This window comes from Dyella sp. SG562 (genome assembly GCF_011759495.1).
GTDB classification, from domain to species: Bacteria; Pseudomonadota; Gammaproteobacteria; order Xanthomonadales; family Rhodanobacteraceae; genus Dyella_D; species Dyella_D marensis.
In genome coordinates, this window is record NZ_JAAOYS010000009.1 from 57672 (window position 1) to 115342 (window position 57671).

Sequence of the window (57671 nt, forward strand, 5' to 3'; positions counted from 1 at the left end):
GTGCGCGACATCCTCGGCCAGCGCCTGGGCCTGCCGCGCAACACCTACGACAACATGCTCGAAGGCGACGTGCCCTACGAGGAGCTGGTGCGCCGGCTCGACGAAGTGAAGATGACCTGCGGCGTCGGCCAGTGCTATGGCTATCAGAACGTGGCCTTCAGCATGATCGGCGACGTGATCTACGGCATGACCGGCGACTTCTTCTACCGCCAGGTCGACAAGCGCATCTTCTTCCCGCTCGGCATGAAGACCGCCAGCTACGGCCGCGAGGCGCTGGAGAACAGCGCGAGCTGGGCGCGCCCGCACCGCCCCGCCGGTGCCGGCACCTGGCGTCCGTTCGAGCCGAAGGAGGCCTACTACCGCGTGGCCCCCGCCGCCGGCGTCAACGCCAGCCTGCGCGACATGGAGCAGTGGCTGGTGGCGCAGATGGGCGGCCGTCCGGACGTCCTTCCGCCCAGGCTGCTGGAAACCCTGCACGCGCCGGAAGTGAGCACGCCGGTGGAGCTGCGCTCAACCCCGTGGCGCCGCGAGCGGCTGACCGAGGCCTCGTACGCGCTCGGCTGGCGCGTGTTCCAGTACGGCGGCGAGACGCTGATCTTCCATGCGGGCGCGGTCGAGGGTTACCGCACCATGATCGGTTTCTTTCCGAAGTACCGCACGGGCGTGGTGACGATGTGGAATTCCGCCAGCCCGATGCCGTCCGGCCTGATGCCGATGGTGTTCGACAGCATGCTGGGCCTGGAGCACGTGGACTGGGCCGGCGTGGAGAGCGATGCACCGGTGGTCGCGGCGGCCAAGTCGACCGGCAAGGGCAAGCTCAAGGCGCGCAAGAGCGGCGGCACCAAGGCCGCATCGAGCAAGCGCGGGCATCGGCGCTGAGCTGGTAGCCGCGGATCCGCAGAAGGCGCCCTGGTGGCGCCTTTTTTGTCGGCCGCGCACGCAACCCGCGCGCAAAAAAAGAGGCGCCGCAATGCGGCGCCTCCTTCGTCTGCCGGTCGCCCGGCCTTACAGCTTGAACTCGATGCGCTGGCGCTTGGTCGATGCCACCGGCGTGCCGTCCTGGGTCGCCGGCTGGTACTTCCAGCGGCTCACCGCGTCGATCGCCGCGCGGTCGAACACGTGGCGCGGCTGCGCGTCGACCACCTTCACGTCGCTGACGTCGCCGCCGGTCGTGATGGTGAACGACAGCTCCACCCAGCCTTCCTGGTTGGAACGCATCGCCGCGGTCGGATAGCGCGGCGCGGTGTTCTTCACCAGCACCGCGCCATGCGTCGCCGCATCGCTGGGTGCGGCGGCCGCCGGTGCCGCGACCTGCGGCTGGCGGGCGGCTTCGGCCTGCTGCTGCTGCGCCTGGCGCGCCTGCGCCACGCGCGCCTGCTCGGCGGCGGCGGCCTGCTGGGTCTTCAGTTCGGCCTGGCGGTCGGCTTCGGCCTTGTCCGCGGCGGCCTTCTGGGCGGCCAATTGCGCCTGCTTCTCCTTGTCGGCGGCCAGCTGCTGTTCGCGGTCGAGCAGCTTGCGCTGGGCGTCCAGCTTGGAGCGCAGGATGGTCAGCGTGTAGTTGGCCGGATCCGCCTTGGCCAGCAGGTCGATCTGGCGCTGCGCATCGTTGAAGTCGCGCTGGTTGATGGCCTGCTCGGCCGCGTTGGCGGCGAACGGGAAGGTTTCGCGCAGCGCGTCAGTGGCCACCTGGTTGCCGGGCTGCTTCTGCAGCACCTTCTGGTAGAACTCGAACGCATTGTTGCCGGCCGGCGCGAGCAGGCGCTGCTCGTTCATGGCGCGGCGCGCTTCGGCGAGCAGCTGATTGACGCTCATCGCCTCCACGTTCGCCGGCGGCGGCGCCGCTTCCGTACCGGCCGAGACCGGCGTGGACGGATGGCCGCCGTTGTCCGCCTGCATCAGGTCCTGATGCGGTTTGATGATGAGGAACCAGGCCGCTGCCGCCAACACGACGACGACCACCAGGACGGCTATGACAATGGGCTGGATAGCCCCGCGCGCGTGCGTGCGCGCATGACGTATGTATCGGGTATCCATGGTCTCTCGCTGAGTGTCATCAGATACCCGCGCTTTTTCCCCCTGTGTACCCAGGAGCGGCGGACCCCCCGGCCTGCCGCGGCGCGGATACGCGAAAGGTAACCGCAATGCAGCACTACGGCAAATCGCGCTTAATTTCACGGTGCTGGAAGGGGGAATGCGCTAGCAGCGGCCGGCCGGATGGCGACGGAAAACGGACGTCCGGACCCTGTGGGCGCGTGCGCCGGCCATTTCCATACCCCTGAAACGAAGCGTCCCGGCACGAAGGCCGGGACGAAAACTTTTTCGAAGTGCCCCTCCCTGCGCTGGGCACCGCAGGGAGAGAAAATCGAGGTAAAGCTTTTTTAGTCGTGCTTACTTCTTGGCAGCCTTGGGCTTGGCCGTCTTGGTGGCCTTGACCACCTTGGCAGCGGCAGCCTTCTTCACGGTGCGCTTCTTGGCAACCTTCTTGGCGGCCTTCTTGGCAACCTTCTTCACGGCGACCTTCTTGACGGACGCCTTCTTGGCAGCAGCCGGACGCTTGCGCGCGGCAGCCTTCTTCGCAGTCTTCTTGACGGCCTTCTTGGCGGCCGGCTTCTTCGCGACCGGACGCTTGGTAGCGGCCTTCTTCGCGGTGGTCTTCTTGGCAGCCTTCTTGGCGGCCGGTTTCTTCGCAGCTTTCTTGGCAGTGGCCATAGTTCGTCTCAGCTCCTCATCAGTTGGCAGTGGTTGCCCAGTAAAAGCATGTAGGAACGCCTCAACCAGCAGATCGCTGTTGGTGGCGTGCCTTAAATTGTTCACTTGACGACGGGTACGTTCGTCCGACAGCAGCCGCAAAACGTGGACCGGAATGGAGACGGTGATCTTGCGTACCGCTCCGGCTTTCTCGCCGTGTTCCACATACGGCTTGATGAACTTCGATGGTGCCATAACGCCTGTTCCCCGTTATCTGGTGCGAAAACTATTCCCGATTATTTCGGCTGTCAATTGATTTCAACCGGGAATTCAATCCGGCCGACCTGCCGCATCCACCCCGAAAGCCCCGTCCCACAAGGCTCCGCGGGTCCGGAATGGATTATCCGTTTGGACGTCCATACGGCCATACGAGAAAATCGGAAAAAATCAAAAACCGGCCTAAATCCCGCATAAAACGCGCTATTCCGCGCCACTCGCTCATAATCGCGTGAGCCAATCAAGCTGAACGCCTAACCCCTTGGCGAGCAAGGGCTTAGACCCCTCGCGGGGGTGTTTTCGGGTGGATGAACGAATTTCGACCGGAGGCCCCTCGGCGACCCTTCCGACCCGCCCGAGGGCCGCCATCCCCCCGCGACCGGCTCCGTCGAGCTCCTCGATCGAGCTCCCCGCGCGAGCCGCCTCACACAAACCGACGGCCGCTTGCGCGGCCGTCGTTCGATCCACTTTCGCGCATTCGCGATCAGTGGTCTTCGTTCTCCAGCTGCTCGGCATACGCGTCGGCGTCGAGCAGTTCGTTGAGCTCGGCGCGATCGCTCGGCTTCACCACGAACAGCCAGCCTTCGCCGTAGGCGTCTTCGTTGATGGTCTCGGGCGAGTCGGCCAGCGCCTCGTTGACCTCGACGATCTCGCCGGACACCGGCGTGTAGATGTCGGAAGCGGCCTTGACCGATTCCACCGTCGCCACGCCATGGCCGACCTGCACGCTGGCGCCGACTTCGGGCAGCTCCACGTACACCACATCGCCGAGCTGGCCCTGGGCATGGTCGGAGATGCCCACGCGGACGTTGCCGTTGTCTTCGGCGCGAGCCCACTCGTGGGACTTGAGGAATTTCAGATCGCCGGGAATCTCGCTCATGATCGGGTCCAGTCCTGGGTTGAAGGAGGTTGGGTGGTATGGGGGTCAGACGATGCGCGGCATTCTAAGCCGCTTCGCCGGAAGGGCAACACTCGGCCGCCGCTTCAGATGCCTTCGCAGGGCTTGCCGTCGCGCACGAACGGGTACTTCACCACGCGTACCGGCACCTCGCGGCCGCGGATGTCCACCCGCACCTCGCCAGGATCGCCGGCCGGAATGCGCGCGAACGCCACCGCCTTGTTGAGCGTCGGCGCGAAGCTGCCGGACAGGATCTCGCCCTCGCCGTTGGCGGTGAGCACCTTCTGGCCGTGGCGCAGCACGCCCTTCTCGTCCAGCACCAGGCCGACCATCACGCGCTTCACGCCGGCGGCCTTCTGCGCTTCCAGCGCCTTGCGGCCGATGAAGTCGCGGCCTTCGTCCAGTGCGATGGTCCAGCCGAGGTTGGCTTCCCACGGGCTGACGGTCTCGTCCATGTCCTGGCCGTAGAGGTTCATGCCGGCTTCCAGCCGCAGCGTGTCGCGCGCGCCGAGGCCCGCCGGCTTCACGCCGGCCGCCGCCAGTGCCTCCCACAGCGCGACGGCGTGCTCTTCCGGCACCAGGATCTCGAAGCCGTCCTCGCCGGTGTAGCCGGTGCGGGCGATGAACAGCGGCATGCCGTGCGGCCCCTGCGCCGCGGCGGCGACGAACTTGCCGAGCTTGCGGATGCGCTCGCGGTCCACCTCGTGCAGCAGGCCGATCGTCTTGTCGCGGGCGTTCGGACCCTGCACGGCGATCATGGAGAAGTCCGGCCGCTCCTTCACCTCGACGGCGAAAGCCTTGGCCTGCTGCTCGATCCAGGCCAGGTCCTTGGCGCGGGTGGCGGCGTTCACCACCAGGCGGAAGTGCGCGTCGTCGAAGAAATACACGATCAGGTCGTCGATCACCCCGCCCTGCTCGTCCAGCATGCAGGAGTACAGCGCCTTGCCCTGCACCTTCAGCTTGTCCACGTTGTTGGCCAGCAGGTGGCGCAGGAACTCCCGGGTGCGCGCGCCGTGCAGGTCGACCACGGTCATGTGCGAGACGTCGAACATGCCGGCGTCCTGGCGCACCGCGTGGTGCTCCTCGATCTGCGAGCCGTAGTTGATGGGCATGTCCCAGCCGCCGAAATCGACCATGCGCGCGCCGAGCGCGCGGTGGGTGGCATTGAGTACGGTCTTCTCGGTCATCGGAATGCGCCTGGGGAAAAGCCGCATTATCGCCGGGCGCCGCACCGCATTCCAAGCCGCGCCGATGCTGCGATGCGGCGGCAGGTACGCGGCCGCATGGACGTCCGCGACGATTTCGCCACCCTTCCGTACGCGGCTGCTTCACGGCGCCGCGCATACAAAACACGGCGCTGCCCTATAAGATCGTTCTTCATGAGTCCATCGACCGCGACAGGAAGCGCCGAACTCGATGCCAGCGCGCAACCGCCGCGGCTGCGCGTCGCCGGCGACTGGACCCTGGCCCACTACGCCGCACTCGAACGCCGCGTCGATGCCTTCGCCGCCCCGCTGCCGCAAGGCACGCAGATCGACCTCGCCGGCCTTTCGGCGCTGGATACCGCCGGCGCCTCGCTGCTGGTGCGCCTGCTCGGCACCGACCGCGTCGCCGAACTGGCGCAGGCCGACGGACTGCCGCCCGCGCGGCGCGCCCTGCTCGACACCGTAGGCAAGGCGCTCGACGCCTACCGCACGCCGCAGAAACCGCGCCGCCACCGCTCCGCCATCACCGAAGTGCTGGCGCGCATCGGCCGCGCCATGGACAGCGTGTGGCGCCAGCAGCTGCAGCTGCTGGGTTTCATCGGCATGACCCTGGAGTCGCTGGCGCGCGGCCTGCCGCATCCGCGCCGCTGGCGCGTCACCTCGCTGGTGGCGCACGTGGAGCAGACCGGGCTGGACGCGGTGCCGATCGTGGCCCTGCTCACCTTCATGGTCGGCGCGGTAGTGGCCTTCCTCGGTTCCACCGTGCTGGCCGACTTCGGCGCCACCATCTATACGGTGGACCTGATCGCGTTTTCCTTCCTGCGCGAATTCGGCGTGCTGCTCACCGCCATCCTGATGGCCGGCCGCACTGCCAGCGCCTTTACCGCGCAGATCGGCTCGATGAAGGCCAACGAGGAGATCGACGCGATCCGCGCGCTCGGGCTGGATCCAGTGGAACTGCTGGTGCTGCCGCGCGTGCTGGCCCTGCTGGTCTCGCTGCCGATGCTCACCTTCCTGGCCATGCTGTCGGGCCTGGCCGGCGGCGCGGTGGTATGCGCGCTCACCCTGGATATCTCGCCGACCATGTTCCTGACCCTGTTCAAGGCCGACATCGGCGTGCGCCATTTCCTGGTCGGCCTGTCCAAGGCGCCGGTCTTCGCCTTCCTGATCGCGGTGATCGGCTGCCTGGAAGGCTTCAAGGTCAGCGGCAGCGCGCAGTCGGTGGGCGAGCACACCACCTCCAGCGTGGTGCAGTCGATCTTCGTGGTGATCCTGCTGGACGCCGTGGCCGCGCTGTTCTTCATGGAGATGAACTGGTGAACGCCGTCGCGCAGCGGACCGCAGCGCAGGAAGACGTGATCCAGGTGCGCGACCTGGTCAACCGCTTCGGCGCGCAGGCCGTGCACGAGCACCTGGACCTGGACGTGCGCCGCGGCGAGATCCTCGGCGTGGTCGGCGGCTCGGGCACCGGCAAGTCGGTCTTGCTGCGCACCATCGTCGGCCTGCGCCGGCCCACCTCCGGACAGGTGCAGGTGTTCGGCCAGGACCTGCTGCGCTTGCCGCAGGAACAACGCTCGCGCATCGAGCGGCGCTTCGGCGTGCTGTTCCAGAACGGCGCGCTGTTCTCGTCGCAGAATGTGGTCGAGAACATCGCCATGCCGCTGATCGAGCACGCGGGCCTGAAGCGGCCGGATGCCGAGGCGCTGGGCGCGGTGAAGCTGGCCCTGGCCGGGCTGCCGCAGGGCACCGAACATAAATATCCGTCCGAGCTTTCCGGCGGCATGGTCAAGCGCGCGGCGCTGGCGCGTGCGCTGGCGCTGGATCCGGAGATCCTGTTCCTGGACGAACCCACGGCGGGCCTGGACCCGATCAGCGCGGCCGCGTTCGACCAGCTGATCCTGACCTTGCGCGACGCGCTCGGCCTCACCGTGTTCCTGGTCACCCACGACCTGGACACGCTCTACACCATCTGCGACCGCGTGGCCGTGCTGTCGCAGAAGAAGGTGCTGGTGTGCGACCGGCTGGAAGCAGTCGCGCAGAACCCCGACCCCTGGGTCCAGTCGTATTTCCATGGCCCGCGCGGCCGTGCCGCGCTCGATGCCGCGGAAAAGACGCAAGAGGTGAAGTGAGATGGAAACCCGCGCTCATCACGTATTGATCGGCCTGTTCACCGTGATCGTGGTGGCGGCCGCCCTGCTGTTCGGCCTGTGGCTGGCCAAGTCCAGCACCGACCGCCAGTTCGCCGAATACCAGATCGTATTCAACGAGGCGGTCAGCGGCCTCTCGCAGGGCAGCGCCGTGCAGTACAACGGCATCAAGGTCGGCGACGTCAACCAGCTCAAGCTCGACCCGAAGGACCCGCGCCGCGTGCTGGCGCGCATCCGCCTGGGCGCCGACACGCCGATCAAGCAGGACACCCGCGCCAAGCTCGCGCTCACCGGCGTCACCGGCATGGCGGTGATCCAGCTCAGCGGCGGTTCGCCCGGCAGCCCCGCGCTCACCGCGCCGGACGGCGGCCTGCCGGTGATCGTGGCCGACCCTTCGCCGCTCAGCAAACTGCTGTCCAATGGCGAGGACGTGATGACCAATATCAACGACGTGGTCTCGCGCGCCAGCCAGCTGATGTCCGACGAGAACGTGGCGCGCATCAGCCGCACGCTCGACCACCTGGACAAGGCCACCGGCGCGGTAGCCGACCAGCGCGACGATATCCGCGCCCTGCTCAGCCAGCTGGCCCTGGCCAGCAAGCAGGCCACCGCCACCCTGGAACAGACCGAGCAGCTGGCGCGCAGCGCCAACGGCCTGGTCGACCAGCAGGGCCGCGCCACGCTGGAAAGCGCGCGCAATGCGATGGCCTCGCTGGAGCGTTCCACCGCGGCGATCGACCGCCTGCTCAACGACAACCGCGCTTCGCTCGACGGCGGCATGCAAGGCCTGGGCGAACTGGGCCCGGCGGTACGCGAACTGCGCGACGCCGCCAATTCGCTGCGCGGCATCACCCGCAAGCTCGACGACAACCCGGCCGGCTTCCTGCTCGGCCGCGACCGCAGCAAGGAGTTCGTGCCATGACGCGTGCCCTGACGACCGCCGCCCGCCGCGCCCCGCTGCTGGCGGCCCTGCTCGCCATCGCCGCCTGCTCGGTGCTGCCGAAGGCCGAATCGCCGGATGTCTACCGGCTGCCCGCCGCGCCGCTGCCGCCGGCCCAGGCCGGCGCGGTGAACTGGTCGCTGCGGGTGGATACGCCGCAGGCCGAGCGCATGCTCGACAGCGCGCGCATCGCGGTACTGCCCGAAGGCGATGTGGTCAGCGTGTACAAGGGCGCGCGCTGGAGCGACCGCGTGCCCGTGCTGCTGCGCAATCGCCTGCTCGAAGGTTTCCGCAACGACGGCCGCATCGCCGCGCTGAGCAGCGACGACACCAACCTGCAGGCCGACTACGTGCTCAGCGCCGACCTCACCGCGTTCCAGTCGGAGTACCGCGGCAAGCAGCCGGTGGTGGTGCTGCGCTACGACGCGCGGCTGGTGCGCAACAGCGGGCTGAAGATCGTCGCGGCGCGCCGCTTCGAGGTCACCCAGCCGGTGAACGGCACCGGCGTGCCGCAGGTGGTGGCGGCGTTCGGCCAGGCCGGCGATGCGCTGGCGGCGCAGGTGGTGGGCTGGACGCTGGAACAGCGCGCGGCGGCACGCGACTGACCGCTCAGCGGCGCGCGTCGATCCAGCGGAAGGTAAGGTTGATGCGCGGGCCGACTGCCGCCGAAGTGCGCGGCAATGAGTGCTGGTAGTTCCGCTGCGTTTCGCCCGACATGCACAGCAGGCTGCCATGTGGCAGTTCCAGGCCGCGCACGTCGCGCGGGCTGGCATCTTTCGCGCGCGGACGCAGGCAGAAGCGCCGCTCCGCGCCCAGGCTCACCGAGGCGATCACCGGCCGCGGCCCCAGCTCCGGCTCGTCGTCGCTATGCCAACCCATCGCATCGCGCCCGTCGCGGTAGAGATTGGCCAGCACGCTGTTGAAGCGTGCGCCGCAGGCCTGCTGCACGCGCCAGCGCAGCGAGGCCAGTGCTTCGGTCCACGGGTGAGGCTCGAAGCGGGTGCGCGAATAAACATAGGTGGCGTCGGGGTCGCCGACCCAGCAGCTCAGGCGCGGCGAATCCACCTCGCGCCCGAACATGCGGATGCGGTGCACCTCCCAGGCGATCGAACCGCGCAGTTCCTCCAGCAAGCTGTCCGCTTCGTCCTGCGCCAGCCAGTGCGGAAGCAGGCACAGTTCCGCGCCCGGCAACGGGATCGGCTGCCATGGCTGCGCAAACAAGGTCATGCGAGCGGACGCGGCTCCACGGGGTAGACCGGCTCCGCATCGAGCGTCGCCGCGCACACCTCGGCCAGCTCCAGCAGGCGCAGATCCGAACCGCGCGCGCCGACCAGCTGCATGCCCACCGGCATGCCGTCCGGCAGCGTGCCCATCGGAATGCTCACCGCCGGACAGCCGGCGAGGCTGGCGAAGCTGGTCAGGTCGGCCTGCGAATCCGGCACCGCGCCGCCCAGCGGGAACGCGCCCTGCGGCGTGGTCGGCAGCACCAGCACGTCGACCTGGGCGAACAGGCGGCGCATCTTCAGCGTGGCCGCGTCCAGCACGCGGTCGGCCACGGCGTAATCGGCCGCGCTCTTGGTGGCGGCGTAGGAAAGCATGTGGCGGAAGCGTTCCGACGGCGGATGCGCGCGGTCTTCCAGGTCGGCGGCGAAGGTGCTGAGCATCTCCGCTTCCATCAGGAACAGGCCGGCGCGGCGGGTGCGGGCGAAGTCCCAGTCGGTGAAGTCCACCGCGCGGCGTTCGCCCAGTTCGCGCGGCAGGCGCGACAGCGCGTCTTCGAACACGTCGATCACCGCCGGCTCCACGCCCACCGCGGCGAGGTCCGGCAGCAGGCCGCAGCGCAGGTTGCCCGGCTCCCAGTCCGGCGGCGCGAAGGCCACGCGGCGGCGGCGCGAGCGCGCATCGTCGGCGTCGTAGCCGGCCAGCACCTGCAGCAGCACGGTCAGGTCGTTGGCGCTGCGCGCCAGCAGGCCCACCGCATCCAGGCGACGCGCCGCGGGCACCAGGCCGCGCGCGGAGATTTCGCCGTGGGTGGGCTTCAGCGCGTATACGCCGCAATAGCTGGCGGGGATGCGGATCGAGCCGAGGCTGTCCGAACCGATCGCCGCCACCGCCAGGCCCGAAGCCACCGCCGCGGCCGCGCCGCCGGAGGAGCCGCCGGCGGTATAGCCATGGCGATGCGGGTTGTGGGTGGGGCCGTAGTGCGGATTGTCGGTGGCCGCGCCCAGCGCGCCCTCGTCCATATTGGTCTTGCCCAGCAGCACCGCGCCGGAAGCGCGCAGCCGCGCCACCGCATGGGCGTCGCCTTCCGCCGCCTGCGCGCGGCCCGGCAGGCCGGCGCGGGTGGGCCAGCCGGCCACGTCGAAGTTGTCCTTGATCGCCACCGGCAGGCCGTCGAGCCGGCCCAGCACGCCGTCGCGGCGGCGATGCTGCGCGGCGCGCGCCTGTTCGCGCAGCAGGCCGGGGCTCAAGCCCACGAAGGCATTGAGCTGCGGGTTCAAGCGTTCGATCGCTTCCTGGTAGACCTCGGCCAGCCCCTCCGGCTGGACCCGCCCGGCGGCCAGCCAGTGCAGGAGTTGGCAAAGCGTGGCGCGACGCTGGTCACGGTCGGAGATCGGCGGCAACTGATTCATGAACTCTCCCTGGTGGCGGGATCGATTATCGATGGCGCGGGTTAAGCGTTTGCAAGCGGTGCTGCACCATGCGTTGCCGCACAGTGCACGAAACCGGACAATGGCGCGCTGAGATGGCCCCGGCCACCTCGCCACAGCCAGCACACCACCAGCCAGCCAGAACCTTCCGGAGCGACCGATGAGCGAACGCGAAATCATGGAATACGACGTCGTCGTCGTGGGCGCGGGCCCCGCCGGCCTGTCGTTCGCGATCCGGCTCAAGCAGCTCAAGCCCGACGTAAGCGTGTGCGTGATCGAGAAGGCCTCGACCATCGGCGCGCAGATCCTGTCCGGCGCCGTGATCGAACCGCAGCCGCTGGATGCGCTGCTGCCCGGCTGGCGCGACAACCCGCCGCCGATCTGCGTGCCGGCCGTGGAAGACGAGTTCTGGCTGCTCAGCAAGACCGGCCACCGCAGCCTGCCGATCCCGCCAGGCATGCACAACAAGGGCAACTTCATCGTCTCGCTGGGCGCCATGTGCGCCTGGCTGGCGCCGCAGGCCGAAGCGCTGGGCGTGGACGTGTTCCCAGGCTTTGCCGCCGCCGACAACATCTACGACGAACATGGCGCCGTCGCCGGCGTGCGCATCGGCGACATGGGCGTGGCGAAGGACGGCTCGCACAAGCCCGGCTATACCCAGGGCATCGACATCAAGGCCAAGGTCACCGTGCTGGCCGAAGGCGCGCGCGGCAGCCTCACCAAGCAGCTGATCAAGCGCTTCGAGCTGGACAAGGACAGCGACCCGCAGGGCTACTCCATCGGCATCAAGGAGCTGTGGCAACTGCCGCCCGGCCGCGTCACCCCCGGCAAGATCGTGCACAGCTTCGGCTGGCCGGCCGACAGCCACACCTACGGCGGCAGCTTCCTGTATCACCTGGACAAGGACCGCGTGGCGCTGGGCTACGTCAGCGGCCTGGACTACAGCGACCCGAACTACCAGCCGTGGGAAGCCTTCCAGCAGTGGAAGAACCACCCGTCGATGAAGCCGCTGCTGGAAGGCGGCAGCATCCTGTCGGCCGGCGCGCGCGCCATCGTCACCGGCGGCTGGCAGTCGCTGCCGAAGCTGGAGATGCCCGGCGCCCTGCTGATCGGCGACACCGCCGGCCTGCTCAACGTGCCGAAGATCAAGGGCACGCACCAGGCGATCCGCAGCGGCATGCTCGCCGCCGAACATCTCGCCGCCAGCGCATTGAACCCGGCCGGCTTCGACGCGAAGCTGCGCGGCTCGGACGTGATGGCGGAACTCAAGAAGGTCCGCAACATCAAGCCCGCCTTCAAGAAGGGCCTGTGGTTCGGCATGCTCAACGCCGCCTGGGAAACCGTCACCGGCGGCGCCTCGCCGTGGACGCTCAAGAACAAGTCCGACTGGTCGTCGCTGCACAAGCTCGGCCAGCAGGAAGAACCCAAGCGCGACTACGTGCAGCGCGAACTGCCGCCGCGCGACCGCCTGGCCGGCGTGTACTTCGCCGCCACCGAGCACGACGAAGACCAGCCCGTGCACCTGCGCGTGGCCGACACCTCGATCTGCGTGACCAGGTGCGCCGAGGAATACGGCAACCCCTGCCAGCGCTTCTGCCCCGCCAACGTCTACGAGATCGTGCAGGACGAAGCCGGCAAGCGGCTGCAGATCAACGCCGCCAACTGCGTGCACTGCAAGACCTGCGACATCAAGGACCCGTACCAGATCATCAACTGGGTCACTCCCGAGGGCGGTTCGGGCCCGAACTACCAGAACCTCTGAGCGGAACGAGGGTATCCAGCTGGCAGCCAAGTTCTACTGGCGGTTCAAGCGCCTCGGTTACCTGTTGCAGCGCGCGCGCGCCAGCCTGGCGCTGCGCGGCTGGCATGGGACGGCGCAACGCGTGCTGCAGGAATTCCGCCGGATTCCCGAAGAAGACGAAGCACTGTCGCTGCTGCCGCTGGACGAGCCGTTCGCGCCGTTCGCGGTACCGCGCGCCGAGGCGCCGCGCGTGTCCATCGTCATTCCCACCTACGGCAAGCTGCCCTACACGCTGGCCTGCCTGCGCTCGATCGTGCTGCATGCCAGCGCCACGCCGATCGAGATCATCGTGGTCGACGACGCCGCGCCCGACGGCAGCGCCGCGGTGCTGGCCGGCGTAACGGGCCTGCGCGTGCTGCGCAACGAACGCAACCTGGGCTTCATTGGCAGCTGCAACGCCGGTGCGCAGGCGGCGCGCGGCGAGTTCCTGCTGTTCCTCAATAACGACACGCAGGTCACCTCCGGCTGGATGGAGGCGCTGCTGCAATGCTTCGCCGAGCGCTCCGACTGCGGCATCGCCGGCAGCAAGCTGGTCTATCCCGACGGCCGCCTGCAGGAAGCGGGCGGGCTGGTGTTCGACGACGGCAGCTGCTGGAACCTGGGGCGCTTCGAAAGCCGCGATGCGCCGGCCTGGCAGTTCCGGCGCGAGGTGGACTACGTCTCCGGCGCGGCGCTGATGATCCGCCGCACGCTGTTCGAATACGTCGGCTGCTTCGATACCTTGCTTTCGCCGGCCTATTACGACGACACCGACCTGGCCTTCGCCGTGCGCGCCGCCGGCTGGCGCGTGTACTACGAGCCCGCCAGCATGGTGATCCATTGCGAGGGCATCAGCGCCGGCACGGATCTGAGCAGCGGCATGAAGCGCTTCCAGACCATCAACCAGGACAAGTTCGTCGCCAAGTGGCGCGGCGTGCTGGCCGGCCATCCGTCGCGGCAGACCGCGCTGGACCAGGCCGTGCACTGGCGCGCGCGCGGCCGCCTGCTGGTGGTGGACGGCACCACGCCCGATGCCTCGCGCGATTCGGGTTCGCTGCGCCTGATGGAGATGTTCGAGATCTTCCGCAGCCTCGGCTGGAGCGTCACCTTCTGTCCGGACGACACGCGCACCTCGCGCGCGGACATGCACCGGCTGGGGCGTTTCGGCGTGGAGATCCTGGCGTTATCCTCCGCCGAAGGCCTGCCGCGCTGGCTGGCCGAGCACGGCAAGGAACTGCGCGCGGTGATGCTGTGCCGCCACACCGTGGCCGGGCAGTACCTGCATATCGTGCGGCAGCATGCGCCGCAGGCGAAGCTGATCTTCGATACGGTCGACCTGCATTTCGTGCGCGAGCAGCGCGCGGCGGAACTGAGCGGGCAGGCCTCGATGCTGCGCCAGGCCAAATTGTCGCGGCAGAGCGAACTGACCCTGATCGCCGACAGCGACGTCACCTTCGTGGTCAGTCCCGACGAGCAGGCCCTGCTGCGCAGCCTGGCGCCGGCCGCGCGGGTGGAGCTGGTGTCCAATATCCACGTGATCCACGGCTGCACCAAACCGCATGCGGAGCGCCGCGGCCTGCTGTTCGTCGGCGGCCACGGGCATCCGCCGAATGTGGATGCGATGCGCTGGATCGCCGGCGCCATCCTGCCGGAGCTGCGCAAGGTCGATCCGGACGTCGTCGTGCACATCCTGGGCGACATTTCGGATGCGCTGCGCGCCGAGCTGGCGCAGGACGGCCTGCAGTTGCACGGCCGCGTGGCCGACCTCGATCCGTGGATGGAAACCTGCCTCGCCTCGCTGGCGCCGCTGCGTTTCGGCGCCGGAGTGAAGGGCAAGATCAACATGTCGATGAGCTACGGGCTGCCGGTGATCGCCACGCCGCTCGCGGTCGAGGGCATGCACCTGCACGACCGCGACAACGTGCTGCTGGCCGGCGAGGCCGAAGCCTTCGCCACGGCCTATCGCCAGCTGCGCGACGACCCGGCGCTGTGGTCGCGGCTTTCCGCCGCGGGCCTGGACAATATCCGCCACTACTTCTCGGTCGAAGCGGCCACGCGCACCTTGCAGCGCGTATTGAACTGAACGCGCCCAGCCGGGCCGCGCCGCCGGCCTCCTTCATACAAGTGTTTGAAAATGGTTAGAATGGAGGCTTCCGCCCTGGCGGGCGGCTCACCATGAAGGACCCGCAGATGAAGATTCTTGTCGGCTACAAGCGTGTGGTGGACTTCAACGTCCGCATCCAGGTCAAGCCCGATGGCACGGGCGTGATGACCGATGGCGTCAAGCTGTCGGCCAACCCGTTCGACGACATCGCCCTCGAAGAGGCCCTGCGCCTGCGCGAGAAAGGCATCGCCACCGAAGTGGTGGTGGTGGGCATCGGCCCGGCCGACCTGACCGCGCACCTGCGCAATGGCCTGGCGATGGGCGCCAACCGCGCCATCCACGTAGTCACCGCCGACGAAGTGCAGCCGCTCACCGCCGCGCGCACCCTGCTCAAGCTGGTCGAGAAGGAACAGCCCGAGCTGGTCATCCTGGGCAAGCAGGCGATCGACGACGACGCCAACCAGACCGGCCAGATGCTGGCCGCGCTGTGGGACCGCCCGCAGGCCACCTTCGCCAGCAAGGTGGAGATCGCCGACGGCAAGGCCACGGTTACCCGCGAAGTGGACGCGGGCCTTGAGACGATCGAAGCGCAGCTGCCGGCGGTGATCACCACCGACCTGCGCCTCAATGAGCCGCGCTTCATCAAGCTGCCGGACATCATGAAGGCCAAGTCCAAGCCGATCGACACCATCGAGTTCGGCTCGCTAGGCGTGGAAGCCCACGACCAGCTCAAGACCACGCAGTACGCCGCGCCGCCGAAGCGCAGCAAGGGTGTGATGGTCAAGGACGCCGCCGAACTGGTGGCGGCGCTCAAGCAGAAGGGCCTGCTCTAAGCAGGTTGCCGGGAGATCGATATGAGCAAGATTCTGGTTATCGCCGAACACCTCAACGGCAAGCTGAACCCCTCCACCGCCCGCGCCGTCAGCGCCGCCGCCGCCGTCAAGGGCGAAGCGATCGACGTGCTGGTGCTGGCCGACAACGTCGACGCCATCGCCGCCGAGGCCGCGCGCATCGAGGGCGTGAGCAAGGTGCTCACCATCGCGCGCGCCGAGAACGCGCATCCGCTGGCCGCCGTGCTGGCGCCGCAGGTGGCCAAGGCCGCCGCCGGCTACAGCCACGTATTCTTTCCCTCCACCACCTTCGGCAAGGACGTGGCGCCGCGCGCCGCTGCCCTGCTCGGCGTGGCGCAGGTGAGCGACGTGATGTCGGTGGAAAGCGCGCACACCTTCAAGCGCCCGATCTACGCGGGCAACGCCATCGTCACGGTGGAAGCGAACCCGGCGCACGCCGTGGTCGCCACTATCCGCACGGCTTCGTGGCCGGCTGCCGCCACGGGTGCGAACAGCGCGCCGGTGGAAGCCGTCAGCGTCGATGCCGCGCTGCCGACGCATACGCGCTTCGTCAATCTCCAGCAGGGCAAGAGCGACCGCCCCGACCTGCAGAGCGCCAGCAAGGTGGTCTCCGGCGGCCGCGGCGTCGGCTCGAAGGAAAACTTCGAGATCATCTTCAAGCTCGCCGACAAGATCGGCGCCGCCGTGGGCGCTTCGCGCGCCGCGGTGGATGCGGGCTACGTGCCGAACGAACTGCAGGTCGGCCAGACCGGCAAGATCATCGCGCCGGAGCTGTACCTCGCCTTCGGCATTTCCGGCGCGATCCAGCACCTGACCGGCATCAAGGACGCCGGCACCATCGTGGCGATCAACAAGGACGGCGAAGCGCCGATCTTCGAAATCGCCGACATCGGCCTGGTGGGCGATCTGTTCAAGCTGATTCCGGACATCGAACAGGCGCTCTGAGCGATCTTTTCAAGCTCGCGTTCGACCTCGAGGGGTGGCGAAGGCCACCCCTTTTTATTTTCCTTATCAGAAAGCCGCGTATTCCCGCGGCGCCGGTTGAACTCCACCAGGCCTTGTGGTGTTATCCCGAAATACCTTGCGAATCGCGCGATATTGGTGTCCTGCTGACCTTGACAAGTCATCAACACCATGCGGATGCGTCGCCGTCGCGTCATTTCATAGAAAGGCCCGGAATGGATTTCTTCAAAGCCAAGGCAAAACGCGAGCTTCCCTCGAACCCCGGCTATTGCCCGTGCTGCGGCAAGAACACGCGGTTCGTCGAGCATGGCCCGTGGCTGCGCGACGAATATCTTTGCGACAACTGCCGCTCCATTCCGCGCCAGCGGCATCTGATGCTGATCATGGGCGAGCTGTATCCGGAGTGGCGCTCGCTGAGCATTCATGAGTCCTCGCCGTCCAACAACCTGATCGCCAAGGCCTGCAAGGGCTACAGCTATTCGCAATATTTCCCCGACCAGCCGCACGGCAAGACCTTCCGCGGCGTGCGTTGCGAAGACATCGAACATCTCACTTTCCCGGACGGGACCTTCGATATCTTCATCACCCAGGACGTGCTGGAACACGTATTCGACCCGGCCCAGGCGCTGCGCGACATCCATCGCGTGCTGAAGCCCGGCGGCGCGCACATCTTCACCGCGCCCAAGCATGCCGGCCTGGCTACGTCGGTGCGCCGCGCCGAGCTGGACGCGCAGGGCCAGGTGAACCACCTGCTCGAAGCGCAGTACCACGGCAATCCGGTGGGCGACGGCAAGGCGCTGGTCACCTGGGACTACGGCAGCGATTTCGAAGTGCTGGCCTCGGACTGGGTGGGCGGCATCAGCGTGAACACCTTCCATACCCGCAACCGCGACATGGGCATCGACGCGGCCTTCAACGAGGTTTTCGTCATCCGCAAGCGCTGAACGGCGGCGCTTGCGCCCCTGCGGGATGCCGGGCTTCACGCTAGACTGGATCGTTGTGCAGGTTCCGGCACCGTCTTCGGCGAGCGTATGAGCATAGTCAAACAGGGGATCAGCTACGGCTTCATCGGGATCATCCAGATCGTCGTCGACTGGCTGACCTTCATCGGCCTCACCCAGCTCGGCGTCGTGACGGGACCGGCCAACGTCACCGGCCGCGTGGTCGGCGCCTCGCTCGGTTTCTGGCTGAATGGGCGCTTCACCTTCGCCGGTGACGAGGCCCGCCCCCTGCGCACCAAGCACGCCATGAAGTACCTCGTCACCTGGACGCTGACCACGCTGCTCAGCACCGGCGCGGTCATGCTGGCAACCCGGCTCCATGGACTGCACATGGCCTGGGCGGTCAAGCCCGTCGCCGACGTCGCGCTGGCCGGCGTCGGCTTCATCGCCTCGAAGTATTGGATCTACAAATGAACGAAGCGGCCTCGCCTTCCATCGCCATGCCGGTCATCGCGGTGGTCATTCCCAGCTACAAGGTCAAGGACTTCGTCCTCGACGTGGTAGCCTCGGTCCCCGCCCGCATCCAGCAGATCTACGTGGTGGACGACGCCTGCCCGGTCGGCTCGGGCAGGCATGTGCAGGAACACTGCACCGATCCGCGCGTCACCGTGGTCTTCCACGAGGTCAACCGCGGCGTCGGCGGCGCCGTCATGACCGGCTATCGGGCGGCCATCGAAGGCGGTGCCGACGTCATCGTCAAGATCGATGGCGATGGCCAGATGGACCCGGCCCTGATCGACGATTTCGTGGACCCCATCCTGCGCGGCGAAGCCGACTACACCAAGGGCAACCGCTTCTACGACCTGGAAAGCCTGGGCAACATGCCCAGGCTTCGCGTGTTCGGCAATGCGGTTCTTTCGCTGATGGCGAAGGTTTCCACCGGTTACTGGGACCTGTTCGATCCCACCAACGGCTATACGGCCATCCATGCCGACGTCGCGCGCCGGTTGCCGTTCAACCGCATCAGCGAGCGGTATTTCTTCGAGACGGACATCCTGTTCCGCCTCGGCACCTTCCGCGCCGCCGTGGTCGACGTGCCGATGGACGCGAAGTATGGCGATGAAGTCAGCAACCTGAAGATTTCGCGCATTTTCAGCGAGTTTCTGACCAAGCACATCCGCAATACGATCAAGCGGATCTTCTACAACTACTTCCTGCGCGACATGTCGGTGGCATCGCTGGAACTGGTGTTCGGCACGCTGATCCTGCTGTTCGGCCTGATTTTCGGGCTGGTGCACTGGATGCGCTCGGCCGCGGCGCACGTGGCCACCCCGGTAGGCACGATCATCATCGCCGCGCTGTCGATCCTGTGCGGGTTCCAGTTGCTGCTGGCGTTCCTGAACTACGACGTGTCCCACCTGCCGTCCCGCGCCATCCACCGGCGTTCGCCGATGCGCACGCGCAGCAGGGAACGCCAGCACTGAAGGCGCCCGGGGGCGCCCTCACTTACTGCGCCGGCAGCGCCGTCACGCGGACGCGCGCCACGGCCACGCCGAGCGGCACGCCGCCGTCGTTCACCGGCGTGCTTTCGAACCACAGGCTGTCGCTGGGCGTGCTCACGTCGAGCACCAGCTGATGATCCTGTCCGCCGGCGCTCATCGGCACCTTGGCTGCCGCGGTGCCCACTCCGACCGTAATCGACGGGATCTTCGCCGCGTCCGCGGCCCAGCCGAAGAACTCCACGCGCACCCGGCCCGATACCAGCACCGGCAATTCGATGTTCGCGCGCTGCGCCGTGGACCAGCGCCCCCAGCCCTCGCCGGGACGGAAGCCACGGAAGCGCGACGGATTGGCCGCGCTGCTGGTGTCGATCGACAGCGGCACGCCGTCCCACACCGGCTTCTGCGGCGCGACGGGGCGTACGCGCGCGTCTTCCAGCAGATACAGGCGCTGCGTGCCGAGATCGATCTTCCATGCCTCCGGCAGCCGCACGTCCATGCTCGCCGGGGCCACGATCCACTGTGTGCCCTTGGGCACGTGCTGCGCCTCCAGCGCCGTACCGGGCGCCAGTTCCAGCACGTGCTGCTGGGTATCCAGCGCCGCCAGCAGATACGAGGCCTGGCCGAAACGCTCATAGGTGGCCACCAGGCCGGTGCCGGGCGCTTCCTCGCCAAGGAAGGCACGGATCGCCGCGCCATCGGCCAGCACCTGGCGGGTCAGCTCGTTCTCGGCCTTCAGCCAGGCGGACATCTGGCCGTGCGCGGCCAGCATCGCGCCGGCAACGAACACCACATAAGCCAGCCGCCTGCGCCAGGTGAACGCGAATGCCGCCCAGCACACCAGGGCCAGCGCCAGCGACAGCCGCAGCGGCCAGCGCGCGACGTGGTCGAAACCCCAGTAAGGGATCTTGCGGTCGAACAGGCCGAACAGATCCGGGTAGTCCCAGGGGTAGAGATGGAACCAGAAGCGGCCCCACAGCACGAAGCTCACCATCGCCGCGAAGCCCAGCAGCGCGACCCAGCGCGGAGCGCCACGCCCCGTCCACCACAGGCCATAGGCCAGCAGGAACGGCAGCAGCGCCTCGAGATAGCGCCCGTGCAGGCGGCCGCGCTCGAATTCCGAACCGGCGGCCGCGGCATCGGTGAACAGCGCCACCATGCTGAGCATCGCCGCCGCCAGCAGGAACAGGAACAGCGTGAGCTTGCGGCGCGCTTCGTCGATGCCCTCGTCCGCGGCCGCCACCGGCGCGGACGCGCGGCGCCGCGGCAGCCAATGGCGCAGATCCGCCAGCAGCGCCACCACGCCCGGCGCGAAGAACACCAGCCACACCCACACGTGTCCGCCCACATAGCCGGCGATCGAACCCAGGCTCTTCAGCAGGTAATGCGGATCGCGCAGCTGGTCGAGGTAGGCCTGGTAAAACGAGGCGACGATGGCCGAGGACCCGGCCGGATCCAGCACGTGCCTCAGCAGCTTGATCAGGAGCACCGTGCAGGCCAGATACCCCACCGCCTGCAGCAGGCCCAGCCCCGCGCGCTTCAACGCCGATCCGCCCGCGGCGAGTCCCACGCGGCTCCACGCCAGATACGCCGCGCTGGCCAGGATGGCCGCCGCCGCATGCGGCTTGATCAGGTAACCGGTCGCGCTGACCAGGGCCGCCAGCACCACCTGCCGCCAGGAACTGGCGCCGCGTTCGGCCAGCCAAACCAGCACGAGCAGATAGATCGAAATCTGGAATTCCACTTCCGGCAGCAACGTCGTCGCATAGAACGAAAACGGCATGGCCAGATACAGCAAGGCGGCCAGCACCGCCGAACGCCGGTCCATGCAGCGGCGGAAGATGCCGAACAGCAGCCAGCCGCCGAGGCAGTACAGCAGGCTGTTGAACAGGCGGCCCACGGTGTCGGCATGCTGCACCGAACCGGTGGCCCAGGCGCGGTAAAGCCAGGGATAGACCTTGTTGTCCACGCGCTGCAGGTAAGGATCGAGCGCAAACAGCTGCTCGCCCGAGGCCTCGTATTTCGCGGCATGGAAATACGCGTACTCGTCGCTGCCCATCACCGGCGAATTGATCGACGCCACGCGGATCGCCATCAGGAAAAACGCCACGAGCATGGCCATCCACAACAGGCGCGGTGCGTTTCCGGCGTTTTCGCCGGGACCACCGTCAATTCTTGTATCCATGCATTTCCTCTTGGCCTTCAATGCCCGCGCCGCGGAAACGAGCCGCGGGCCGTGCCGAATTCCGCCGATTGCCGATGAATCCCCTACGGAAGCAGCCATCCCGCCCCTGCGCCGCCGGAATCTTCTAATTTACCGCACGGTCAGCCACGCCGGGCAATTTTCCTACTCTCATCCCAGGGCAGCCGGTATAATTACCGGTTTAGCGATGACGGCCTTGACCGGAAGTCAGTCCAGACTATTCAGGCACTTATGACGCCATCGACCATACTCAGTTCCCGCCAGCAGTACCGCAGCGGCCCCAGGGCGATTGCCGGGAGCTTCTTAAGCCACCGGGCGCTGATCGCCTCCCTGATCCGCCGCGACATCGCCTCGCGCTATCGCGGTTCGGCGCTGGGCATGGCGTGGGCCATTCTCAATCCGCTGATCATGCTGCTGATCTACACCTTCGTGTTCAGCCAGGTGTTCAAGATGCGCTGGGGCGGCACCGCCACCGATCCGTCGGAATTCGCGCTGATGCTGTTCGCCGGCATGCTGGTCTTCAATTTCTTTGCCGAGTGCGTGAATCGCGCGCCGGGCGCGGTCACCGCCACGCCCAACCTGGTCAAGAAGATCGTCTTTCCGCTGGAAACCCAGGCCTGGGTCATCGCCGGCTCCGGCCTGTTCCAGGCGGCCATCAGCCTGGGCATCCTGCTGCTGGCGCACGTGGTGATGAAGGGCGTGCCGCCGTGGACCTTCGTGCTGATCCCGCTGGTGTTCGTGCCGCTGGTGCTGCTGGTGCTGGGCGTGGTGTGGTTTCTGTCGGCGCTGGGCGTGTACCTGCGCGACATCGGCCAGCTGGTCGGCCACCTGGTGATGATGACCATGTTCCTGTCGCCGCTGTTCTATCCGGTCACGGCGATTCCGGAGAGCTTTCGTTCGCTGTTCTATTTGAATCCAATGACCTTCCTGATGGGCGAATCGCGCAAGGTGCTGATCCTGGGCACGCTGCCCGACTGGGGCATGCTCGGCCTCTTCACGCTGGGCGGCCTGCTGATCGCCAGCTTCGGCTTCTGGTGGTTCCAGCGCACGCGCCGGGGTTTTGCCGATGTCCTCTGATCTGGCCATCCGCGTCAGCGGCGTAAGCAAGTGCTACAACATTTATGAAAGCCCGATGCACCGGCTGGTGCAGTCGTTCTATCCGCGCGCGGCGCGGGTGATCGGCAGCGTCGGCGCGCAGCGCCTCGCCGGCCAGCTGCGCGAGCGCCGCCACTACAAGGAATTCTGGGCCCTGCGCGGCATCGACTTCCAGGTGCGCCGCGGCGAGACGATCGGCGTGGTCGGCAAGAACGGTTCCGGCAAGTCCACCCTGCTGCAGATGATCGCCGGCACCCTGGCGCCGACTGCGGGCGACATCGAAGTCCACGGCCGCGTGGCCGCGCTGCTGGAACTGGGTTCGGGCTTCAATCCGGATTTCACCGGCATCGAGAACATCCGCCTCAACGCGGCGGTGCTCGGGCTGTCGGCGGCGGAGCTCGACCAGCGCATGGACGCGATTCTCGCGTTCGCCGACATCGGCGACTTCGTCAACCGCCCGGTCAAGACCTATTCCAGCGGCATGGTGGTGCGCCTGGCCTTCGCGGTGCAGGCACAGGTCGATCCGGACGTGCTCATCGTCGACGAAGCGCTCTCGGTAGGCGACGCCAAGTTCCAGTCCAAGTGCTTCGCGCGCCTGGATACGCTGAAGGAAGCCGGCACCTCGATCCTGTTCGTGTCGCATTCCACCGAGCAGATCGTCAGCCACTGCGACCGCGCCATCCTGCTGCACGAAGGCCTGATGCACCAGGAAGGCCAGCCCAAGGACGTGGTCCACACCTATCTGGACCTGCTGTTCGGCAAGGCCCGGCGCGCCATCGCCCGCGACGAAGCCGCGGCCGGCACGGCACCGGGCGAAGCCGACGCCGATGCCGACGGCGTGCTGGTCAGCGGCGGCTTCGAGACGCGCCCGAACTACAACCCCTACGAATACCGCTGGGGCGACGGCACGGTGCGCATCGAGGATTTCCGCATGCAGTCCTCGCACGCCTGGGATCCGTCGACAGTGGAACCCGGGGACCGCCTCAAGCTGATGCTGCGCGTGCGCTTCGAAGAAGCCATCCCGCGGCCGATCTTCGGCCTGACCGTGAAGACCAAGGACGGCGTCACCGTGTTCGGCACCAACTCGGAGCTGATCGAATACGACGTCGATCGCCTGGGCGGACGCGGCACCACCGCGGACGTCAGTTTCGAATTCGATTGTCGCCTTGGACCGGGCGACTATTTCCTGTCGGTGGGGGTTGCCAGCCATAACGGCGTCGAAGTCGTGCCGCACGACCGCCGCTACGATTCCATCCATCTGAACGTCAACGGCAAGGGCTTTTTCGGCCTGGCCATGCTCGACGTGCGGATGGACGCCAAGGAGAGCCCCTGATGAACGTTGCCGCCGCATCTCTTGCCGAGGCGCTGCGCAGCGCCGGCTACGTGCTCGACGCCGAGCACCGCGTGTGGTCGCATGCCACCCGCCCGGCCAAGCCTTTTGCCTATTCCGACGGCGACGAAGTCGAGCAGCGCATCCGCCATGCGATCGCTTCGAGCAGCGACGTATCGCTGTTTTCCACCGAGCTTGAGCGCCACCAGATCGACTGGCCGTCGGTCTATCACCTGAGCGCCGACCGCGCGAACCTGCTGCGCCCGATCGGCAAGCTGTTCGCCGGCGCGCGCGTGCTGGAGATCGGCGCCGGCTGCGGCGCCATCACGCGCTACCTGGGCGAATGCGGTGCGCAGGTGCTGGCGCTGGAAGGCAGCCCTCGCCGCGCCTCCATCGCCGCCTCGCGCTGCCGCGACCTGCCCGGCGTGACGGTGATGAACGACCGCTTCGACGCGCTGGAGACCGACGCGAAGTTCGACGTGGTCACCCTGATCGGCGTGCTCGAATACGCGCGCATGTACACCGCCGGCGAGGATCCCATCGCCGAGACGCTGCGCCGCGCGCACCAGCTGCTCAGCGACGACGGCGTGCTGATCGTGGCGATCGAGAACCAGCTGGGCCTGAAGTATTTCGCCGGCATTCCCGAGGACCACCTCGGCCGCGCCATGGCCGGCATCGAGGACGGCTACCGCCGCGACGGCGTGGTCACCTTCGGCAAGCAGGAGCTGCAGCGGCGCATCGCCGCCGCCGGCTATGCGCGCAGCGAAGTGGCCATGCCGTTCCCCGACTACAAGCTGCCGGGCAATGTGATCCTGCCGGCGGCGCTGCAGGCCGGCGACGCCTTCGACGCCGCCTCGCTGGCTGGCCAGGCCTCGCGCAAGGACCGCCAGATCCGCTATTCGCCGCTGTTCTCCATGAGCCGCGCCTTCGCCGTGCTCGGACGCAACGGACTGCTCGACGACATGGCCAACTCGTTCCTGGTGATCGCCGGCAAGAGCCAGGCCTCGGCCACGTTCGAGCAGCTCGCGCCGGGCGTGCTGGCGGAGCTGTATTCCACCCAGCGCCACCCCGCCTACAAGAAGCTCAGCCGCTTCACGCGCAGCGGCGACGGCGTGCGCGTGTCGCGCGAACGCCTGATTCCTTCGGCCGCGATCGAATCGCGCCTGCTGCTCAACCACGCCACCGAAGAAACCTATCTCGCCGGCCAGCACTGGAGCGAGCGCTTCGAGCAGATCGTGGTGATCCCGGGCTGGAGCCTGCAGGATGTATCGGACTGGTTCGGCCTGTGGCTGCGCGCACTGGCCAAGGCCATGCCCGGTTCGCCCAAGGCGGAGGAACTGGCGATCGATACGCCGGTACCGGCGCAGCTGTTCGACGCCATGCCCGACAACCTCATCGTCGGGCACGACGGCGAGGCGCGCTTCTTCGACCTGGAATGGCATTTCCACGCGCCGCTCACCGTCGGCTATCTCGGCTTCCGCGCGCTCAAGCTCACCTTCGGCACCTTGCTGGGCGTGGCGGTTCCCGCCGACCGCCAGATGCTGCATACCGCGACGCTGATCCGCGAAACCTTCCGCAAGCACGGCTACGTGCTGACGTCCACGCATATCCAGACCTACCTGGACCTGGAAGCCACGCTGATCGCCGAAGTGCAGGGCCAGTACACCGGAGTGCTGGAGCTGGCCGATTACCAGTCGCACGTGATGTCCGTGGCGCCCGACGTCGGCGGCCTGCTGGCCGGCCATTCGTCGGCGCAGGCGACGCTGGCCGAATCGGCGGAACTGCGCACCGCGATCAGCGAACTGATCGAACGGCTGGATGCTTCCGCCGAAGCCCCGCCGCCGGCCGCGGTACAGCCCGCTCCGCCCCCGGCGATCGACATCGAAGCCGTCAAGCAGGCCGCCAAGCACGAAGCGAAGAACGAAGCACGCGTCGAGCACGAACGCCTGCGCACGGAACTGGACCGCTTCCGCCAGGAGCACGACCGCGTCCGCGCCGAGCAGGAACGCCTGCGCGGCGAACTCGGACAAGCCGAGCAGCAGCGCCAGGCCCTCACGGACGAACTGGCGGTCATGCGCCAGTCGCACAGTTGGAAATTGACCGCTCCTCTGCGGAGCGGCAGGACGAAGATGAGCTCTCTGAAAACCCGGCTGCGCCAGCGCACCGTCGCCACCGTCAAGACCGTCTACCGCCGCCTGCCCATCGGCATGGGCACCAAGCTGGCGATCAAGAACGCGCTGTTCCGCGCCTTCGGCCCGCTGCTCAGCCATACCGCGGCTTACCGCCGCTGGCGCGCCTACCAGGGCACGCACGCGCCCAGCCCGAGCTTCACCGTCGCCCCGCCGGCGTACCAGGCGCCCAGCCCGATGCAGAGCTCCGGCACGCTGTGGCAGGCCGACGGCGTGCGCGAGTGGGCCGACTACGGCGCGGTGAAGCAGCGCATCGCCGACAGCACCCAGGCGCTGCGCGCCAGGCGCCAGCCCGCCTCGTTCCCGCTGCTCGATTTCTCGCACCTCTCCGCCGATGCCGCCGCGGCCAAGGTGAAGCTGCCGCTCGCCGCGGCGCAGCCGACCGTGACCATCCTGGTGCCGGCCTACAACCATCTGATCACCACCCTGGAATGCCTGGCGTCGATCGCCGCCGCGCAGCGCCCGGGCGATCCGGATTTCGAAGTGCTGGTGGCCAACGATGCGTCCACCGACGACACCGCCCAGGTGCTGGCCACCATCGCCAACCTGCGCGTGGTCAACCAGCCGGCCAATCTCGGCTTCCTGCGCAACTGCAACACCGCCGCCAAGGAAGCCCGCGGCAAATACCTGCTGTTCCTCAACAACGACGTGCAGGTCACGCCGGGCTGGCTGAAGGCCCTGGTCGACTGCATCGACGGCGATGCCACGGTGGGCGCGGCCGGTCCGCGCATCGTGTATCCCAGCGGCTGGCTGCAGGAAGCCGGCACGCGCTGGCACCGCGACGGCACCGCCGAACTGGTCGGCCTCAACGACCAGCCCGACCTGCCGCGCTACAGCTACAACCGCGACGTGGACTACTGCAGCGGCGCCTGCCTGCTGGTGCGCCAGGGCGAGTTCCAGGCCATGGGCGGCTTCGACGAGCGCTACGCGCCGGCCTACTGCGAGGACTCCGACCTGTGCATGCGCCTGCGCGCTGCCGGCAAGCGCATCGTCTACTGCGGCCAGGCCACCGTGCTGCATCACCTGAGCCTCACTTCGGAAGCACTGCCCAGCGAGTACAAGCTCAACTGCATCGCGCAAAACCTCGACACCTTCACCTCGCGCTGGCGCGAACAGCTGGACGCGCTCGACACCGTGCGCACCATCGCGTTCTACCTGCCGCAGTTCCATCCGATTCCCGAGAACGACCTGTGGTGGGGCCGCGGCTTCACCGAATGGACCAACGTCAGCAAGGCCCAGCCCAACTACGTCGGCCACTACCAGCCGCGCATGCCGGCGGACCTGGGCTACTACGACCTGCGCCTGCCCGAAGTGCTGGAGAAGCAGGCGGAACTCGCGCGCCGCTACGGCATCGGCGGCTTCTGCTTCTACTACTACTGGTTCGCCGGCCATCGCCTGCTGGAGCGCCCGATCGAGCAGATGCTGGCCACTTCCAAGCCGGACTTCCCGTTCTGCCTGTGCTGGGCCAACGAGAACTGGACGCGCCGCTGGGATGGGCAAGAACACGAGCTGCTGATGGCGCAGAAGCATTCGGACGAGGACGACCTGGCGGTCATCCACGACCTGATGCGCTACTTCCGCCAGTCCAACTACATCCGCATCCACGGCAAGCCGCTGATCCTGGTCTACCGCACCACGCTGTTCCCCGATTTCGCGCGCACCGCCTCGCTGTGGCGCGAGGTGTGCCGCAAGGAAGGCATCGGCGAGATCTACATCGCCCAGGTCGAATCGTTCGAGCTGGCTACCTCCGGCGCCACGCCCGAGCAGTTCGGCTGCGATGCCTCGGTGGAATTCCCACCGCAGGGCATGGCCGAGCCGATCGCGCTGCCGGGTCAGCAGCTCAATCCGGATTTCCAGGGCGCCGTGGCCGACTACCGCGACATCGCGGTGAAGTACGCCACGCGCGAGCTGCCGCCGTACAAGCGCTTCATGGGCGTGATGCCCGGCTGGGACAACACCGCGCGCCGCCAGCACAACAGCTACTGCTTCGACGCGGCCACCCCGGGCGCGTTCCAGGCCTGGCTGGAAACCACGGTGGAGCGCACCAAGCAGCAGTTCAGCGGCGACGAGCGCATCGTCTTCATCAATGCCTGGAACGAATGGGCCGAAGGCGCCTATCTCGAACCGGACCGCCGCTTCGGCCACAGCTTCCTGCAGGCGCACGCCAACGCGCTGGATGCCGACAAGCTGGCCCGCCACAACAAGTACTCGCTGGGATGAGCGCCATGACCCAACCACTCGTCCTCGTCGGCCATCCCTACGCACCCATCGGCTGCGGCGAAAGCCTGCGCTGCTCGTACCGCGCGCTGCGTTCGGTGGCGGTGCGCCCCGGCCTGCTCGACGTGTACCGCATGAACGAGCCGGATCCGGCCGCCGCGGTCGAATTCGGCCCGGCCCTCACCGACCGGCTCGGCCAGGTGAACGTGTTCCACCTCAACGCCAACGAAGTCGAACAGGCGCTCGCCACGCTGGACCAGCGCGCGTTCGAATCGGCATACAACATCATCTATCCGAACTGGGAGCTGTCGAACTTCCCGGACGAATGGATCGCCGAACTGGAACGCTTCGACGAAGTGTGGGCGCCGTCGAAGTTCATCGCCGACTCGCTCGAAGGCCGCCTCAGCAAGCCGCTGCGCCACCTGCCGGTGAGCTGCGAGGTCGACCTGGCCAGCTTCCTGGACCGGCGCTATTTCGGCATCCCTGAAAGCGCGTACGCGTTCCTGTTCTTCTTCGACTTCCGCTCCTACGCCACGCGCAAGAACCCGGAAGCCGTGGTGCGCGCCTTCCAGCAGCTGGTGGCCAGCCGTCCGCACGCCGACTGCTGCCTGGTGATCAAGCTCAACGGCAGCGAAGTGAACCCGGCCGGCCTGGCCAAGCTGAAGGAAGAGATCAAGCCGCTGCGCGACCGCGTGGTGCTGATCGACCGCACCGTCACCGACAACGAAGTGAAGAACCTGATCCGCAGCTGCGACTGCTTCGTCTCGCTGCACCGCTCGGAAGGTTTCGGCCGCGGCCTGGCCGAAGCGATGTACCTGGGCAAGCCGCTGATCGCCACGGGCTACTCCGGCAACATGGACTTCATGGATGCCGGATCGGCGATGCTGGTGGACTACACGCTGATTCCGGTGAAGGACGGCGAGTATCCGAAGCACGAAGGCCAGGTGTGGGCCGACGCGAACGTCGAGCAGGCGGCGGACTATATGCGCCAGCTGGTGGACGACCATGCGCTGGGCCGCGAACTGGGGCGCAAGGCCAGCCTGATGGTGCGCGAGAAGGTCGGCTATCGCCGGGTGGGCATGAGCTATCGGCGGCGGCTGGCGGAAATCGCCGGCGCCTGACCGGGGCCACGGCGGCCAAAGAAAAAGGGCTCCGATGGAGCCCTTTTTTTGTGCACGTGATTCAGGATCAGCGCGACGACAACCGCCGCAGATCCGCATCCACCATCATCGCGATCAGCTGTTCGAACGTGGTGCGCGGCGCCCAGCCCAGCTTGGCCTTGGCCTTGGCCGGGTTGCCCAGCAGTACGTCCACTTCGGCGGGGCGCATGAACTTCTCGTCCTGCACCACGTAGTCCTGGTACTTCAGGCCGACGTGGGCGAAGGCCAGTTCGCACATGTCGCGCACGCTCACCGTCTTGCCGGTGGCCACCACGTAGTCGTCCGCGCCGGCCTGCTGCAGCATCAGCCACATCGCTTCCACATAGTCGCCGGCGAAGCCCCAGTCGCGCTTGGCGTCGATATTGCCCAGGCGCAGTTCTTTCTGCAGGCCCAGCTTGATCGAGGCCACCGCGTGCGCCACCTTGCGCGTGACGAACTCGATGCCGCGCAGCGGGGACTCGTGATTGAACAGGATGCCGCTGGAGGCGTGCATGCCGTAGCTCTCGCGATAGTTCACGGTCGCCCAGTGGCCCATCAGCTTGGCCACGCCGTAGGGGCTGCGCGGATAGAACGGCGTGCTCTCGTCCTGGCGCTCGGCCTGGATCAGGCCGAACATCTCGCTGGTCGAGGCCTGGTAGAAACGCGCCTCGCGGTTGACGATGCGCACCGCTTCCAGCACGCGCAGCGCGCCGACGCCGTCGACGTCCGCGGTCAGCAGCGGCTGCTGCCAGGAGGTACCCACGAAGCTCTGCGCGCCGAGGTTGTACACCTCGTCCGCGCGCGAACCTTCGACGGCGCGGATCAGCGAAGAAAGGTCGCTGAGGTCGCCCTCGATCATGTGCACGTCGTCGAGGATGCCCAGCTCGCGCAGGCGCCACGAGGTGTCGGTACTGCGGCGCGGCAGGAAACCGTGCACCTGGTAGCCCTTGCCCAACAGGAGCTGCGCGAGATAGGCACCGTCCTGACCGGTGATCCCTGTGATCAGCGCGGATTTGTTCTTAGTCATGCAATGCCTCTCGCGTCTTCGATAACGTCATGTAAGGTTTGTTCGATGCTGTAGCGCGGCGACCAGCCGGTATGCGCGCGGATCAAGGCCGCGTCGGCCACCATGCGCCGCTGTTCGCTGGGGCGCAGCCGGGCCGGGTCCTGCCGGATCTCCGGATTCACGCCGCAGGCTTCACACATGAAGCCGATCATGTCGCGGATGCGGCGCTCCACGCCACTGCCCAGCACGTAGGTGCCGCCGGCCTGGCCACGTGCGAACAGGGCGGCATAGCCGCGCACCACGTCGCGCACGTCGAGGAAATCGCGGGTGGTGTCGATGTCGCCCACGTCCAGCACCGGCGCCTGCCGGCCTTCGGCGATGTCGACGATCTGGTGCGCGAAGGCCGGGATGGCGAAGTCCTTCCGCTGGCCCGGACCGATGTGATTGAACGGCCGCACCACCATCGCATCCAGTCCCTGCGCGCGATGCCACTGCAGCACCAGGGTCTCGGCGGCGATCTTGCTGGACGCATACGGATTGCGCGGCTCCGGCCAGCGGCGCTCGTCCACCGGCAGCAGCGCGTCCGGCACCAGGCCGTAGACGTCGCCCGAGCTGACGTAAAGAAAGCGTCCGCGGAAACCCGACTGCGTGAGCGACTGCAGCAGGTGCAAGGTGCCGAGCACGTTCACCTCGAAGGTGCCGGCCGGGTCCTTGAACGACTGCGGCACGAAACTCTGAGCGGCCAGGTGCAGCACCGCATCGGGCTTCACCTCGGCGATCAGCGCATCCACCGCGTCGCGGCTGCGCACGTCAAAGCCTTCCGGTGCGGGGTGCCACTCATACGGCCCGAACTCGCCCGCCTCGACGGCCTGGCGCACATGCTCGCCGACGAAGCCGCCGGCACCGGTGACGAGCAGGCGCAGCCTGGCCTCGCCGGCTTCAGTCATGGGCCAGGGCCTGGGCGAGATCGGCCTGCAGGTCGGCCAGGTCTTCCACACCCACGCTCAGGCGCACCAGGTTGTCGGTGATGCCCAGGCGCGCGCGCACGTCGGCGGGCACCGAGGCGTGCGTCATGATCGCCGGATGGTTGACCAGGCTCTCGACGCCGCCCAGCGACTCGGCCAGCGCGAAGTAATGCGTGCGCTCGCAGAAGCGGCGCGCCGCATCCAGGCCGCCCTTGATGTAGAAACTGATCATGCCGCCGAAGCCCCGCATCTGCTGCCTGGCCAGCTCGTGCTGCGGATGGCTGGGCAGGCCCGGATAGATCACTTTTTCCACTTCCGGCCGCTGCTGCAGCCACTGCGCCAGCGCCAGCGCGTTGGCATTGTGTTCGCGCATGCGCAGGTGCAGCGTCTTCAGGCCGCGCAGCGCCAGGAAGCTGTCGAACGGACCCTGCACCGCGCCGACGGAGTTCTGCACGAAGGCCATCTTCTGCGCGAGCTCCTCGTTGGCCGCGACGACCACGCCGCCGACCATGTCCGAGTGGCCATTGAGATACTTGGTGGCCGAATGCAGCACCAGGTCCGCGCCCATGGTCAGCGGACGCTGCAGCATCGGCGAGCAGAAGGTGTTGTCCACCACCACCAGCAGCTTGTGCCTGCGCGCGAACGCCACGACCTTGGCGATATCCACCAGCTTGAGCAGCGGATTGGTCGGCGTCTCGATCCAGATCATGCGCGTTTCGGCGCGCACCGCCTGCGCCAGCGCGGCTTCGTCGTTCAGATCGAGAAAGGTGAAATCCAGGCCGGCCGAACGGCGGCGCACGCGTTCGAACAGGCGGTAGCTGCCGCCGTAGAGATCGTCCATGGCGATCACGTGGCTGCCCGCGTCGAGCAGGTCCAGCACGGTGGCCGCGGCGGCCAGGCCGGAGGCGAAGGCGAAACCGGCGACGCCGGCTTCCAGGCCCGCCACGCAGCGCTCGTAGGCCATGCGCGTCGGGTTCTGCGTGCGCGAATACTCGTAGCCCTGGTGATGGCCAGGGCTTTCCTGCACGTAGGTGGACGTCGCATAGATCGGCGGCATGATCGCCCCCGTCGACGGATCGGGAGACTGCCCAGCGTGAATGGCCAGCGTGCCAAGACCTGCTTCGCGCGCCGCGTTATCGCTCTTGCCCATCTGGACTGCTCCGTTTCCGAGATCGAGTAGTTAATGAACCATAATACCGCAAGGCCCCGCCGCAGCCCCAGGGCCGCCCTTGGCGCCATCGCGCCCCGGGTTCATTAGCCGTTGAAATACGGACTTTAGCGTCGGGTAGAATGCGTGGTTGGCCGGCGCCCCCACGCTGCCCATTCCCCTAATTTGGACGGATTAAATGAGCAGCCATTCGGAAATGCCCGTCACGATCCTGGTCACCGGCGGAGCCGGCTTCATCGGTGCCAACTTCGTACTGCAAGCCTTGGCCGATGGCCACACCGTCATCAATCTCGACAAGCTCACCTACGCCGGCAATCTCGACACATTGGCCTCGGTCAAGTCGAATCCGAAGCACGTGTTCGTCCAGGGCGATATCGGCGACCGCGAACTGATCGCCGGCCTGCTCGCCAGGCATCGTCCCCAGGCGGTGGTGAACTTCGCCGCCGAATCGCATGTGGACCGTTCCATCGACGGCCCCGCCGCCTTCGTCGAAACCAATGTGGTGGGTACGCTGGGCCTGCTCGAAAGCGCGCGCAATTACTGGCTGTCGCTGGAAGGCGAAGCGCGTGACGCGTTCCGCTTCCTGCATGTGTCGACCGACGAGGTGTACGGCTCGCTCGGCGCCGAAGGCGCCTTCACCGAAACCACGCCGTATGCGCCGAACTCGCCGTACTCCGCGTCGAAGGCCGCGTCCGATCACCTGGTGCGCGCGTTCCACCACACCTATGGGCTGCCCACGCTCACCACCAACTGCTCGAACAACTACGGCCCGTTCCAGTTTCCCGAGAAGCTGATCCCGCTGATCGTGCAGAAGGCGCTGGCCGGCGAAGCGCTGCCGGTCTACGGCGACGGCCGCAATATCCGCGACTGGCTGCACGTGGGCGACCATTGCCGCGCCATCCGCGCCGTGCTGGCGCGCGGCCGCGTGGGTGAAACGTACAACGTAGGCGGCAATGCCGAGCGCGAAAACATCACGGTGGTGCGCACCATCTGCGGCCTGCTCGACCAGCACGGCGCGCTGCCCGGCGGCAAGCCGCGTGAATCCCTCATCACGTTCGTGAAGGATCGTCCCGGCCACGATCGCCGCTACGCCATCGACTCCTCCAAGCTGCAGCGCGAACTCGGCTGGCGCCCGCAGGAGACTTTCGAGAGCGGCATCGCGGCAACGGTGCGCTGGTACCTGGACAATCAGCCGTGGGTACAGCGAGTACTCGACGGCAGCTACCGAATGGAGCGTCTGGGCACATGACTACGCAGAAAGGCATCATCCTCGCCGGCGGTTCCGGCACGCGGCTGTATCCGATCACGCAGGCAGTGAGCAAGCAGCTGCTGCCGGTGTACGACAAGCCGATGGTGTACTACCCGCTGGCGACGCTGATGCTCGCCGGCGTGCGGCAGATCCTGATGATCAACACGCCGCACGAACAGCATCTGTTCCGCACCCTGCTCGGCGACGGCTCGCAGTGGGGCATCAGCATCGAGTACGCCGCGCAGCCCTCGCCGGACGGTCTGGCCCAGGCCTACATCATCGGCCGCGATTTCGTCGGCAACGAGCCGAGCTGCCTGGTGCTGGGCGACAACATCTTCTACGGCCACGGCCTTACCGAACGGCTGCGCCGCGCCTCGCAGCGCGCGCACGGCGCCACGGTATTCGGCTACTGGGTGCGCGATCCGGAGCGCTACGGCGTGGCGGAATTCGACGACACCGGCCGCGTCATCGGCCTGGAAGAAAAGCCCGCCAAGCCGAAGTCGCACTACGCGGTCACCGGCCTGTACTTCTACGACCACCGCGCCTGCGACTACGCGGCGGAGCTGAAGCCCTCGCCGCGCGGCGAGCTGGAAATCACCGACCTCAATCGCCGTTATCTCGAAGACGACTCGCTGCACCTGGAACAGCTCGGCCGCGGCTTCGCCTGGCTGGACACTGGCACGCACGATTCGCTGGCCGAAGCCGGCAACTACATCCAGACGATCGAGAACCGGCAGGGCCTGAAGGTCTGCTGCCCGGAGGAGATCGCCTTCATCAACGGCTGGATCGACGCCGAGCAGGTGCTGCGCCTGGCCGCTCCGCTGGCCAAGACCGGCTATGGCCAGTACCTGCAGCGCATGGTTGAACAAGGACCCGTACGATGAAAGTAGTGGAAACCTCGCTGCCTGGCGCGCTCGTGCTGGAACCGCGCGTCTTCGGCGATGCCCGCGGGTTCTTCTACGAGAGCTACAACAAGGCGCGCTTCCAGGAGGCCGGCATCACCGGCGAATTCGTGCAGACCAATGTCTCGCGCTCCGCGCGCGGCGTGCTGCGCGGCCTGCATTACCAGTGGCCCCATCCGCAGGGCAAGCTGGTCAGCGTGCTGGAAGGCGAGGTGTACGACGTCGCCGTCGACATCCGCCGCGGCTCGCCGGACTTCGGCAAGTGGGTGGGCGTGATGCTGAGCGCGGAGAACAAGCGCCACTTCTGGATCCCGGAAGGCTTCGCGCACGGCTTCTGCGTGGTCTCCGAATTCGCCACCTTCAGCTATCAGTGCACCGCGCTGTACGACGGCCCCGCCGACGCCGGCGTGCGCTGGAACGACGCCGACATCGGCATCGACTGGCCGATCGCATCGCCGCTGCTGTCGGAGAAGGACGAGAAAACCCCGTTCCTCAAGGACATCCCGGCCGAGCGCCTGCCGGAGTTCGTGCGTTGAGGATCGTGCTGTTCGGCGGCGCCGGCCAGCTGGGGCAGACCTTCCTGGAAAGCGGCCGCCTGGCCGCGCTCGGCGAGCTCACCGCCACCACGCGCGACGGCACGCCGGTGGCGAACGTGGCCACCGTCGCCGCGGACCTGGCGGAACCCGCCAGCGTCACCGCCCTGCTCGATGCCGTGCAGCCGGACGTCGTCATCAACGCCGCCGCCTACACCGCGGTCGACCGCGCCGAGCAGGAAGAAGCGCTCGCCCGTCGCGTCAATGCCGCATCGCCCGGCGCCATGGCGCAGTGGACCGCCGCGCATGGCGCCCTGCTGATCCACTATTCCACCGACTACGTGTTCGACGGCGAAAGCCCCACGCCCTACCCCGTCGACGCCCCGACCGGCCCCTTGAGCGCCTATGGCCGCAGCAAGCTGGCCGGCGAGCAGGCCGTGCTGGCCGCGGGCGGCCATGCGCTGATCTTCCGCACGGCCTGGGTCTACGCCGCGCACGGCAAGAACTTCCTGCGCACCATGCTGCGCCTGGCCGGCGAGCGCGACGAACTGCGCGTGGTGGCGGACCAGGTCGGGACGCCGACCAGCACCGGCCTCATCGCGGACGCCACGCTGGCCGCGCTGGAGCGCTGGCTGGCCGCCCCGGCCGCGGAACGCCCGGCCCTGGAAGGCGTGCACCATCTGGTCGCTGGCGGCAGCACCAGCTGGCATGGCTTTGCCAGCGCCATCGTCGAGCGCGCCCATGCCCTGGGCCTGATCGCGCGGGCGCCGCGCGTCACCGCCATCGGCACCAGCGAATTTCCGACCCCGGCCCGCCGGCCGTCCTATTCGCTGCTGGACAACCGCGAATTCCAGGCCACGTTCCGCACCACCCTGCCGCCGTGGCAGCATGGCCTGGAAGACGTACTGCAATCCCTTATTTCGCCAGGATCCTGACGCGATGTTGATCCCCCTCATTCTCAGCGGCGGCAGCGGCACGCGCCTGTGGCCGATCTCGCGCAAGAACCTGCCCAAGCAGTTCCTCTCGCTGACCGGCGAAGGCACCCTGTTCCAGCAGACCGTGGCCCGCGCCATCGCCCTGCCCGATGCCACCGCGCCCATCGTGGTGGCCAGCGACGACCACCGCTTCCTGGCCGCCGACCAGCTGCTGGACATGGAAGTAAGCGGCGCCACCATCATGCTGGAGCCCGCGCCGCGCAACACCGCGCCGGCCATCGCCCTGGGCGCCATGCAGGCGCTGAAGTCCGACCCGGAAGCCCTGCTGCTGGTGCTGCCGGCCGACCACCTGGTGGGCGACACCGCCAGCTTCGTCGAGGCCGTGCAGGCCGCCTTGCCGGCCGCCCGCGAGGGCTGGCTGGTTACCTTCGGCATCCGCCCGGACCGCCCCGAGACCGGCTTCGGCTATATCCGCCGCGCCGAGTCGATCGGCGCAGGCACCTACCGGGTGGAGAAGTTCGTCGAGAAGCCGAACCAGGCCACTGCCGAGGGCTACCTGGCCGAAGGCGGCTACGACTGGAACTCCGGCATGTTCCTGTTCAAGGCCGCGCGCTACCTGGAAGAACTGGGCGTGCACGCGCCGGCCATCCTGGAAGCCACGCGCAAGGCCTTCGCATCGGCCAAGGCCGACCTCGATTTCGTGCGCCTGGACAAGGACGACTTCGCCAAGGTGCCGGACGACTCCATCGACTACGCCGTGATGGAAAAGAGCAAGAACGCCGCCGTGGTGCCGGTGAGCTGCGAGTGGAGCGACATCGGCTCGTGGTCCGCGCTGTGGCTGGCCGGCGCCAAGGACGACAACGGCAACCTGCTCGAAGGCGACACGCTGGCCATCGGCACGCGCAATTCGCTGCTGCGTTCGCACGACCGCCACCTGGTGGCGACGGTGGGCGTCGACGATCTCGTCGTCGTCACCACGCCCGACGCCACCCTCGTCGCGCACCGCAACGCGGCGCAGGACGTCAAGAAAGTGGTCGACCATCTCAAGGCCATGGGCCGCAGCGAGCACTCGCTGCACCGCGTGGTGCACCGCCCCTGGGGCAACTACGACTCGCTGGAAGCCGGCGACCGCTTCCAGGTGAAGCGCATCGTGGTGAAGCCCGGCGCGGCGCTCAGCCTGCAGAAGCACCACCACCGCGCGGAACACTGGATCGTGGTGTCCGGCACCGCCGAGGTGACCTGCGACGACAAGGTGTTCCTGCTGGCCGAGAACCAGAGCACCTATATCCCGCTGGGCAGCGTCCATCGCCTGCGCAATCCGGGCAAGGTGCCGCTGGAGATGATCGAGGTGCAGTCCGGCAGCTACCTCGGCGAAGACGACATCGTGCGCTTCGAAGACGTCTACGGCCGCTCGTAAGCGCACGGCGCAGGCTTGAACGTCGAACGGCGGTCCGCAGGCGGCCGCCGTTTTTCGTATCCGCTTCCCGGGTTCTATCGAGCGTGTGCGTTCAAGCCGGATCGCTGGTCGCATGGCGCCCGGTTTCGAGCCGGCCTGCCACGCGCACCGTCATGCCCGGCCGGTCCACCAGGAAGTCGTACCAGGGGCCGCTGTCCGCGAGTCGCCACGCATATCGGCGCGTCTCGCCCGCAGGCAGTGCCTCTTCGGCCGACAGCTCACGGTAGGCAAGCGACTTGACCGCCAGCCTGGCCGGTGTGCCCGATGCGTTGTGCGCTTCCAGCACCGCCTCTTCGCGCACCAGGTCGAAACGCACCTGAAGATCGATATCGTGCGAAGCCGCCTCGGCCACGGTGCCCTTGAACGAACGGAAGAAACCGTTCGGCCCGAAAACTTCCAGATCGAAGCGGCCTTCGTCGTCGCGCAGCGGATGCCAGGCCGTATCCGCCCATTGCTTGCCAGCCTCGATGGTATAGCGGCGCGGCACGCGCTCCAGATGCAGCTTGTCGTACACCTGCATGACCACGCCTTGCCCGCCGCGATTGCCGAAGCGCAGCGTAAGGCTGCCGTCGGCCTGTGTCAGCGCAACGTCTGCGTCGTATGGCAGCGCCCTGGATGGCCGCGTGCCCGGCTCCTGCAGGCGCGGCGAGGGCGTGCCGGGCGGCGCTGCGGCAGGCAGCTTGCGCGCGCGTTGTTCGACCTGTTCGTAGCCGGCGGTCGGCGGCAGCGGCGGGAATTCGCCGGTGGCGCCGGTGAAGTCGAAGGCGGTGGTGAGGTCGCCGCAGACGGCACGGTGCCATGGGCTGATGGCGTCAACATGGATGCCGAAACGCCGCTCCAGGAACATCGCCATCGAAGTGTGATCGAACACCTGGGAGTTCACCCAGCCGCCCTTGCTCCACGGCGACACCACGAACATCGGCACCCGCGGCCCGAGGCCGGTAACGCGCAGCGGTCCGCGATGGCTTTCGCCCGGATGCAGATACTTGCCCGCGTGGTCGTTGAAATACATGCCGTCGAGCGACACGGTCGAAGCGCCGGCGAAGCTGCCATCGTGGTGCACCGAAGGAATCGCCGGCGGCGGCATATGATCGAAGAAGCCGTCGTTTTCATCGTAGGTGATGAACAGCGCCGTGCGGCTCCAGCTCTTCGGGTTGGCGGTCAGGGCCCGCAGGATGCGCTCGACGAAATTCGCGGCGCGCCCGGCGCTGGACGACGCTCCCGGATGCTCCGACTGCAGCGCCGTCGGCACGATCCAGCTTACCGAGGGCAAGGCGTCGCGCATCACATCATTGGCCAGATCGTGCAGGGAATGCTCGGACATGCCCTTGCGGTACAGCGGCGAACCCGGATGCGCCGAACGGAAACCCTCGAACGAGAGGCCGCCATGCATGACGCCATTCCAGTTGTCGTTCGGATGCTGGTACGTCTTCCAGGACACGCCCGCCTGCTCCAGCAGCTCCGGCAAGGTCTTCCACGGCAGCGCCGTGCCCTGATAGGTGTAACCCGGACTGGGCAGGCTGCCTGTGACATAGCCGCGCACGTTGCCGATTTCGGCGGTGCCGTCGTCGGCATGCGCACCATGCGTGCGCAGGCCCGGGTCGAGCGCGGAGCCGGACCAGAATACGACGCGGTTGGGCGTGGTCGCGCCCATCACCGAGCAGTGATACGCATCGCATATGGTGAAGGCGTCCGCCAGCGCGTACTGGAACGGTGCCTCCTTGCGCGTGTAGTAGCCCATCGACGCGGGCGTCTTGAAGCGCGGCCACTGGTCCATCCGGCCCTGCCCCCAGGCCGCCTGCGCGTCGGGATACGAATGCGGCATGGAACGGATCAGCGCCGCGTTCATCGAGTCGCCGTCCAGATGGAACGGCTCGACCATGCCGGCATGGCCTTGCTGGCTCCATACGCGCCGCTGCCCTTGCACCGGAATCGGAAAGCGATCGCCGAAACCGCGTACGCCGCGCAGGCTGCCGAAGTAGTGATCGAACGAACGGTTCTCCTGCATCAGGATCACCACGTGCTCGATATCGGCAATGGTGCCGGTGGCACGATGCGCTTCGATACCAAACGCCCTACGGATGACGAAGGGCATGCCGAGCATGGCCGATGCGCCGAGCGAGGCACCGGCCAGCTTCATAAAATCGCGGCGTTTCATTAGTTCTGTCCGACGAGGTCCAACGGCTGGACATGTTCTGCTTAAGTCATGGAGCGACTAAGTCAGGAATATCTCAGCCAAATTTCAGACCAGGACGAACGGAAGCTGGATTTTGGAAATGCTTTTCGTCAATTCGCTGAGCATGTCAGCCCAGTGCAAGCTTCAATGCGAAAACGAATGCTTGCCGTAAGCCTCGGCATCATGCGGGGCGATTTTTCAATTCCATTTGAATTAAAAAAATCACCCGTAAAGAAATCATCGCCACGCCGACGAACCGCGCGACCACCGCGCTCAGAGCCGGTATTGCAGGCCCAGCGACCACAAGCGGCGAGGTTCCAGCTGCAAGCCATTGACGTGCTGGTACACGGGCAATTGCACAAAGGCGAACGCATCCAGGCGCCGCGTGATCCTGACCCCGATGCCGGGACTCAGATAAGCCAGCACCGCACCGCTGTTCGGACGATCCGCCTGCACACCGCTTTCACGCTGCTCGCCATGCAGGTTCAGCTGGATCTGCGGCGTGAAGCGGCCGGCGTCGAGATAGCGCAGGCCGAGATTGAGATTGAGCGAATTGCCGGGACGAAAATGCTCGCGCGCATCGAGCGCGATCTGCGCCATCGCCTGGCCGAAATAGCCGATCGAATCGGTGAGGTAGCCGAACTTGTACACGCCCAGCAGCGCGTCGGTGGTTCCGGTACCCAGCTGCAGACCACGATCCAGCAGTTCGCCGGCCTGAGGACCGGAAGCGAAGTCCTGCTTGAAGCGCCCCGTCGGCAACTTCAAGCCGAACTGCAGGCCGATGCCGGCGTCGTCGCTGAAGCCCTGGTAGCGCGCCAGCACGCGCAGGTCGCCGATGCCGCGCGCGTGGGAGCTGGAGACGCCGGTGTCGCCCTCGGCGATGGTCTGGTGGTGGCGGTCCATATAGGGCAGCTGCAGCGACAGGCCCCAGTAGCGCGAGAAGCTGTAGTCCGCGCCCAGCAGCGTGTTCCAGTTGATCGTCTTGCGCTGCACTTCCTCGTCGGCGGGATAGGCGAACGAGCTTCGGCTCACGCTGTCCGCGCCGCTGCGCAGCTGGGATTGGTTGAAGTAATCCTCGCGCAAGCTCAGATGCCAGCCGAGGCTGGTGGCATAACCCTGGCTGGACCAGTCGGAGTTGAGCGAGCAGCCGCAGGTGGAACAGGCGGCGGCCAGGCCGGGCGCGGCCAGTGCGGCGGCGAGCGCGAAGGAGGAGCAGCGGCGGATGGATGGCATGGACAGGTGCCTCGCAGGCAGGGAAACATGATAGGCCGCGGCGGCCTCGAATGCCGCCGCGGAACGGTCAGATCTCGAAATCGAGCTTGAGCCAGCCGGTGCGGCCCGGCTCGTTCACGCGCACGGTGTTCACGTAGCCGGCCAGGCCGGCGTTCGCCGCATTGACGTGCTCGGCGTAGGTCTTGCCGAACAGGTTGTCGATGCCGGCGCTGAGGGTGAGTCCATGGCCCAGGCGGTAACCCGCGTTGAGCGAGAACACGCCGAAGCCGCCGCTGGCGCCGAGATCCTGGCCGACCAGGTTGCCCTCGCCCACGGCGATGCGCCGCTGTGCGGTGGCGAGCCGCCAGAGCGCGCCGGCGGACCAGCTGCCGTTGTCGTAGGTCAGGCCCAGGCGCGCTTCCAGCGGGGGCATCTGCGGCAACGGACGGTGCTCGGTGCGGTTGGCTCCCCACGCGTAGGCCAGCGTGGCGTCGGCTTTCCATGGCTTGCTCAGCGCATACACCATGCCGGCTTCGCCACCGGCGATGCGCGCCTGCACGTTCATCGCACTGCCGCCGGCCATGCCCTGGCCGTAGCGGAACAGGATGAAGTCATTCACCACGCCGGCGTAGGCGGAAACCCAGGCTTGCAGGCGCGCGGTGCGGTACTGCAGCCCCACATCGAGCTGGGTGGTTTTCTCCGGGCGCAGGCCTGAGAACGAAGCGAGCGTCTTGTCCGCATGCTGGCCGAACAGTTCCCAGTAATCGGGAAAGCGTTGCACATGGCCGACGCCCACGTAGACCGTGGCCGGCATGGCGGCAAGATCCTGTTCGTAGCGCACGAAGCCGGAGGGCAAGGTGGAAGTGCGGCGTGCATCTACTGTGGCAGCTGGATCCATGCCGCCCCCCATATCCATCGACATGCCCATGTCCTCGTGCGCCAGCGCGAGTACGTAGCCATGCGCGGACGCGCGATCCACGCGCAAGCCGCCGATCACGCGCCGGTCTTTCGCCACGCTCCAACGTGCCTCGGCGAAGGCGCCGACGCTGCGCAGACGCGCATCGCGCTCGCGCGGCAGATCGCGGTAGTCGCCCATGGGACTGCCCGGCGGTCCGCCGTTGCGCATGCTGTGGGTGTTGACGGAGCCGTCGACACCCGCGGTCAGTTGCCACGCATCCGGCCAGATCCAGGTGCCGGCGACGCGACCGCCCAGCGTGCGCCGGTCCACATCGCTGGCCATCGCCATCGGCATCATGCTGGCGGGGTCGGGCCGGCGCAGCGTGTAGTTGTCCATCACGTGGTCGGCGTAGTTGTAATAGACCTGGGCTTCGAGCTTGTCGAAGCTGTTGCTCAGGTGGCGGCGTTCCAGTTTCAACGCCGCGCTCTCGCGCAGGAATTGCGCGCCGTCCATGCCGCTGAAAGCGTAGGCGGCGTGGCCGTTGCCTTTGCCGGCGGTCAATTCCAGGCGCGTATCGTCGTCCGGCGTCCAGCCAATGGCCGTGTCCGCATTCCAGCGATCGTAGGCCGAGTGCACGCGGCGGCCATCGCCATCGCGGTAGTCCTGCGCATGGGTGTGATTGGCGCGCAGTTCCACATAGCCGTCGGGCGTGCCCGCGCGCGCGTCGGCGAGCTGATCGTTGCGGCCCGCGGAACCGCCGAGCAGGCTGCCCTGGAAGCTGGCCTTCGGCGCGGCGTAGCGGGTGAATTCGCGTTCGAACAGCACGGTGCCGGCCGAATTGCCCGGCCCGTAAAGCACGGTCTGCGGGCCCTTGATCACCGTGACCTTGTCGAACAACTGCGGCGAGATATACGCCGTGGGCGGATCCATCCGCGACGGACAACCGCCGCCGATCTGCCCGCCGTCGATCTGGATATTGAGGCGCGACCCCGCCATGCCGCGCAGCAGCGGATCGCCGTTGCTGCCGCCTTTGCGGATGCTGGAAAAGCCCGGGATGCTCTTGAGGAAATCCGCGCCGTCGCTGGCGGGCACGGGTTGGCGTGGCGCCTTGGGATCGGTGACGACGGTGAGCGGGTCGGTTTGCATCGGCGCGGTGACTACCACCGGCGGAAGCGTTTGCGGTGTGTCGGTGGCATGGGCCGCGCTGCAGGCGGCGAAAACCATCCAGGCATGGACGCGATAGTTGCGCGGATTCGATGCAGGCAGGACTGGACGCACGCGAGCGCGTCCGTGAGGAAGAACGGAATGCATGGCGGTTCCTTGGAAGACGGCAACGCAGCCGGCACGCTCCGCGTGCCGGCACGATCGAAAGCAATCAGGCGTTGAGGTCCGCCGGTGGTCCGCGGGGCGCGGCCGAGAGGAGCAGCGTTCGCGAGGTGCGTGGTGCCGATACGGACCACGACAAGCGGTACGGCGATGGCAGCGTGGCCGGCGGCAGCCAGGCGACGCTGCTCACGACCGGGCTATGGCCCAGCAGGTCGCAGTAGCCGCATTTGTCCAGCGAAGACCGGTGCGGCGAAGCATCCCCGCCGTGGCCGGCGTGCTCGTCGCAGTGCATGGCGCCATCGGCCATCGCCATGACCGGCGCCGCAGCCCATACCTGGGAGATCGGCGGCGCGGCGACAAGCAGCCACATGGCGGCGAAAGCCAGCCATGCGATGGGCTTGTGGAGGCGCGGTCGGGTCACGTCGGGTGCCGGGTGATGATGGAGGCCGGGGGGATCATCCCAGGTAGGGCGCGCAGGTGCACTGAGACAAAACGTCACCGTGTGTCCTGCAACTCTTCTCCCCGCCGGGGAGCACGCGGGGAGAGCACATGGATGCGCTCTGCTTTGAGGAGCGAGGAAGATGCCGGCAGGCAGATGAGGGGCGGGTGCTCGCGATATAGCTTCTATGAAGCGAAGAAAAGCTTTTGGGCTTTCTCAACTCTGCACTCACCGCTCCGCCCGCCCCCTCACCCCAACCCTCTCCCCGGAGGGGAGAGGGGGATGTGAGGCCGTCGCATGCCCACATCAAAGACCAGGGACGATATGCCCCGAGGCCGCCCTGTCCAGCACGGCAATGAATTCCCTGTTCGAACTCGAACCGGTACTGATCAAGCTGGCCAGGTCACCAGCCAGCAGCCTGGCGTGATACCGCTGCTCGTCGCTCAGCCCACGCTCCAGGCTGGCCATGGCCGGCGTGGTGTTGAACTGAACCGGCCCCTTTCTCGAAGCCGCCACCCTCATCAAGGCATCCGCAATCACCGGGTTCTTCGCCACGGTCACACCCCGCTCGAACATCGAGGCAAGGCGCTCCAGCGCGGCAGCATGCCCCTGCCCCGCCGCATTGCGATACCAGCGAAACGCCAGGGTGTCATCCCGCGCCACACCCAAGCCCTGCTCATACAGCGAACCCAGGGCGTTCTGCGCATCCGCGTTGCCCGACAACGCGGTCGTCGCCCACCAGCGCGCAGCGGTCTCGTAACTCTGCTCCACGCCTTCGCCCTTGGCATACAGCAGGCCAAGCTTATATTGCGCGGGCAGATGATGCTGCGCCGCCGCCTTCTCCCACCATCGGCGCGCCTGCTTCGCATCGGCCTCTACGATGCGACCGTCCTTGTACATGCCGCCCAGATGGAACTGCGCCTCGGCATGGCCATTCACCGCTGCCTGACGGATCAGCTCCAGCGCCTTCACCGGATTCTGCTCAACGCCCTGCCCTTCCTCGTACATCAGGCCCAGGTTGTACTGCGCCGGCGGATGTCCGCGCTCCGCCGCCTTCTGGAACCACTCGAAGGCTTCGCGATAATCCTGCGCATCGGTTGCCTTGAGCCTGATCTTTTCGCCAAGGCGGTTCTGGACCGCGGGGTCGCCTTGTTCGGCCATCTGGCGCATGAAGGCGTCGTCGTACTCGATGCGCGCAAGCTGCGAGGGCTCCTGCGGTATCTGCACCTGGGGTGTCGTATAGGCAGGCTGCTGCTGATCGCGCGACGACGAAGAACCGCCACTGAACATATGCATGAGCGCGAAAAATACTGGCAGCAGGAACAGCCAGTTGAACGGCGAGCCGCTACCGGTACTGCGCTGCCGCGGCTTGTACTGCGCGGGCGAGGCTGGCGCCTGCTGCTTCTCCTCATAGGCCCGCAGCAGGGTCGCGTTCTCGCGCAGCCGTTCCTGCCACCACTGCAACGCGGCCCCGCCGAAGCGCTCGGCGAGCTCGTGCCGGAACGCCGCATAGCGATCCAGCAAGCGATTGGCATCGGCCACCTGCCAGGACATGGCCTTCTCGCGGGGATCGCGCTGGCACAGAGCGTAGAGCTGCACCGTCTCGACGAACTGCTTGCGATCGGCGCCATCGCCGTTGTCCAGGAAACGCCGCAGCATCTGCTGACGCTGCAGGCGATGCACCAAGTCCGGCCGCATCGCCGCGAGATGCCGGTTCGAGGTTTCCCAGGCAAACAGCTCGGAAGCCTCGTCCAGCATGTCCATATCGGGCGGCGCGGCGAAGGCGCGCAACAGTACGGCCTGCTCGAACATCATCTTGGCGTCGAGCGAGGTCAGGCGCGCGTCCTGGGAGTAATTCGCCAGCAGCGTACCCATCGCTGCCGGGCCAGGCGCACTGATGGCTTCCACGAACTCGGCGAAGACCTGCGAGGCCAGCTCGTGCGCGTCATCCGCCAGCGCGACGCGCACCTGCACCGGCACCGGACGCGCCGCCTGCGGCGACTCCCGCGGCTCCTCTTCCGGCGCGCCCAAGGCCTGCGGCACAACCGCCACCCGCTCCGCATGCTCGGCATGGCGCAGCGCCCACTCATAAGCCTGGCGGATGCGCTGGAAGCGTTCGGCCTCCGTCTTCTGGTCGCATTGCTTCAGCGCCCGCGCATAAGCCTTGCGGATCGTCTTGACGTCAGCCTGCGGGTCGATCCCCAGCGTTTCGAACACCCACTCCATGCGAGCTCCCAGATGCAGCGTAAAGATCAGGCATCCAGCAAAGGATGGTTTTCGAAGCGGTCGAGCCAGGCCTGGAACTGCTCGCGCGTGGTGGCGATCTCGCGCGGGTCCTGCCGTTCCAGCACCGCTTCGAACTGCGCCATGGCCTTGGAGATCACCAGGCGCGCCTCGCCCAGCGTCTCTTCGAACAGCCGGTTGGCGCGCGCCATGATGGCCGCGTTGCGCGCATCCTCGCGCGGATGCAGCTTCAGGCTGGACAGCGCGGCGAGGCGCTGCTGGATCTCCTCGCCCGACAGCACGCCTGCGTGCTCCTGGATCACGATGCTCTTCTTCGCCTCGGTGCCATGCGCGGTCGCTTCCACTTCGAGCAGGCCGTTCACGTCGTAGGTGAAACGCACCGACACACCGGCCGCGCCGGCGGGCATGCCGGGCTGCACGGCGATCTCGAATTTGCCCAGCGGGATATTGTCCTTGACCAGCCGCGCCTCGCCCTGGAACACCTCGATGGCGACCTTGGTCTGGCCGTCCCTTACCGTAAACACATCGCGGCTGCGGCTGGCCGGCACCACCGTGTTGCGCTCGATGATCGGCAGGTAGAAGCCGCTGACCATGCCGTTATGGCCGGAGCCTTCCACGATATTGATACCCAGCGTGTACGGGCACACGTCGGTCATCACCATCTCGTCCAGCGCGGCATCGTCCATTTCCAGGCCAGCCTGGACGGCCACGCCCAGCGCCACGACTTCGTCAGGATTCAAGGCGGTGGCCGGGAAGCGGCCGAACATGCGCGTCACCAGCTTGCGCACCACCGGCATGCGCGTGGCGCCGCCGGCCAGCACGATCTCGTACAGGTCCGCGGCGCGGATGCGCGCGTCGCGCAGCGCGCGCTCCACCGGCAGGCGCAGCCGCTGCAGCAGCGGCTCGCACAGCGCCATGAAGCGGTCTTCGTCGATGCGGTAGGCGATCTCGGTCTCGCGCATGCGGAAGGACAGCGCGGCCGAGTCGGCGGTCGACAGCGTGCGCTTGAGTTTTTCAGCGGCGTCGCGCAAGCGCTGGCGGTCGCCGGGTGAGAAATCATCCGGCTTGAACGAGGTATGGGCTGCGATCGAGGCCATGATGTCCTCGACCAGCACCTCCAGGAAATCCTCGCCGCCCAGGAAGTTGTCGCCCGCGCTGGCGCGGACTTCCATCACGCCGTCGAAGATCTCCAGGATCGACACGTCGAAGGTGCCGCCGCCCAGGTCGAACACCAGAAACTTGCGCTCGCTGCCGGCGTCGCGCACGCCATAGGCCAGGGCGGCCGCGGTGGGCTCGTTGACCAGCCGCTCCACGCGCAGGCCGGCCAGCTGGCCGGCGGCGCGCGTGGCCTTGCGCTGGGCGTCGCTGAAATACGCCGGCACGCTGATGATGGCCTCTTCCACCGGATGGCCCAGGAAGGCCTCCGCGTCGGCCTTGAGCGAACGCAGCACGAAGGAGGAGATCTCCTCCGGCCGGAACTTGCGCTTGCCCAGGCTGATCTCGCGCGCCGCGCCCATGTAGCGCTTGAAGTTGGCGACGGTAAGCTGCGGGTGCGTCTGCAGGCGGTCCTTGGCCGCCTGGCCCACCAGCAGTTCCCCGGTTTCCGACAGGCCGACGCATGACGGCGTCAGCATCGCCCCGAGCGCATTCGGGATCAGCACGGGCGCGCCGTCCTTCCATACCGCGACGAGACTGTTGGTCGTCCCTAAATCGATACCGACGATCAAGATACTTCTCCCTTGTCCTGAGCCGGCGGCACGGCGCGGTCCGACGGCTGTAACCATCGGATCGGCGGCGGCCAGGCTTTCCTGAGTCGTCTTCGAGGCTTACCGGAAAACGACATCCCCCGGCGGCATGATAGCCAAGGCCGGTGGCGGTTGGGCAGAAGGGTGACGCCAATCACGCCAGGGCGGTGCGGCCGCTTCCCGCCGTAGAACGCGCGCTTTACACCCAGGCCGCACCCCTGGGCGCCTGGCCCGAAATGACGGCGGCCGGCCCGGCATGACCATGACGGCCCTTGGCAGGTCATCGCAACGTGGCGCCTCTCCGTTCCCTGGACCATCGATATGCAACTGAAAGCATCCCTGTCCGTTCGAACCTTCGCGCCGCTGCTGCTGGCGCTGGCCGCCTGCGCCGGTATCCGGCCGAGCGCGGCGGCGACCGCCACCTTCGTGCATCCCGGCGTTATGCACACCGCCGACGATCTCGCCCGCATCAAGGCGCATCTGACGCAGGAACCGTGGGCGAGTGGTTACCTCAAATTGAAGAACGATGGCCTTTCGTCGCCGACCTACCATATCCGCGGCGGCCATTGCGCCAAGGTCGTGCGCGGCACGCCGGCCCAATGCATGGGCGAGTTCAATGACGACGCCAATGCGGCGTATCAGCAGGCGCTGATGTGGACCTTGAGCGACGACCCGCGCTATGCGGCGAATGCGATCGGGATTCTCAATGCGTGGTCGGGCACGCTGAAGTCGATCGAAGGCCATGACGCACCGCTCGCCGCCGGCTTGAACGGCTTCAAGTTCGTGGCCGCGGCGGAACTGATCCGCTACAGCAAGGCCGGCTGGTCGGCGCAGGACATCGCGGCATCCGAGGCGATGTTCCGCAACGTGTTCTATCCGGTGATCAAAGATTTCGCCCCGTATGCGAACGGCAACTGGGATTCCAGCTGCATGAAGGCGATGATCGCGATGGGCGTGTATACCAACGACTGGGGCATGTTCAATCGCGCGCTGGATTACTACTACAACGGGCCTTCGGATGGCGCGCTGACGCATTACGTCATCAATACCTTCGGCGAGACGCAGGAGAGCGGGCGCGATCAGGCGCATACGCAGCTGGGCATCGGTAATCTTGCCGAGGTGGCGGAAGTGGCGTGGTCGCAGGGCTTCGATCTCTATTCGGCGTATGGCAATCGCCTGCTGGCCGGTTTCGAATATGTCGCGCAGTACAACCTGGGCCATGACGTGCCGTTCGATCCGATGGTCGATACCACCGGCAAGTATCCGCACAAGACGATTTCCAGCCAGAGCCGTGGGGATTTCCGTCCGGTGTACGAGATGGCCTACAACCACTACGCGCGCCGGAGGGATATTTCGGCGCCGTATACGCAGCAGGCGGCGGAGCATATTCGTCCGGAAGGGCGGACGCCGTATGCGGATAACAATGGCTTTGGCACCTTGTTGTTTACCGAGGATGCGATCCGCGTGCTTGCGCCCAGGGGTACGGGTAATGCGCCGAGCGGGTTTGCGGTGTGTGCGAAGGAAGGGGCGAGCTGCAAGGTGACGCAGGGGACGGGGCTGGTGGCTTATGGTGCGCGTGGGGTCTGGCATTACCGGGAAGTGGGGGTCGGGCAGTCCGTGGATTGCACGAATACGGCTTTTACGGATCCGCTGGTAGGTGTGTCCAAGACCTGTTCTGTGCAGCAGTAAGAGCGTCCGCGTCACAACGTAGGGTATAAGCGACACCCGTCCCCGCCGTCACTACCTATCGAACTCTTCTCCCCTCCGGGGAGAAGATGCCGGTCCCACGGGGACTCCCTTCGGTCGCAGCAGATGAGGGGCGGGTGCTCGCGGTAGTGGTTCTACGAAGAGAAGAAGAGCTTTTGAGCTTGTAGCGCCCCTCCGCCCACCGCTCCGCCCGGCCCCTCACCCCGACCTTCTCCCCTCCGGGGAGAAGATGCCGGTCCCACGGGGACTCCCTTCGGTCGCAGCAGATGAGGGGCGGGTGCTCGCGGTGGCGCTTCCACGAAGCGGCGTAGGTTGGGGTGAGCCATCGGCGAACCCCAACGCTGCGTGGCGTCTCGATGTGCCGGTGTTGGGGTTCGCCTTTGGCTCACCCCAACCTACGCCTGCACTGGGGGTTGCGTCGTTTCGTGCTTTACCTGCAGCCACTGCATCCGCAAATGCGCCTGCGTTGCGCAGCGCGTGCCCATTTCGATAAACGTTGCGATGCTTTCCAGCATCACCGGCAAGCGCTGCGCATTCACGCTGCCTTGTTCGTCAGCCAGTTCCGCCAGCAATCGAATCGCGTTATGCGCGAAATGCAGCCACTCCGTTGCATCGTTCAACAACGCATCCGGACCCGCCTCCGGATCCGAGAAATATTCCACGTGGCGTGTGATCCACGCTTCGCCAAAGATATCCATAAGCAACTCCTTGCCACGCGCCGCCCTCGTCCCGAGAACGGCACGCCGCCAGACAGCACGACGTGCCGCGACCACACGGACTCGAGGCTTACCGACCACCTGGAACACAGGCGCCGGGCGGCTTGATTGATGAAGTGGATGACGGCCTCAGTCGCTTTCGCCGCTGCACGAGGCAACGCGCCGCGTTTCACGGCTAGGATTCATTACCTACGAAAACTCTTAGGCCGCGGCTCTTCAACCGTGTCCGCGAAGAATGCGGACGACCTGGTCAGCCGGCGGATGTGTCGCCCAGGGGATCGGCGGGCGTACGAGTGACGTATGATCTGGCACAGCCATGATCAACTCTCCTTCAGTTGGTGATGGTTAGCGGGTCAGGGGTGGTGACACACCCTTGGCCCGCGCTCTCACGACATTGCTGCCATGGTTGCCCGCGACGCGACGAAAACACAGCGCGGGCAACATCGATCACGCTAGCAGACACGCATTCGGGCTGTCTTTAGGGCAAATCCGAATTTGCATCGCATCCACTATGCAAACGACGCGCATCACTCCTCAGATGAGTGACGCGTGACGAAAACATTAGCGCCTTCGCGCCCCGCTCATACTCATGAACGGCACTCGATCGGAACGCGGCCGATTCACACACGAATCATCCGCCGGCTCCTATTCCTAAGAACCACCGCAACCGCCGCAGTCCGCTTGGACGCGGCATCCATCGTGGAGTATCAGGATATGAACGAAGACCGGATCAAGGGCCAATGGAAACAGCTCCAGGGGAAGCTCAAGGCGCGCTGGGGCAAATTGACCGACGACGATCTGAAAGTGGCCGAGGGCGGCTCGGAATACCTCGCCGGCAAGCTGCAGGAGCGTTATGGCATCGCCAAGGACGAAGCGATGAAGCAGCTGAAGGAATTCGATGAGAGCGGGAGGTAATCAGCGCCACCGCGCATCGGGATCGGCCGTCACCCACGGCAAGTACCATCATCCATAGGAGGGTACGCCATGCTGTACTACGCCATCGTCTTTCTAGTCATCGCACTGATCGCCGGCTTCCTGGGCTTCTTCGGCATCGCCGGCCTGGCCGCGAGCATCGCGAAGATCCTGTTCATCGTCTTCATCGTGCTGTTCATCATTTCGCTGATCGCGGGGCGCCGACGTCCACCGGTGTAACAGCCAGCTGCAGCATTGACGATAACGACGCCGGGGCCACTTGGCCCCGGCGTTTTAGTGCAAGTTGCCCTAGTCGGCGAACCCTGAAAAACACCACTGATGGTTATATAAATCGGGCCGTTACCAGCGAGGGCCGCCGACCGGCTTCTGGCCTGGATGAATTCGACCGTATTGACCATGGCCTACGGGTGCAGAATGCGAGCCCGAACAACATCGCAAAGCAGGTACGCTTCGAAATCTCCCAAGCTGGTGATCTCAACTCCGAGACGATTTCCCATGACCACGAATTCGATGCCGAGTAGAGGGTTGCTCGCCGCATCAAGAGGTTCGCCGGTGATCCACAGGGGTTCGACGTTGACGAAGTCATACTCGACGTTAGCGACTTGCACGCAGAGACCCTCTCGAGTTCGAGAGAATGCTGTCAAAGGTTCGTAGATCAACGAAGGAACGCCACCGAATTCTTCGATGAGGCGCTTTGCTCCTTGCATGCTGGCATGTGGAGAAAACCGCAGGGCAACGCCAACCTTGCCAATTACCTCATCTCGATATTCGACGCCAATATGTAACTCGGCGGTCGATTTCGACCATGAGCGCACAAGCGCACGGAACACGCGGCCCTTGGTGTCTGAAATCCAAATATCGTCACCGGGCAAAAAAGGATCGAAGGTGGCAGAGTGTGTTAAAGAGCAATCGCCTCCTTTCTGTACCTGACAATTCCCAAAGGTAATGGGTGTCAATGCCGGCACCGTCCAGAACTGTTTGCGGAACTGTCTTACATCCAATGGTCAATCACCTTCTCAGGAAATTGCAGAATTCAGACTTTCTATGCCGCGCAACCGCCAGCCCGCTTCCTCCGTATCCTCGCCATCCCTTCGTGTTCCGGCGCTTCCATGAGTATTTCACAGTCACTGCGATTCTCGTGATCCAGGCCACCCCAGGGACCGAAGCGCCAGCCATCGCGGACATGACCTCACAAAAAAAGGCGCTTGCCAAGAAACAGCAAGCGCCTTCTGAACAGATCACATCTTTATTTCAATTCCACAACTGCAGCGCACCATGGCGCCGCACTTATTCCACCGTCACCGACTTCGCCAGATTCCGCGGCTGGTCCACATCCGTACCCCGCAACACCGCCACGTGATACGCCAGCAACTGCATCGGCACCGTAAACACCGCCGGCGCAATAAAGTCGCCACCGCCATCGATACGCAGAATGCTTCCCCGCGCCGCGTTGCCATCCATGCTCGCCGCACCATCCGCGAACACCAGCAGCTCGCCGCCACGCGCACGCACTTCCTGCAGGTTGGACTTGAGCTTGTCCAGCAGCGGGCCGTTCGGGGCCACCGCGATCACCGGCATGTCTTCGTCCACCAGCGCCAGCGGGCCATGCTTGAGTTCACCGGCGGCGTAGGCTTCGGCGTGGATGTACGAGATTTCCTTGAGCTTCAAGGCGCCTTCCATCGCCACCGGATACTGCGCGCCGCGGCCGAGGAACAGGGCGTGCTGGCGGTGGATCAGGTGTTCGGCGAGGTCCACGATCTGCGGTTCCAGCTCCAGCGCCTTTTCGATGCGCTTGGGCAGGCTTTGCAGCTGGGCGGTGAGGTCGGCATAGCGCCCGTCGTCCAGGCCGCGCTGGCGCGCGAGCTGCAGCGTGAGCAGGCCGAGTGCGGCGAGCTGCGTGGTGAAGGCCTTGGTGGAGGCCACGCCGATTTCGGGGCCGGCGCGCGTCATCAGCTTGAGGTCCGCTTCGCGCACCACCGAGGATTCCGGCACGTTGCAGATCGCCAGCGTGCCGAGATAGCCGCGGCGGCGCGATTCGCGCATGGCGGCCAGAGTGTCGGCGGTTTCGCCGGACTGCGAAATGGCCACGAACAGCGTGCCTTCCGGCACCACCGCTTCGCGGTAGCGGTATTCGCTGGCCACTTCCACGTTGACCGGCAGGCGCGCGTAGTCCTCGATCCAGTACTTGGCGACGAGGCCGGCGTGGTAGCTGGTGCCGCAGGCGATGATGTGCAGGCCCTTGGCCTTGCTCAGCAGCTCGTCGCCGTTGACGCCGAAGATGTTGGGCAGCACGCCGTGCGGGCCGATGCGCGCTTCGAGCGTGTCGGCCACGGCGCGCGGCTGCTCGAAGATTTCCTTCTGCATGTAGTGGCGGTATTCGCCGCGCTCGACGGCGTCGGTGGACAGCTCGCTCTCGTGCACGGCGCGTTCCACCGGCTGGCCATGCTGGCCGTAGATGCGCACCTGGTCGCGGGTGATTTCCACCACGTCGTGCTCTTCCAGGTAGATCATCCGGTTGGTGACCTGGATCAGCGCCTGCGCGTCGGAACCGAGGAAGTTCTCGCCGATGCCCACGCCGACCAGCAGCGGCGCGCCGCGGCGGGCGCCGATGACGCGGCCGGGTTCCTTGTCGCTGATCACGGCGATGGCGTAGGCGCCTTCCAGTTCGTGCACCACCGACGAGACCGCGTCGAGCAGCGACTTGCCGGACGCGAGGCGCTCGCTGATCAGCGCGGCCATCACTTCGGTGTCGGTCTCGGAGGTGAACGCGTGGCCGCGCGATTCGAGTTCGCTGCGCAGCGTGGCGTAGTTCTCGATGATGCCGTTATGCACCAGCGCCACGTGGCCGGCGACGTGCGGATGCGCGTTGACCTTGTTCGGCACGCCGTGGGTGGCCCAGCGCGTATGCGCGATGCCGGTGCCGCCGGGGAACGGGTCGGCCAGGTACTGCGCTTCCATCTCGCGCACCTTGCCCTTCTCGCGCACGCGGCGGATTTCATCCTGCTGCAGCACGGCCAGGCCGGCGGAGTCGTAGCCGCGGTATTCCAGCGCCTTCAGGCCGGCGATCAGCAGGGGGGCGACGTCGCGCTGGGCAGTGGCGGCAACGATTCCACACATGGGCAGAGTCCTCTTGAGGAGAAAGGGGGACCGGAAGCGGACTTCCGCAGGGCCGGGACTTTGTCGGCCACCCATTTCAGCAAACTTTCGCGGCGCATCCGACCATGCACGCGCCATTTCGTGCACTCGCGCGGCCGGCTGTTCATCGAACAGCCGGCTTTGTGGCGAGCAGCATCCGCCAAGCCTGTGTTGGCGCCTAGTGCACCTTACGGCGTAGGTAATTCAGCAGGTCGATGCGGGTGATCAGGCCCATGAACTGCTCGCCATCCAGCACGATGGCCACGTGGCCGCGCTCGAACACCGGCAGCAGCGCGGTGATCGGCTCGTGGATGTCGAGGATCTGCAGGTTGCTGATCATCGCGGTGGAGACCGGATCGCGGAAGCGGCTTTCGTCGGCGTGCACGTGCATCAGCACGTCCGATTCGTCGAGGATGCCGACCAGCTTGTTACCGTCCATCACCGGCAGCTGCGACACGTCGTACAGCTTCATGCGCGTGTAGGCCGTCATCAGCAGCTCGCCGGGGCCGACCACCACGGTGTCGCGCTGGGTGAACGGGCGCAGCAGCAGGTCGCGCAGGTCGCCGTGCTGCTCGCGGTCGATGAAGCCGTTGTCCAGCATCCAGTAGTCGTTGTACATCTTCGAGAGGTACTTGTTGCCGGTGTCGCAGACCAGGGTCACCACGCGCTTCGGCGTCGTCTGCTCACGGCAGTATTTCAATGCCGCGGACAGCAGCGTGCCGGTGGACGAACCGCCGAGCACGCCTTCCTTCGCCAGCAGTTCGCGCGCGGCGAGGAAGCTTTCCTTGTCGCTGATCGCGTAGGCCTTCTTCACCCGGCTGAAGTCGCTGATGCTGGGCAGGAAATCCTCGCCGATGCCTTCGACCATCCAGCTGCCGGACTTGGTCGAGAGAATGCCTTCGTTGATGTACTGCGCGAGGATGGAACCGACCGGATCGGCCAGCACGATTTCCGTATCCGGCGACACTTCGGCGAAATAGCGCGACAGGCCGCTCATGGTGCCGGAAGAACCGCAGCCGACCACGATGGCGTCCACGCGGCCGTCCATCTGCTCGTAGATTTCCGGGCCGGTGGTGGCGATGTGCGCGGCGGGGTTGTCGGGATTGCCGAACTGGTTGATGAAGTAGGCGCCGGGCGTTTCGCGCGCGATGCGCTCGGCCATGTCCTGGTAGTACTCGGGGTGGCCCTTGGCCACGTCCGAACGGGTGAGCACCACTTCGGCGCCCATCGCCTTGAGGTTGAAGATCTTCTCGCGGCTCATCTTGTCGGGCACCACCAGCACCAGGCGATACCCCTTCTGCTGCGCCACCAGCGCAAGGCCAAGGCCGGTGTTGCCGGCGGTGCCTTCGACCAGGGTGGCGCCCGGCTTGATCTTGCCGGCGCGCTCGGCGCCTTCGATCATCGACAGGCCGATACGGTCCTTGATCGAGCCACCGGGATTGGCGCTTTCGAGCTTGAGGAAGAGCTCACAGGGGCCGGCATCCAGTCGCTGCGCGCGCACCATCGGGGTGCGGCCGATCAGTTCGAGGACACTCTGGTGGACCGTCATGGAAGCTCCTGCGTTCGGTTCGCGGGCGGCCCGGTTCGGACTGCCTCAGGCCGGCGATGATAACCGAGCCGCCCTGCGTTCCCCTGACCGCGGGCGCAAACGAAGCGGCCCCGGCAGCCGTTCCCTCGCAAGGGTGGCTCCGGGGCCGCGTGTCTTGAGTTTGAAACCGCAGGCTAGTTGACGATGCGGTGCTTGTGCGCTCGTTCATCCCACATGCGCTGCAACCGTTCCTTGGCGTGGAGCTTTTCTTTCTTCATGCCCGTAAGGGTCATGTCGTCGATGGGAAGAACGCCGATCTCGGCGTCGTGCACCTTGCTGTCGAGCTCCTTGTGGTGCTGGTACAGCCGACGGAATTCGGCGTCGGCTTTCATCAAGGCTTCGACATCGTCACGCTGCTGGTTTTCGAACATGATCCGACCTCCTCGCGAAGAACCGCGGGCACGGGATCGGTGCGCCCGCTAACGGTGGCAAACCATGCGCATGCCGATGGCCCGCGCCGGCTTGCCGGTACGCAGGTGATCGGGTGATCGAGGGATAGGCGCATGATTCAGGTCAGTGACCCATGGTGCATGAGTGCCCCATGGGTATTCGACCCTACTCCCGCATCCGGGGGCATGCAAGCGCGTTTCGGCGAAGCGCATCACAGTGCGATTCGCACGGAGAAAGGCCGCCGCGGCAGGCTTTTTTTCGCGTTAAACGATGCTTTCAACGATGCTTTCGATGGAAACGAAAACGCCCGGCGGAATGATCCGCCGGGCGCTTCGTTCGTGCATGACAACAGCGATATTTACTTGCCCGAATCGCCCTGCATCTGCGAGCGCATCGCCTTCGCCGCCTGGGTGGCCAGGTCGGCCTGGCGCTTGGCGGCGTTGGCCACCTTGGCCTGGGCCGCGGCGAGCTTCCTGGCCTGGTCGGCCTGGGCCTGGGCCTGCACGGCCTGGGCCTGGGCGGCGGCGCCTTCCTGCTGCAGGCGGGCGGCTTCTTCCTGGGCCATCTGGTACTGCATGCGCTGGCGGTCGAGTTCGCGGCGGGCAGCCTCGACCTCGCGGCGGGTGCCATCGAGCTGGATCTGGTCGTGCTCGCGGTCGAGCTGGTTGACCTTGATCTGGGCTTCCTGCAGCTGGGCGGTGGCCTTGGCCAGGTCGACGCGGCGCTCGGCCACGTACAGCGCATGGGCGCGGTCGCGCGAGCGGGCCTGGGCCAGCCGGCCGATGGCGTCGCGGGCACGGGCCTGCTCGGCCTGGGCGTAGCCGCTCAGGGCGGGGTCGCGGGCGAGCTGGTCGAGGCTGCCGTTGAGGCGGGCCACGTCCATGTCGTCCTTGGCGTGGGCCGAGCCCACGGCCGCGGCGGCGAGGACCAGCGCCGACAAGGTGATGCGCAGGGGCTTCATGGGTGGCCTCCCTGGTCGTTGGTCTGCGGTTGCGGCTGCGGCTGCGGCAGGGTCTGGAAGCCGCCGTCCTGCGGCAGCGGCTGCAGCACGGACGAGGACGGGGCCGGCATGTCCTGCGTCTGTTCCTGCGCCGGCAGGCCCTGCTGCTGTTCCTGGAACTGGCGCTGTTGCTGCTGGGCCGCCTGCTGGGCGGCTTCTTCCTGCGCGTTCAGGTTCTGCTCGATCTGCTCGCGCAGCTCGCGGTTGCCCTGGGTCTTGCGCTGGATCTGGGCGCGGGCGGCGCCCAGCCGTGCCTTGGCGCGGGCGAGTTCGGCGTCGGCCTGGGCTTCTTCGGCCAGGGCGGCGGCGTCCTCGTACTTGCGGCTGGCCATGGCGGCCTGGGCCTGCTGGAACTTGTTTTGCGCGAAATCCAGGTCGACCGGGGCGTAATCGGCCGCACCGGCGTCGCGGGCGTACTGCAATTGCATCTGCGCCTGGTTCATGGAGCCGTCGGGCGGCGGCACGCTGGCGCAGCCGCCGAGCGAGCCCAGCACCACGGCCAGGATCAGGCTGGAAAACACCGTGCGGACGCCATTCTGGCGGCTATCCGGCGCGGAAAAGATGTGGACCATCACTCATTCCTCTAAGAGTGTCGCAGCGTATTGTGGGCGGGCATAATCGTTGTTTGCAACGCGTGAGCGTCATTTCAGGGGACACGAGTGGACATTGGTTACTTCCTCAAGCTCATGGTGGACAAGGGCGCGTCGGACATGTTCCTGACGACCGGCGCCCCCGTGAACATCAAGGTGGAGGGCAAGCTGTACCCGCTGGGCAATACCGGACTCCCCGGCGGCATGGTGAAGAAGATCGCCTATTCGCTCATGGACGAGGG

The 57671-nt window shown here is 66.6% G+C and carries 48 protein-coding genes (2 of these 48 cut by a window edge); 25 read left to right on the forward strand and 23 right to left on the reverse strand.

The window, feature by feature from the left end:
• Positions 1–879: the 3' portion of a serine hydrolase domain-containing protein gene (locus tag FHW84_RS16365; protein WP_168647976.1), read on the forward strand. Its footprint begins 360 nt before the window's first position; 879 of the gene's 1239 nt are visible here — the last part of the coding sequence; its start codon lies off the left edge, out of view; the stop codon is at positions 877–879.
• 126 nt (positions 880–1005) lie between these two features.
• Here FHW84_RS16365 and FHW84_RS16370 read toward each other — a convergent pair whose 3' ends face one another.
• The 4 genes from FHW84_RS16370 to gcvT form a co-directional block, all read right to left on the reverse strand.
• On the reverse strand, positions 1006–2034 hold the full coding sequence (locus FHW84_RS16370) for an energy transducer TonB (protein ID WP_167257049.1): 1029 nt from the start codon (positions 2032–2034) through the stop codon (positions 1006–1008).
• A gap of 354 nt (positions 2035–2388) precedes the next feature.
• On the reverse strand, positions 2389–2943 hold the full coding sequence (metJ, locus tag FHW84_RS23485) for a met regulon transcriptional regulator MetJ (protein ID WP_167257050.1): 555 nt from the start codon (positions 2941–2943) through the stop codon (positions 2389–2391).
• A 505-nt stretch (positions 2944–3448) separates the two neighbouring features.
• Complete coding sequence (gene gcvH / locus FHW84_RS16380) at positions 3449–3844, reverse strand: glycine cleavage system protein GcvH (protein ID WP_167257051.1); 396 nt, start codon at positions 3842–3844, stop codon at positions 3449–3451.
• Positions 3845–3948: 104 nt separating this feature from the next.
• A complete protein-coding gene (gcvT, locus tag FHW84_RS16385; RefSeq protein ID WP_167257052.1) occupies positions 3949–5049 on the reverse strand; it encodes a glycine cleavage system aminomethyltransferase GcvT in 1101 nt (366 codons plus the stop codon).
• A gap of 192 nt (positions 5050–5241) precedes the next feature.
• Here gcvT and FHW84_RS16390 point away from each other — a divergent pair, with 192 nt between their 5' ends.
• The 4 genes from FHW84_RS16390 to FHW84_RS16405 are packed head-to-tail and all read left to right on the forward strand — an operon-like array spanning position 5242 to position 8759.
• On the forward strand, positions 5242–6387 hold the full coding sequence (locus tag FHW84_RS16390; protein ID WP_167257053.1) for an ABC transporter permease: 1146 nt from the start codon (positions 5242–5244) through the stop codon (positions 6385–6387).
• Positions 6384–7196 carry an ATP-binding cassette domain-containing protein gene (locus tag FHW84_RS16395; RefSeq protein WP_343203612.1) on the forward strand — a complete coding sequence of 271 codons (813 nt, stop codon included), beginning with the start codon at positions 6384–6386 and terminating at the stop codon, positions 7194–7196. Before FHW84_RS16390 ends, FHW84_RS16395 begins: the two co-directional genes overlap by 4 nt.
• Before the next feature lies 1 nt (position 7197).
• Positions 7198–8136, forward strand: a complete 939-nt coding sequence (locus FHW84_RS16400; protein ID WP_167257054.1) for an MlaD family protein — start codon at positions 7198–7200, stop codon at positions 8134–8136.
• Complete coding sequence (locus FHW84_RS16405) at positions 8133–8759, forward strand: ABC-type transport auxiliary lipoprotein family protein (RefSeq protein WP_167257055.1); 627 nt, start codon at positions 8133–8135, stop codon at positions 8757–8759. Before FHW84_RS16400 ends, FHW84_RS16405 begins: the two co-directional genes overlap by 4 nt.
• Positions 8760–8763: 4 nt before the next feature.
• Here the strand turns inward: FHW84_RS16405 and FHW84_RS16410 are convergent, their stop codons facing one another.
• Together FHW84_RS16410 and FHW84_RS16415 are read right to left on the reverse strand one after the other, a co-directional pair.
• Positions 8764–9381, reverse strand: a complete 618-nt coding sequence (locus FHW84_RS16410) for an alpha-ketoglutarate-dependent dioxygenase AlkB (protein ID WP_167257056.1) — start codon at positions 9379–9381, stop codon at positions 8764–8766.
• Complete coding sequence (locus FHW84_RS16415) at positions 9378–10787, reverse strand: amidase (RefSeq protein ID WP_167257057.1); 1410 nt, start codon at positions 10785–10787, stop codon at positions 9378–9380. The genes FHW84_RS16410 and FHW84_RS16415 overlap by 4 nt, the downstream gene beginning before the upstream one ends.
• A 178-nt stretch (positions 10788–10965) precedes the next feature.
• On the opposite strand from FHW84_RS16415, the gene FHW84_RS16420 reads away from it, so the two are divergent.
• The 7 genes from FHW84_RS16420 to FHW84_RS16450 all read left to right on the forward strand — a co-directional run bounded on the left by FHW84_RS16420 (position 10966) and on the right by FHW84_RS16450 (position 18928).
• Entirely contained in the window at positions 10966–12567 is a 1602-nt protein-coding gene (locus FHW84_RS16420; protein ID WP_167257058.1) for an electron transfer flavoprotein-ubiquinone oxidoreductase, read from the forward strand.
• Positions 12568–12631: 64 nt separating this feature from the next.
• On the forward strand, positions 12632–14668 hold the full coding sequence (locus tag FHW84_RS16425) for a glycosyltransferase (RefSeq protein ID WP_243868151.1): 2037 nt from the start codon (positions 12632–12634) through the stop codon (positions 14666–14668).
• A gap of 107 nt (positions 14669–14775) precedes the next feature.
• Positions 14776–15522, forward strand: a complete 747-nt coding sequence (locus FHW84_RS16430) for an electron transfer flavoprotein subunit beta/FixA family protein (RefSeq protein ID WP_167257059.1) — start codon at positions 14776–14778, stop codon at positions 15520–15522.
• Between the two features lie 21 nt (positions 15523–15543).
• Complete coding sequence (locus FHW84_RS16435; RefSeq protein ID WP_167257060.1) at positions 15544–16485, forward strand: FAD-binding protein; 942 nt, start codon at positions 15544–15546, stop codon at positions 16483–16485.
• Positions 16486–16718: 233 nt separating this feature from the next.
• On the forward strand, positions 16719–17447 hold the full coding sequence (locus tag FHW84_RS16440) for a class I SAM-dependent methyltransferase (protein WP_167257061.1): 729 nt from the start codon (positions 16719–16721) through the stop codon (positions 17445–17447).
• Positions 17448–17534: 87 nt separating this feature from the next.
• On the forward strand, positions 17535–17918 hold the full coding sequence (locus tag FHW84_RS16445) for a GtrA family protein (protein ID WP_167257062.1): 384 nt from the start codon (positions 17535–17537) through the stop codon (positions 17916–17918).
• Positions 17915–18928: a glycosyltransferase family 2 protein gene (locus FHW84_RS16450; protein ID WP_167257063.1), complete on the forward strand. Its 1014-nt coding sequence runs from the start codon at positions 17915–17917 to the stop codon at positions 18926–18928. The genes FHW84_RS16445 and FHW84_RS16450 overlap by 4 nt, the downstream gene beginning before the upstream one ends.
• Positions 18929–18950: 22 nt before the next feature.
• Here FHW84_RS16450 and FHW84_RS16455 read toward each other — a convergent pair whose 3' ends face one another.
• Complete coding sequence (locus FHW84_RS16455; RefSeq protein WP_167257064.1) at positions 18951–21059, reverse strand: glycosyltransferase family 39 protein; 2109 nt, start codon at positions 21057–21059, stop codon at positions 18951–18953.
• A 318-nt stretch (positions 21060–21377) separates the two neighbouring features.
• On the opposite strand from FHW84_RS16455, the gene FHW84_RS16460 reads away from it, so the two are divergent.
• The 4 genes from FHW84_RS16460 to FHW84_RS16475 are packed head-to-tail and all read left to right on the forward strand — an operon-like array spanning position 21378 to position 29098.
• Positions 21378–22223 carry an ABC transporter permease gene (locus FHW84_RS16460; RefSeq protein ID WP_167257065.1) on the forward strand — a complete coding sequence of 282 codons (846 nt, stop codon included), beginning with the start codon at positions 21378–21380 and terminating at the stop codon, positions 22221–22223.
• Positions 22213–23574 carry an ABC transporter ATP-binding protein gene (locus FHW84_RS16465; protein ID WP_167257066.1) on the forward strand — a complete coding sequence of 454 codons (1362 nt, stop codon included), beginning with the start codon at positions 22213–22215 and terminating at the stop codon, positions 23572–23574. Before FHW84_RS16460 ends, FHW84_RS16465 begins: the two co-directional genes overlap by 11 nt.
• Positions 23574–27980: a glycoside hydrolase family 99-like domain-containing protein gene (locus FHW84_RS16470; protein ID WP_167257067.1), complete on the forward strand. Its 4407-nt coding sequence runs from the start codon at positions 23574–23576 to the stop codon at positions 27978–27980. Before FHW84_RS16465 ends, FHW84_RS16470 begins: the two co-directional genes overlap by 1 nt.
• A 5-nt stretch (positions 27981–27985) precedes the next feature.
• Positions 27986–29098: a glycosyltransferase family 4 protein gene (locus tag FHW84_RS16475; protein WP_208399829.1), complete on the forward strand. Its 1113-nt coding sequence runs from the start codon at positions 27986–27988 to the stop codon at positions 29096–29098.
• Between the two features lie 67 nt (positions 29099–29165).
• On the opposite strand, the gene FHW84_RS16480 is transcribed toward FHW84_RS16475, so the two are convergent.
• Genes FHW84_RS16480 through FHW84_RS16490 form a run of 3 tightly spaced genes read right to left on the reverse strand, consistent with a single transcriptional unit; the run spans position 29166 to position 32237 of the window.
• Positions 29166–30143, reverse strand: coding sequence for a GDP-mannose 4,6-dehydratase (locus tag FHW84_RS16480; RefSeq protein ID WP_167257069.1), 978 nt, complete (start codon positions 30141–30143; stop codon positions 29166–29168).
• Positions 30140–31069, reverse strand: coding sequence for a GDP-mannose 4,6-dehydratase (locus tag FHW84_RS16485; RefSeq protein WP_208399830.1), 930 nt, complete (start codon positions 31067–31069; stop codon positions 30140–30142). The genes FHW84_RS16480 and FHW84_RS16485 overlap by 4 nt, the downstream gene beginning before the upstream one ends.
• On the reverse strand, positions 31062–32237 hold the full coding sequence (locus FHW84_RS16490; RefSeq protein ID WP_167257070.1) for a cystathionine gamma-synthase: 1176 nt from the start codon (positions 32235–32237) through the stop codon (positions 31062–31064). The genes FHW84_RS16485 and FHW84_RS16490 overlap by 8 nt, the downstream gene beginning before the upstream one ends.
• 196 nt (positions 32238–32433) lie before the next feature.
• Between FHW84_RS16490 and rfbB the strand changes: the two genes are divergently transcribed.
• From rfbB to FHW84_RS16515, 5 genes are read left to right on the forward strand one after another with little or no spacing between them, the layout of a single operon-like run.
• On the forward strand, positions 32434–33504 hold the full coding sequence (rfbB, locus tag FHW84_RS16495; RefSeq protein ID WP_243868152.1) for a dTDP-glucose 4,6-dehydratase: 1071 nt from the start codon (positions 32434–32436) through the stop codon (positions 33502–33504).
• Positions 33501–34388, forward strand: coding sequence for a glucose-1-phosphate thymidylyltransferase RfbA (gene rfbA, locus FHW84_RS16500; protein ID WP_167257071.1), 888 nt, complete (start codon positions 33501–33503; stop codon positions 34386–34388). Before rfbB ends, rfbA begins: the two co-directional genes overlap by 4 nt.
• Positions 34385–34942, forward strand: coding sequence for a dTDP-4-dehydrorhamnose 3,5-epimerase (gene rfbC / locus FHW84_RS16505; protein WP_167257072.1), 558 nt, complete (start codon positions 34385–34387; stop codon positions 34940–34942). The genes rfbA and rfbC overlap by 4 nt, the downstream gene beginning before the upstream one ends.
• On the forward strand, positions 34939–35874 hold the full coding sequence (gene rfbD, locus FHW84_RS16510; RefSeq protein WP_167257073.1) for a dTDP-4-dehydrorhamnose reductase: 936 nt from the start codon (positions 34939–34941) through the stop codon (positions 35872–35874). Before rfbC ends, rfbD begins: the two co-directional genes overlap by 4 nt.
• 4 nt (positions 35875–35878) lie before the next feature.
• The gene (locus FHW84_RS16515) at positions 35879–37291 is read left to right on the forward strand and encodes a mannose-1-phosphate guanylyltransferase/mannose-6-phosphate isomerase (protein WP_167257074.1); all 1413 of its coding nucleotides are present in this window, start codon (positions 35879–35881) and stop codon (positions 37289–37291) included.
• Between the two features lie 91 nt (positions 37292–37382).
• On the opposite strand, the gene FHW84_RS16520 is transcribed toward FHW84_RS16515, so the two are convergent.
• The 6 genes from FHW84_RS16520 to FHW84_RS16545 all read right to left on the reverse strand — a co-directional run bounded on the left by FHW84_RS16520 (position 37383) and on the right by FHW84_RS16545 (position 47352).
• Positions 37383–39488, reverse strand: coding sequence for a phospholipase C, phosphocholine-specific (locus FHW84_RS16520; RefSeq protein WP_167257075.1), 2106 nt, complete (start codon positions 39486–39488; stop codon positions 37383–37385).
• Positions 39489–39779: 291 nt separating this feature from the next.
• Positions 39780–40739 carry a hypothetical protein gene (locus FHW84_RS16525; RefSeq protein WP_167257076.1) on the reverse strand — a complete coding sequence of 320 codons (960 nt, stop codon included), beginning with the start codon at positions 40737–40739 and terminating at the stop codon, positions 39780–39782.
• A gap of 67 nt (positions 40740–40806) precedes the next feature.
• Entirely contained in the window at positions 40807–42894 is a 2088-nt protein-coding gene (locus tag FHW84_RS16530) for a TonB-dependent copper receptor (protein WP_343203613.1), read from the reverse strand.
• 97 nt (positions 42895–42991) lie between these two features.
• A complete protein-coding gene (locus FHW84_RS16535) occupies positions 42992–43363 on the reverse strand; it encodes a DUF2946 domain-containing protein (protein WP_167257077.1) in 372 nt (123 codons plus the stop codon).
• A gap of 324 nt (positions 43364–43687) precedes the next feature.
• Positions 43688–45607: a J domain-containing protein gene (locus FHW84_RS16540; protein WP_167257078.1), complete on the reverse strand. Its 1920-nt coding sequence runs from the start codon at positions 45605–45607 to the stop codon at positions 43688–43690.
• A 26-nt stretch (positions 45608–45633) separates the two neighbouring features.
• Positions 45634–47352: a molecular chaperone HscC gene (locus FHW84_RS16545; RefSeq protein WP_208399831.1), complete on the reverse strand. Its 1719-nt coding sequence runs from the start codon at positions 47350–47352 to the stop codon at positions 45634–45636.
• A 339-nt stretch (positions 47353–47691) separates the two neighbouring features.
• Between FHW84_RS16545 and FHW84_RS16550 the strand changes: the two genes are divergently transcribed.
• Entirely contained in the window at positions 47692–49059 is a 1368-nt protein-coding gene (locus FHW84_RS16550) for an alginate lyase family protein (protein WP_167257080.1), read from the forward strand.
• 413 nt (positions 49060–49472) lie between these two features.
• Here FHW84_RS16550 and FHW84_RS16555 read toward each other — a convergent pair whose 3' ends face one another.
• Positions 49473–49775: a hypothetical protein gene (locus FHW84_RS16555; protein ID WP_167257081.1), complete on the reverse strand. Its 303-nt coding sequence runs from the start codon at positions 49773–49775 to the stop codon at positions 49473–49475.
• 732 nt (positions 49776–50507) lie between these two features.
• On the opposite strand from FHW84_RS16555, the gene FHW84_RS16560 reads away from it, so the two are divergent.
• Both FHW84_RS16560 and FHW84_RS16565 read left to right on the forward strand, forming a co-directional pair.
• Entirely contained in the window at positions 50508–50708 is a 201-nt protein-coding gene (locus tag FHW84_RS16560; RefSeq protein ID WP_167257082.1) for a CsbD family protein, read from the forward strand.
• 69 nt (positions 50709–50777) lie between these two features.
• Complete coding sequence (locus FHW84_RS16565; RefSeq protein ID WP_167257083.1) at positions 50778–50945, forward strand: DUF1328 domain-containing protein; 168 nt, start codon at positions 50778–50780, stop codon at positions 50943–50945.
• A gap of 182 nt (positions 50946–51127) precedes the next feature.
• Here FHW84_RS16565 and FHW84_RS16570 read toward each other — a convergent pair whose 3' ends face one another.
• From FHW84_RS16570 to FHW84_RS16595, 6 genes are all read right to left on the reverse strand, one after another.
• A complete protein-coding gene (locus FHW84_RS16570; RefSeq protein WP_167257084.1) occupies positions 51128–51727 on the reverse strand; it encodes a hypothetical protein in 600 nt (199 codons plus the stop codon).
• A 286-nt stretch (positions 51728–52013) separates the two neighbouring features.
• A complete protein-coding gene (gene glmS / locus FHW84_RS16575) occupies positions 52014–53843 on the reverse strand; it encodes a glutamine--fructose-6-phosphate transaminase (isomerizing) (protein ID WP_167257085.1) in 1830 nt (609 codons plus the stop codon).
• 196 nt (positions 53844–54039) lie between these two features.
• Entirely contained in the window at positions 54040–55410 is a 1371-nt protein-coding gene (locus FHW84_RS16580) for a pyridoxal-phosphate dependent enzyme (RefSeq protein ID WP_167257086.1), read from the reverse strand.
• A 173-nt stretch (positions 55411–55583) separates the two neighbouring features.
• Positions 55584–55820 (reverse strand): YdcH family protein, encoded by a 237-nt coding sequence (locus tag FHW84_RS16585; protein WP_167257087.1) that lies wholly within the window; start codon positions 55818–55820, stop codon positions 55584–55586.
• A gap of 377 nt (positions 55821–56197) precedes the next feature.
• Entirely contained in the window at positions 56198–56800 is a 603-nt protein-coding gene (locus FHW84_RS16590) for a hypothetical protein (protein ID WP_167257088.1), read from the reverse strand.
• On the reverse strand, positions 56797–57411 hold the full coding sequence (locus tag FHW84_RS16595; protein WP_167257089.1) for a DUF4398 domain-containing protein: 615 nt from the start codon (positions 57409–57411) through the stop codon (positions 56797–56799). The genes FHW84_RS16590 and FHW84_RS16595 overlap by 4 nt, the downstream gene beginning before the upstream one ends.
• 87 nt (positions 57412–57498) lie before the next feature.
• Between FHW84_RS16595 and FHW84_RS16600 the strand changes: the two genes are divergently transcribed.
• On the forward strand, positions 57499–57671 hold the 5' portion of the coding sequence (locus FHW84_RS16600) for a PilT/PilU family type 4a pilus ATPase (RefSeq protein ID WP_167257090.1). It continues 943 nt past the right edge of the window; only the first 173 of its 1116 coding nucleotides appear in the window; it begins with the start codon at positions 57499–57501; its stop codon lies beyond the right edge, outside the window.

What these genes read in the sequence shown, in the direction of transcription:
- rfbC (WP_167257072.1), top strand. Translation starts at nt 34,385, where the DNA reads ATGAAAGTAGTGGAAACCTCGCTGCCTGGCGCGCTCGTGCTGGAACCG.
- FHW84_RS16515 (WP_167257074.1), top strand. Translation starts at nt 35,879, where the DNA reads ATGTTGATCCCCCTCATTCTCAGCGGCGGCAGCGGCACGCGCCTGTGG.
- FHW84_RS16420 (WP_167257058.1), top strand. Translation starts at nt 10,966, where the DNA reads ATGAGCGAACGCGAAATCATGGAATACGACGTCGTCGTCGTGGGCGCG.
- FHW84_RS16415 (WP_167257057.1), bottom strand. Translation starts at nt 10,787, where the DNA reads ATGAATCAGTTGCCGCCGATCTCCGACCGTGACCAGCGTCGCGCCACG.
- FHW84_RS16595 (WP_167257089.1), bottom strand. Translation starts at nt 57,411, where the DNA reads ATGGTCCACATCTTTTCCGCGCCGGATAGCCGCCAGAATGGCGTCCGC.
- FHW84_RS16580 (WP_167257086.1), bottom strand. Translation starts at nt 55,410, where the DNA reads ATGACGGTCCACCAGAGTGTCCTCGAACTGATCGGCCGCACCCCGATG.
- FHW84_RS16390 (WP_167257053.1), top strand. Translation starts at nt 5,242, where the DNA reads ATGAGTCCATCGACCGCGACAGGAAGCGCCGAACTCGATGCCAGCGCG.
- FHW84_RS16445 (WP_167257062.1), top strand. Translation starts at nt 17,535, where the DNA reads ATGAGCATAGTCAAACAGGGGATCAGCTACGGCTTCATCGGGATCATC.
- FHW84_RS16405 (WP_167257055.1), top strand. Translation starts at nt 8,133, where the DNA reads ATGACGCGTGCCCTGACGACCGCCGCCCGCCGCGCCCCGCTGCTGGCG.
- FHW84_RS16455 (WP_167257064.1), bottom strand. Translation starts at nt 21,059, where the DNA reads ATGCTCGTGGCGTTTTTCCTGATGGCGATCCGCGTGGCGTCGATCAAT.
- FHW84_RS16550 (WP_167257080.1), top strand. Translation starts at nt 47,692, where the DNA reads ATGCAACTGAAAGCATCCCTGTCCGTTCGAACCTTCGCGCCGCTGCTG.
- FHW84_RS16440 (WP_167257061.1), top strand. Translation starts at nt 16,719, where the DNA reads ATGGATTTCTTCAAAGCCAAGGCAAAACGCGAGCTTCCCTCGAACCCC.
- FHW84_RS16590 (WP_167257088.1), bottom strand. Translation starts at nt 56,800, where the DNA reads ATGAAGCCCCTGCGCATCACCTTGTCGGCGCTGGTCCTCGCCGCCGCG.
- FHW84_RS16585 (WP_167257087.1), bottom strand. Translation starts at nt 55,820, where the DNA reads ATGTTCGAAAACCAGCAGCGTGACGATGTCGAAGCCTTGATGAAAGCC.
- FHW84_RS16520 (WP_167257075.1), bottom strand. Translation starts at nt 39,488, where the DNA reads ATGAAACGCCGCGATTTTATGAAGCTGGCCGGTGCCTCGCTCGGCGCA.
- FHW84_RS16400 (WP_167257054.1), top strand. Translation starts at nt 7,198, where the DNA reads ATGGAAACCCGCGCTCATCACGTATTGATCGGCCTGTTCACCGTGATC.
- FHW84_RS16560 (WP_167257082.1), top strand. Translation starts at nt 50,508, where the DNA reads ATGAACGAAGACCGGATCAAGGGCCAATGGAAACAGCTCCAGGGGAAG.
- FHW84_RS16470 (WP_167257067.1), top strand. Translation starts at nt 23,574, where the DNA reads ATGAACGTTGCCGCCGCATCTCTTGCCGAGGCGCTGCGCAGCGCCGGC.
- FHW84_RS16555 (WP_167257081.1), bottom strand. Translation starts at nt 49,775, where the DNA reads ATGGATATCTTTGGCGAAGCGTGGATCACACGCCACGTGGAATATTTC.
- FHW84_RS16490 (WP_167257070.1), bottom strand. Translation starts at nt 32,237, where the DNA reads ATGGGCAAGAGCGATAACGCGGCGCGCGAAGCAGGTCTTGGCACGCTG.
- FHW84_RS16540 (WP_167257078.1), bottom strand. Translation starts at nt 45,607, where the DNA reads ATGGAGTGGGTGTTCGAAACGCTGGGGATCGACCCGCAGGCTGACGTC.
- FHW84_RS16435 (WP_167257060.1), top strand. Translation starts at nt 15,544, where the DNA reads ATGAGCAAGATTCTGGTTATCGCCGAACACCTCAACGGCAAGCTGAAC.
- FHW84_RS16460 (WP_167257065.1), top strand. Translation starts at nt 21,378, where the DNA reads ATGACGCCATCGACCATACTCAGTTCCCGCCAGCAGTACCGCAGCGGC.
- gcvH (WP_167257051.1), bottom strand. Translation starts at nt 3,844, where the DNA reads ATGAGCGAGATTCCCGGCGATCTGAAATTCCTCAAGTCCCACGAGTGG.
- FHW84_RS16450 (WP_167257063.1), top strand. Translation starts at nt 17,915, where the DNA reads ATGAACGAAGCGGCCTCGCCTTCCATCGCCATGCCGGTCATCGCGGTG.
- rfbA (WP_167257071.1), top strand. Translation starts at nt 33,501, where the DNA reads ATGACTACGCAGAAAGGCATCATCCTCGCCGGCGGTTCCGGCACGCGG.
- rfbB (WP_243868152.1), top strand. Translation starts at nt 32,434, where the DNA reads ATGAGCAGCCATTCGGAAATGCCCGTCACGATCCTGGTCACCGGCGGA.
- FHW84_RS16465 (WP_167257066.1), top strand. Translation starts at nt 22,213, where the DNA reads ATGTCCTCTGATCTGGCCATCCGCGTCAGCGGCGTAAGCAAGTGCTAC.
- FHW84_RS16525 (WP_167257076.1), bottom strand. Translation starts at nt 40,739, where the DNA reads ATGCCATCCATCCGCCGCTGCTCCTCCTTCGCGCTCGCCGCCGCACTG.
- glmS (WP_167257085.1), bottom strand. Translation starts at nt 53,843, where the DNA reads ATGTGTGGAATCGTTGCCGCCACTGCCCAGCGCGACGTCGCCCCCCTG.
- FHW84_RS16475 (WP_208399829.1), top strand. Translation starts at nt 27,986, where the DNA reads ATGACCCAACCACTCGTCCTCGTCGGCCATCCCTACGCACCCATCGGC.
- metJ (WP_167257050.1), bottom strand. Translation starts at nt 2,943, where the DNA reads ATGGCACCATCGAAGTTCATCAAGCCGTATGTGGAACACGGCGAGAAA.
- FHW84_RS16410 (WP_167257056.1), bottom strand. Translation starts at nt 9,381, where the DNA reads ATGACCTTGTTTGCGCAGCCATGGCAGCCGATCCCGTTGCCGGGCGCG.
- FHW84_RS16430 (WP_167257059.1), top strand. Translation starts at nt 14,776, where the DNA reads ATGAAGATTCTTGTCGGCTACAAGCGTGTGGTGGACTTCAACGTCCGC.
- FHW84_RS16480 (WP_167257069.1), bottom strand. Translation starts at nt 30,143, where the DNA reads ATGACTAAGAACAAATCCGCGCTGATCACAGGGATCACCGGTCAGGAC.
- FHW84_RS16370 (WP_167257049.1), bottom strand. Translation starts at nt 2,034, where the DNA reads ATGGATACCCGATACATACGTCATGCGCGCACGCACGCGCGCGGGGCT.
- gcvT (WP_167257052.1), bottom strand. Translation starts at nt 5,049, where the DNA reads ATGACCGAGAAGACCGTACTCAATGCCACCCACCGCGCGCTCGGCGCG.
- FHW84_RS16485 (WP_208399830.1), bottom strand. Translation starts at nt 31,069, where the DNA reads ATGACTGAAGCCGGCGAGGCCAGGCTGCGCCTGCTCGTCACCGGTGCC.
- FHW84_RS16565 (WP_167257083.1), top strand. Translation starts at nt 50,778, where the DNA reads ATGCTGTACTACGCCATCGTCTTTCTAGTCATCGCACTGATCGCCGGC.